Source organism: Buttiauxella gaviniae, assembly GCF_040786275.1.
In the GTDB taxonomy this organism is placed as follows: domain Bacteria; phylum Pseudomonadota; class Gammaproteobacteria; order Enterobacterales; family Enterobacteriaceae; genus Buttiauxella; species Buttiauxella gaviniae_A.
Genome location: NZ_JBFMVT010000002.1, coordinates 980,418 through 1,038,088 on the forward strand (window position 1 = coordinate 980,418; position 57,671 = coordinate 1,038,088).

The 57,671-nt window shown below is 49.6% G+C and carries 50 protein-coding genes and 1 pseudogene (2 of these 51 cut by a window edge); 25 read left to right on the forward strand and 26 right to left on the reverse strand.

All coding sequences use genetic code 11. The features are described 5' to 3' along the window. The 3 genes from lgt to rppH all read right to left on the reverse strand — a co-directional run. On the reverse strand, positions 1–329 hold the 5' end (the start) of the coding sequence (gene lgt / locus AB1E22_RS05220) for a prolipoprotein diacylglyceryl transferase (RefSeq protein WP_367594380.1). It extends 547 nt beyond the left edge of the window; 329 of the gene's 876 nt are visible here — the first part of the coding sequence; it begins with the start codon at positions 327–329; its stop codon lies off the left edge, out of view. 284 nt (positions 330–613) lie between these two features. After that, positions 614–2,860, reverse strand: coding sequence for a phosphoenolpyruvate--protein phosphotransferase (gene ptsP, locus AB1E22_RS05225; RefSeq protein ID WP_367594381.1), 2,247 nt, complete (start codon positions 2,858–2,860; stop codon positions 614–616). A gap of 12 nt (positions 2,861–2,872) precedes the next feature. Then, entirely contained in the window at positions 2,873–3,403 is a 531-nt protein-coding gene (gene rppH, locus AB1E22_RS05230) for an RNA pyrophosphohydrolase (RefSeq protein WP_034498067.1), read from the reverse strand. 453 nt (positions 3,404–3,856) lie between these two features. Here rppH and AB1E22_RS05235 point away from each other — a divergent pair. The 5 genes and pseudogenes from AB1E22_RS05235 to AB1E22_RS05255 form a co-directional block, all read left to right on the forward strand. After that, positions 3,857–3,952: pseudogene (locus AB1E22_RS05235) on the forward strand (hypothetical protein); the annotation flags it as partial. Between the two features lie 137 nt (positions 3,953–4,089). Beyond that, on the forward strand, positions 4,090–4,776 hold the full coding sequence (mutH, locus tag AB1E22_RS05240) for a DNA mismatch repair endonuclease MutH (RefSeq protein ID WP_367594382.1): 687 nt from the start codon (positions 4,090–4,092) through the stop codon (positions 4,774–4,776). 75 nt (positions 4,777–4,851) lie between these two features. Next, positions 4,852–5,565, forward strand: coding sequence for a TerC family protein (locus AB1E22_RS05245; RefSeq protein ID WP_367594383.1), 714 nt, complete (start codon positions 4,852–4,854; stop codon positions 5,563–5,565). Positions 5,566–5,688: 123 nt separating this feature from the next. Continuing rightward, on the forward strand, positions 5,689–5,907 hold the full coding sequence (locus AB1E22_RS05250) for a YgdI/YgdR family lipoprotein (protein ID WP_034498072.1): 219 nt from the start codon (positions 5,689–5,691) through the stop codon (positions 5,905–5,907). 144 nt (positions 5,908–6,051) lie between these two features. Further along, positions 6,052–7,092: an NADP(H)-dependent aldo-keto reductase gene (locus AB1E22_RS05255; protein ID WP_367594384.1), complete on the forward strand. Its 1,041-nt coding sequence runs from the start codon at positions 6,052–6,054 to the stop codon at positions 7,090–7,092. Between the two features lie 36 nt (positions 7,093–7,128). Here AB1E22_RS05255 and lplT read toward each other — a convergent pair whose 3' ends face one another. Then, a complete protein-coding gene (gene lplT / locus AB1E22_RS05260; RefSeq protein WP_367594385.1) occupies positions 7,129–8,325 on the reverse strand; it encodes a lysophospholipid transporter LplT in 1,197 nt (398 codons plus the stop codon). Further along, complete coding sequence (gene aas / locus AB1E22_RS05265; protein WP_367594386.1) at positions 8,318–10,477, reverse strand: bifunctional acyl-ACP--phospholipid O-acyltransferase/long-chain-fatty-acid--ACP ligase; 2,160 nt, start codon at positions 10,475–10,477, stop codon at positions 8,318–8,320. The genes lplT and aas overlap by 8 nt, the downstream gene beginning before the upstream one ends. Positions 10,478–11,191: 714 nt before the next feature. Between aas and galR the strand changes: the two genes are divergently transcribed. The 6 genes from galR to AB1E22_RS05295 all read left to right on the forward strand — a co-directional run bounded on the left by galR (position 11,192) and on the right by AB1E22_RS05295 (position 15,289). Next, on the forward strand, positions 11,192–12,199 hold the full coding sequence (gene galR / locus AB1E22_RS05270; RefSeq protein ID WP_367594387.1) for an HTH-type transcriptional regulator GalR: 1,008 nt from the start codon (positions 11,192–11,194) through the stop codon (positions 12,197–12,199). Between the two features lie 303 nt (positions 12,200–12,502). After that, positions 12,503–12,712 carry a hypothetical protein gene (locus AB1E22_RS05275; RefSeq protein ID WP_367594388.1) on the forward strand — a complete coding sequence of 70 codons (210 nt, stop codon included), beginning with the start codon at positions 12,503–12,505 and terminating at the stop codon, positions 12,710–12,712. A gap of 2 nt (positions 12,713–12,714) precedes the next feature. Further along, entirely contained in the window at positions 12,715–13,209 is a 495-nt protein-coding gene (locus AB1E22_RS05280; RefSeq protein WP_367594389.1) for a hypothetical protein, read from the forward strand. Between the two features lie 194 nt (positions 13,210–13,403). After that, positions 13,404–13,883, forward strand: coding sequence for an Hcp family type VI secretion system effector (locus tag AB1E22_RS05285; RefSeq protein WP_367594390.1), 480 nt, complete (start codon positions 13,404–13,406; stop codon positions 13,881–13,883). 37 nt (positions 13,884–13,920) lie between these two features. Then, positions 13,921–14,793 carry a hypothetical protein gene (locus tag AB1E22_RS05290; protein WP_367594391.1) on the forward strand — a complete coding sequence of 291 codons (873 nt, stop codon included), beginning with the start codon at positions 13,921–13,923 and terminating at the stop codon, positions 14,791–14,793. 1 nt (position 14,794) lies between these two features. Continuing rightward, on the forward strand, positions 14,795–15,289 hold the full coding sequence (locus AB1E22_RS05295) for a hypothetical protein (RefSeq protein WP_367594392.1): 495 nt from the start codon (positions 14,795–14,797) through the stop codon (positions 15,287–15,289). Between the two features lie 24 nt (positions 15,290–15,313). Here AB1E22_RS05295 and AB1E22_RS05300 read toward each other — a convergent pair whose 3' ends face one another. From AB1E22_RS05300 to AB1E22_RS05315, 4 genes are all read right to left on the reverse strand, one after another. After that, entirely contained in the window at positions 15,314–15,763 is a 450-nt protein-coding gene (locus AB1E22_RS05300; protein WP_367594393.1) for a GNAT family N-acetyltransferase, read from the reverse strand. After that, positions 15,760–16,533, reverse strand: a complete 774-nt coding sequence (locus tag AB1E22_RS05305) for a GntR family transcriptional regulator (RefSeq protein ID WP_367594394.1) — start codon at positions 16,531–16,533, stop codon at positions 15,760–15,762. Before AB1E22_RS05305 ends, AB1E22_RS05300 begins: the two co-directional genes overlap by 4 nt. Positions 16,534–16,622: 89 nt before the next feature. Beyond that, positions 16,623–18,050, reverse strand: coding sequence for a glycoside hydrolase family 1 protein (locus tag AB1E22_RS05310; protein WP_367594395.1), 1,428 nt, complete (start codon positions 18,048–18,050; stop codon positions 16,623–16,625). Between the two features lie 7 nt (positions 18,051–18,057). Continuing rightward, positions 18,058–19,395: a PTS sugar transporter subunit IIC gene (locus AB1E22_RS05315; protein ID WP_367594396.1), complete on the reverse strand. Its 1,338-nt coding sequence runs from the start codon at positions 19,393–19,395 to the stop codon at positions 18,058–18,060. A gap of 418 nt (positions 19,396–19,813) precedes the next feature. Here AB1E22_RS05315 and AB1E22_RS05320 point away from each other — a divergent pair, with 418 nt between their 5' ends. Beyond that, a complete protein-coding gene (locus tag AB1E22_RS05320; RefSeq protein ID WP_367594397.1) occupies positions 19,814–20,851 on the forward strand; it encodes a LacI family DNA-binding transcriptional regulator in 1,038 nt (345 codons plus the stop codon). Here AB1E22_RS05320 and lysA read toward each other — a convergent pair. After that, complete coding sequence (gene lysA / locus AB1E22_RS05325; protein WP_367594398.1) at positions 20,821–22,083, reverse strand: diaminopimelate decarboxylase; 1,263 nt, start codon at positions 22,081–22,083, stop codon at positions 20,821–20,823. The genes AB1E22_RS05320 and lysA overlap by 31 nt on opposite strands. Before the next feature lie 112 nt (positions 22,084–22,195). Between lysA and AB1E22_RS05330 the strand changes: the two genes are divergently transcribed. After that, positions 22,196–23,119, forward strand: coding sequence for a LysR family transcriptional regulator (locus tag AB1E22_RS05330; RefSeq protein ID WP_367594399.1), 924 nt, complete (start codon positions 22,196–22,198; stop codon positions 23,117–23,119). A gap of 1 nt (position 23,120) precedes the next feature. Here the strand turns inward: AB1E22_RS05330 and AB1E22_RS05335 are convergent, their stop codons facing one another. Beyond that, positions 23,121–24,287, reverse strand: a complete 1,167-nt coding sequence (locus AB1E22_RS05335; RefSeq protein ID WP_367594400.1) for an MFS transporter — start codon at positions 24,285–24,287, stop codon at positions 23,121–23,123. Positions 24,288–24,493: 206 nt separating this feature from the next. Continuing rightward, complete coding sequence (locus AB1E22_RS05340) at positions 24,494–25,189, reverse strand: aspartate/glutamate racemase (RefSeq protein ID WP_367594401.1); 696 nt, start codon at positions 25,187–25,189, stop codon at positions 24,494–24,496. A gap of 165 nt (positions 25,190–25,354) precedes the next feature. Between AB1E22_RS05340 and AB1E22_RS05345 the strand changes: the two genes are divergently transcribed. Next, positions 25,355–25,678, forward strand: a complete 324-nt coding sequence (locus AB1E22_RS05345; RefSeq protein ID WP_367594402.1) for a cupin domain-containing protein — start codon at positions 25,355–25,357, stop codon at positions 25,676–25,678. A 57-nt stretch (positions 25,679–25,735) separates the two neighbouring features. Here the strand turns inward: AB1E22_RS05345 and wzz(fepE) are convergent, their stop codons facing one another. Beyond that, on the reverse strand, positions 25,736–26,851 hold the full coding sequence (gene wzz(fepE), locus AB1E22_RS05350) for an LPS O-antigen length regulator Wzz(fepE) (RefSeq protein WP_367594403.1): 1,116 nt from the start codon (positions 26,849–26,851) through the stop codon (positions 25,736–25,738). A 753-nt stretch (positions 26,852–27,604) separates the two neighbouring features. Between wzz(fepE) and AB1E22_RS05355 the strand changes: the two genes are divergently transcribed. The 5 genes from AB1E22_RS05355 to AB1E22_RS05375 all read left to right on the forward strand — a co-directional run bounded on the left by AB1E22_RS05355 (position 27,605) and on the right by AB1E22_RS05375 (position 33,060). After that, positions 27,605–28,495: a carbohydrate ABC transporter permease gene (locus tag AB1E22_RS05355; RefSeq protein WP_367594404.1), complete on the forward strand. Its 891-nt coding sequence runs from the start codon at positions 27,605–27,607 to the stop codon at positions 28,493–28,495. Beyond that, entirely contained in the window at positions 28,488–29,402 is a 915-nt protein-coding gene (locus AB1E22_RS05360; protein ID WP_367594405.1) for a carbohydrate ABC transporter permease, read from the forward strand. The genes AB1E22_RS05355 and AB1E22_RS05360 overlap by 8 nt, the downstream gene beginning before the upstream one ends. 13 nt (positions 29,403–29,415) lie before the next feature. Beyond that, complete coding sequence (locus AB1E22_RS05365) at positions 29,416–30,543, forward strand: ABC transporter ATP-binding protein (RefSeq protein ID WP_367594406.1); 1,128 nt, start codon at positions 29,416–29,418, stop codon at positions 30,541–30,543. Positions 30,544–30,557: 14 nt separating this feature from the next. Then, a complete protein-coding gene (locus AB1E22_RS05370) occupies positions 30,558–31,847 on the forward strand; it encodes an ABC transporter substrate-binding protein (protein WP_367594407.1) in 1,290 nt (429 codons plus the stop codon). 82 nt (positions 31,848–31,929) lie between these two features. Further along, complete coding sequence (locus AB1E22_RS05375; RefSeq protein ID WP_367594408.1) at positions 31,930–33,060, forward strand: oligogalacturonate lyase family protein; 1,131 nt, start codon at positions 31,930–31,932, stop codon at positions 33,058–33,060. An 85-nt stretch (positions 33,061–33,145) separates the two neighbouring features. On the opposite strand, the gene kduD is transcribed toward AB1E22_RS05375, so the two are convergent. Further along, complete coding sequence (gene kduD, locus AB1E22_RS05380) at positions 33,146–33,907, reverse strand: 2-dehydro-3-deoxy-D-gluconate 5-dehydrogenase KduD (RefSeq protein WP_367594409.1); 762 nt, start codon at positions 33,905–33,907, stop codon at positions 33,146–33,148. Between the two features lie 392 nt (positions 33,908–34,299). Here kduD and AB1E22_RS05385 point away from each other — a divergent pair, with 392 nt between their 5' ends. Then, positions 34,300–35,475, forward strand: coding sequence for an oligogalacturonate lyase family protein (locus AB1E22_RS05385; RefSeq protein ID WP_367594410.1), 1,176 nt, complete (start codon positions 34,300–34,302; stop codon positions 35,473–35,475). Between the two features lie 208 nt (positions 35,476–35,683). Here the strand turns inward: AB1E22_RS05385 and AB1E22_RS05390 are convergent, their stop codons facing one another. From AB1E22_RS05390 to AB1E22_RS05445, 12 genes are all read right to left on the reverse strand, one after another. After that, complete coding sequence (locus AB1E22_RS05390; protein ID WP_367594411.1) at positions 35,684–36,370, reverse strand: porin; 687 nt, start codon at positions 36,368–36,370, stop codon at positions 35,684–35,686. Positions 36,371–36,856: 486 nt separating this feature from the next. Next, entirely contained in the window at positions 36,857–38,038 is a 1,182-nt protein-coding gene (locus AB1E22_RS05395; protein WP_367594412.1) for an acetyl-CoA C-acetyltransferase, read from the reverse strand. Positions 38,039–38,076: 38 nt separating this feature from the next. Next, a complete protein-coding gene (locus tag AB1E22_RS05400) occupies positions 38,077–39,087 on the reverse strand; it encodes a sensor domain-containing diguanylate cyclase (RefSeq protein ID WP_367594413.1) in 1,011 nt (336 codons plus the stop codon). A 142-nt stretch (positions 39,088–39,229) separates the two neighbouring features. Next, the gene (locus AB1E22_RS05405; RefSeq protein ID WP_367594414.1) at positions 39,230–39,586 is read right to left on the reverse strand and encodes a hypothetical protein; all 357 of its coding nucleotides are present in this window, start codon (positions 39,584–39,586) and stop codon (positions 39,230–39,232) included. Next, on the reverse strand, positions 39,570–40,094 hold the full coding sequence (locus AB1E22_RS05410; protein WP_367594415.1) for a chemotaxis protein CheW: 525 nt from the start codon (positions 40,092–40,094) through the stop codon (positions 39,570–39,572). The genes AB1E22_RS05405 and AB1E22_RS05410 overlap by 17 nt, the downstream gene beginning before the upstream one ends. Further along, positions 40,091–41,779: a diguanylate cyclase gene (locus AB1E22_RS05415; RefSeq protein WP_367594416.1), complete on the reverse strand. Its 1,689-nt coding sequence runs from the start codon at positions 41,777–41,779 to the stop codon at positions 40,091–40,093. Before AB1E22_RS05415 ends, AB1E22_RS05410 begins: the two co-directional genes overlap by 4 nt. A gap of 25 nt (positions 41,780–41,804) precedes the next feature. Then, entirely contained in the window at positions 41,805–42,164 is a 360-nt protein-coding gene (locus AB1E22_RS05420; protein ID WP_367594417.1) for a response regulator, read from the reverse strand. A gap of 21 nt (positions 42,165–42,185) precedes the next feature. Further along, the gene (locus tag AB1E22_RS05425) at positions 42,186–44,330 is read right to left on the reverse strand and encodes a hybrid sensor histidine kinase/response regulator (protein ID WP_367594418.1); all 2,145 of its coding nucleotides are present in this window, start codon (positions 44,328–44,330) and stop codon (positions 42,186–42,188) included. An 8-nt stretch (positions 44,331–44,338) separates the two neighbouring features. Continuing rightward, positions 44,339–45,763, reverse strand: a complete 1,425-nt coding sequence (locus tag AB1E22_RS05430) for a CheR family methyltransferase (protein ID WP_367594419.1) — start codon at positions 45,761–45,763, stop codon at positions 44,339–44,341. Beyond that, the gene (locus AB1E22_RS05435; RefSeq protein WP_367594420.1) at positions 45,760–46,827 is read right to left on the reverse strand and encodes a chemotaxis protein CheB; all 1,068 of its coding nucleotides are present in this window, start codon (positions 46,825–46,827) and stop codon (positions 45,760–45,762) included. The genes AB1E22_RS05430 and AB1E22_RS05435 overlap by 4 nt, the downstream gene beginning before the upstream one ends. Further along, positions 46,814–48,913 (reverse strand): methyl-accepting chemotaxis protein, encoded by a 2,100-nt coding sequence (locus AB1E22_RS05440; protein ID WP_367594421.1) that lies wholly within the window; start codon positions 48,911–48,913, stop codon positions 46,814–46,816. The genes AB1E22_RS05435 and AB1E22_RS05440 overlap by 14 nt, the downstream gene beginning before the upstream one ends. 93 nt (positions 48,914–49,006) lie before the next feature. Continuing rightward, positions 49,007–51,199 (reverse strand): EAL domain-containing protein, encoded by a 2,193-nt coding sequence (locus AB1E22_RS05445; protein ID WP_367594422.1) that lies wholly within the window; start codon positions 51,197–51,199, stop codon positions 49,007–49,009. A gap of 751 nt (positions 51,200–51,950) precedes the next feature. On the opposite strand from AB1E22_RS05445, the gene AB1E22_RS05450 reads away from it, so the two are divergent. The 5 genes from AB1E22_RS05450 to lapD form a co-directional block, all read left to right on the forward strand. After that, on the forward strand, positions 51,951–54,146 hold the full coding sequence (locus AB1E22_RS05450; RefSeq protein ID WP_367594423.1) for a putative bifunctional diguanylate cyclase/phosphodiesterase: 2,196 nt from the start codon (positions 51,951–51,953) through the stop codon (positions 54,144–54,146). Then, positions 54,136–55,050, forward strand: coding sequence for an amino acid ABC transporter substrate-binding protein (locus AB1E22_RS05455; protein ID WP_367597334.1), 915 nt, complete (start codon positions 54,136–54,138; stop codon positions 55,048–55,050). Before AB1E22_RS05450 ends, AB1E22_RS05455 begins: the two co-directional genes overlap by 11 nt. Position 55,051: 1 nt before the next feature. Then, positions 55,052–55,912 (forward strand): transporter substrate-binding domain-containing protein, encoded by an 861-nt coding sequence (locus tag AB1E22_RS05460; protein WP_367594424.1) that lies wholly within the window; start codon positions 55,052–55,054, stop codon positions 55,910–55,912. Between the two features lie 89 nt (positions 55,913–56,001). Continuing rightward, a complete protein-coding gene (lapG, locus tag AB1E22_RS05465; protein WP_367594425.1) occupies positions 56,002–56,640 on the forward strand; it encodes a cysteine protease LapG in 639 nt (212 codons plus the stop codon). A 9-nt stretch (positions 56,641–56,649) separates the two neighbouring features. Continuing rightward, positions 56,650–57,671 carry the 5' portion of a cyclic di-GMP receptor LapD gene (gene lapD, locus AB1E22_RS05470; protein WP_367594426.1) on the forward strand. Its footprint extends 916 nt past the window's final position, so the window shows 1,022 of its 1,938 coding nt (coding positions 1–1,022); its start codon is at positions 56,650–56,652; its stop codon lies off the right edge, out of view.

Genomic DNA, 57,671 nt, shown 5'->3' on the forward strand with positions numbered 1-57,671 from the left:
ATAACACCGACCAGTCCACCGTGGAAGGACATGCCGCCATCCCAGACTTTGAACAGGTACAGGGGATCGGCAAGGAAAGCAGGCAGGTTGTAGAAGAAAACATACCCAAGACGCCCACCCAAGAAAACACCCAGGAAGCCCGCGTAGAGCAGGTTTTCTACTTCGTCTTTTGTCCAACCGCTGCCTGGCTTATTGGCACGGCGGCCCGCAAGCCACATGGCAAACACGAAACCGACCAGGTACATCACGCCATACCAGTGCAAAGAGACTGGCCCGACGGAAAAAATCACCGGGTCAAATTCAGGGAAATGCAGATAGCCACTATTCATCTGTCACCACAAACCGTTGTTACCCCACCGAAAGTCGACGATGGGTTGCAAGTACGCATCTGTGCTGATGCGCTCCGAAAGCAGCGGATCATAGCACAAAGGGTGGGAGGGTTGAGTCGGGCAAGTTGTAAAAGATATGTAATATAGCCGTCATCCCTCAAGCCACAGAGGTGTTAGCAGCACTCATAAACCCGAATGACTTACTAAAGGGGTTTATTCCCTTACCGTCTACCTGTAACTCGAATGCTAACGGCTATTTATAAACTGGAGAAACAACGGGCGCCTTAGCGCCCGCCGCGAATCAGGCCGCCCATACCACGGCGCTCCATGAAAGAGGCTACTTGATGGCGCACCTCTGTTGCGAGTTGGGCCTCAAGGCTACGCTGCGCAAGCAGTTGAGCCTCTTCCTGGCTGATATGACGAAGCAGATATTTGACGCGTGCAACCGAACGTCCGTTCATTGATAGATGGCGATATCCCATCCCTACAAGTAGGGCGACGCACATCGGGTCGCCCGCCATTTCACCGCACAGGCAAAGATCGATACCGTTACGTTCCGCTTCTTTTGCAATGTGGTGCAATGCGCGCAGCATCGCCGGGTGCAGGCTGTCATAGAGGCTTGCAACACGAGTATTGTTTCGGTCAACGGCCAGCAGATACTGCGTCAGGTCATTCGTTCCGACAGAGATAAAATCAACCCGGCTGGCAAGGTGCCCCATCATAAATACCATTGATGGGACTTCAACCATCACGCCGATGCGCGGTTTGGGTAATTCGTATCCGAGCACCTCTTCCACTTCACGCCCGGCGCGATCGATGAGACGGCGCGCTTCATCTATCTCGTCGATACTGGTGATCATCGGCAGAAGAATACTTAAATTGCCCGTTGCCGCGTTCGCACGCAGCATGGCACGCACCTGCACCAAGAAAATCTCTGGTTGGTCAAGCGTGATGCGGATCCCACGCCACCCCAGGCATGGGTTTTCTTCGCTGATGGGCATATACGGCAGTTGTTTATCAGCCCCTACATCAAGCGTTCGCAGCGTGACCGGCTTGTCGTTAAACATCTGCAACATGCCCTGGTATTGGGCAACTTGCTCTTCTTCTGATGGGAAACCACTTTGCAGCATAAACGGGATTTCTGTGCGATACAGGCCGATACCATCAATGCGGCTACCTAGCTGCTGCTCATGTTCAGGGCTAAGACCCGCATTGAGCATCACCTGCACCCGTTCACCGCTTTTCAGCGCGGCGGCGCTATCAACATCGTCTTCGACCAGGCGGCTGAGTTCGTTCTCTTCGGTGATGAGGCGCTGGTATTCCTGCAACAGCACGGTTTCAGGATCAACCAGGAGCTCGCCGCGGTAACCATCAACCACTAAGGTGCGGCGGTGCAGCACCGAAGGCTGAATATCCGCGCCCATCACCGTCGGGATACCCAACGCGCGCACCATAATCGCTGCGTGAGAGTTCGCCGCACCGTCGCGCACCACGACACCCACCAGACGGTTTTGCGGTAATTCGGCAAGCGTGGTGGCCGATAGCTCATCGGCGACTAAAACAAATCGTTCAGGCCAGGTATTTGGGCTCTGAATGTTATCGTCGAGATGGAATAACAGGCGCTGGCCGAGCGTGCGGAGATCCCCCGCTCGCTCTTTTAAGTAGCCATCAGTAAGACTTGCGAACTGTTCCGCAAATTTTTCGACGACTTTTTTAACCGCCCATTCAGCCACCGACCCTCGATCCACTTCTTCAAATAATTCACGACGAAGCCGGGCATCGGTGAGTAGATGCGAGTAAAGATCAAAAATAGCCGCCGTTTCTTTCTGAGCGCCCGCCGCAAAGCGTTTACTGTAGCGGCGAAACTCATTTGAAGCCTCTTCAATAGCGGCGGTCAGGCGTTCTCGCTCAAGCGTTGTATCAAGCGTTGAGGCTTCAGACACTTGCTCCATGAGCGGAAGCGTCGAGTCCATCCAGCCTTCAGCTATCGCAACGCCGGGTGATGCAGGCAGCGCACGAATACGCGTCTGGCGATATTGGCCAAACAGGGCTGCAAGCTGAGATTGAGAGAGAATCGCGGCCATTTGCGTGGCGAGCGTGACGAGGAAGGACTCCTCGCTTTCATCATATTGCCGGTGCTCACGTTGCTGCACCACCAGCACACCCAGCAACTGGCGTCGCTGAATGATTGGGACCCCAAGGAAGGCACGAAAACGCTCCTCTTTTACCGCGGGGACATATTTAAAGCTGGGGTGTTTCTGCGCATCCGCAAGGTTAATAGGTTCGGCAAGACGGCCCACCAACCCAACGATACCTTCATCAAACGCGAGTGTGATGGTACGGCCACGCGGCTTTTTAAGGCCGCGCGTCGCCATCAGGTAAAAGCAACGCCGGTCATGATCTGCGAGATAAACCGAGCAGACCTCGGTGTCCATCGCAAGGCAGATGTCTGTAACCAGAATATCCAACGCCTCATTGAGGCGCGGAGCACTGGCAACCTTCTCGACTATTTCTCGCAGGCGGGTGAGCATTTTTCGCGTGACTTAACCTCTTTTACGTCGCCATGCAGGCGCGTTATTACGTGGTGGCGTAACTTCCTGCAACGGCATTACAACGCTTGCAAACTCTTTCATCACCCGACGATAAACATCGCGTTTAAAGGAGACGACCTGACGAACCGGGTACCAATAGCTCACCCAGCGCCAGCCATCAAACTCTGGGGTACTGCTGGTTTGCATATTGATATCGTTGTCGCTGCTGATCAACTGCAAAAGAAACCACTTTTGTTTCTGGCCGATACAAACCGGCTTTGTGTCCCAACGCACCAAACGTTTCGGTAACTTGTAACGTAACCAGTTTCGGGTCGAGGCGAGTATTCGGACATCTTTTCGCTGTAACCCCACTTCCTCGAAAAGCTCCCGGTACATTGCCTGTTCCGGGGATTCGCCAGGATTGATGCCACCTTGCGGAAACTGCCAGGAATGTTGACCAAAACGCCTGGCCCACATCACTTGACCCTGCCGATTACAGATTACGATACCAACATTCGGGCGGTAGCCATCATCATCGATCACCGGACTACCTCAAAACAAACTTAGATTAGGGCGATTGTTTCATACAAGCGCTAGACGGTAAACCACTGTGTAACGGTTGCTATAAGGAATAACATTTGAATAACTCACAAAATATGTCCGAGTTATAAACATTAGAGGCCGGGAGCCTGGGAGTTTATTCACTTTTTCTGTGGATATAACTGTGAAGAACTACCTAATACACTCGGGACAACTTAGGATAACTCTAAAAAATGCTCGCCGGGACAAATTAAAATAATCAATAAATTCATTATATTAATGATGTGTAAAATCATCCCCAGCTCAGTAACGTGATGGGCATCACACACGAAGATCTTTCATTGATGAAAGATCAACCAATGACGTTTTTATCCACAGATTGTGCCAACAAGTTAGTCACAATCTGTCGAAAAAATGGGTTTACCCCCTCAGTCAAGGCTGTAAATCGAACCAGTAGTGAGCTTTTTTGCCAGTTATCCCATTTTTCTGTGGATAACCCGGTGTAAGATCCTGTTCATTGCCAGTGACCAGAATGGGAAAAGGTTTTTGCATAATCCACAAATGACAAATTTGGCCAATAAAAATGATTCAAAATCAGTACATTGTCATTCTTATCCCCGGCACGCTAAACTATTTCCACACTGTGGGTAAATAGCGCCTATTTTTTAACCAATTAGCAGTAAGGCATCATGCAAGCACTTCGTCCATTACTTAACCCTCCAGAAAATGAACAGATTTTACTGACTCAGGCCGAGAAACTGGCAGGCTATACGCTGGGCGAACTAGCGGCGTTAGCCAGTTTGCCGATCCCTGCGGATCTAAAACGCGATAAAGGCTGGATCGGTGTTTTGCTTGAATTATGGTTGGGTGCCAGCGCTGGAAGTAAACCCGAGCAGGATTTCGCGGCCCTGGGTATTGAGCTGAAAACCATTCCTGTGGATAGATTAGGCCGTCCGCTTGAAACCACGTTTGTCTGTGTCGCCCCGCTGACGGGAAATACCGGCGTTGTGTGGGAAACCAGCCATGTGCGCCATAAATTAAAGCGGGTGCTGTGGATTCCCGTTGAGGGCGAGCGGCAGATTCCGTTAGCCGAGCGGCATATTGGTTCGCCACTGCTTTGGGCACCTTCTGAAGAAGAAGAGCGCCAGTTGCGCATGGATTGGGAAGAGCTGATGGATTTGATTGTGCTCGGTCAAGTCGAACGCATTACCGCACGCCACGGTGAAGTTTTACAACTACGACCCAAAGCCGCCAATAGCAAAGCGCTGACCGATGCCATTGGTGCCGATGGGTCCCCCATTCTCACACTGCCGCGCGGTTTTTATCTGAAAAAGAACTTTACTGCGGCGCTGCTGGCTAATCATTTCTCGTTGTAGATTCATTTAACTTGCACCCAGTTCTAAGCTGGCGCTTATAATTGGCGTTTTATTTATTTCAGGCAGGATTTTTTAATGTTGTTTGCATGGATTACCGATCCTAACGCGTGGATGGCGCTGGGCACCCTGACAATTCTCGAAATCGTACTGGGCATCGACAATATCATCTTCCTTTCTCTTGTCGTGGCGAAGCTGCCTAAAGCACAGCAGGCGAAAGCGCGCCGTCTGGGGCTGGGTGCCGCGATGATCATGCGGCTGGTGCTGCTGGCGTCGATCGCCTGGATGACGCACTTGATTCATCCGCTGTTTAGCGTAATGGGGCATGCCTTCTCGGCGCGAGACCTTATTTTGGCATTGGGCGGCTTGTTCTTAATCTGGAAAGCGAGCAAAGAGATCCACGAGTCCATTGAAGGTGAAGAAGAGAGTATAAAAACTAACGTCCACTCTTTTTTCGGCGCCATCGTGCAAATTATGCTGCTGGATATTATTTTCAGCCTCGACTCGGTGATTACCGCCGTTGGCCTGTCCGATCATCTGTTTATTATGATGGCAGCCGTGGTGATTGCCGTGATGGTGATGATGTTTGCCGCAAAATCGATTGGTGATTTTGTTGAACGCCATCCGTCAGTGAAAATGTTGGCGCTTTCATTCCTGTTACTGGTCGGCTTTACGCTGATTCTTGAAGGCTTCGATATTCATGTGCCGAAAGGTTACATCTATTTTGCGATGTTCTTCTCAATCGCCGTAGAAACACTGAATCTTATCCGCAACAAAAAGAACCCGCTTTAAACCGCAGAGGGGGAGCTTTTCCGCTTCCCCTCTGTTTCTTTTAAGAATTTACTGCTTACATTCCCCCACTCGCCGAGTTATTACTAGAATGTATGTGTCATTCCAAACCACACGAGGCGAACAATGAAAAAATGGGCAGTTCTAATTTCCGCTGTCGGTCTGGCATTTGCGGTTTCAGGTTGTAGCAGCGATTACGTCATGGCAACCAAAGATGGCCGAATGATCCTGACCGATGGCAAACCGCAGGTCGATGACGATACCGGTTTAGTCAGCTATCGCGATCAGCAAGGCAACGAGATGCAAATCAACCGCGATGATGTTTCACAAATCATTGAACGCTAGCCACTAAAGGTCAGCGCCTGGCTGGCCTGTAACACTTTTCTTCGCTTCCCCTCTTTCACTTTTACTCCCCCTCTGCCATGTTTATAGTCCATTTTTGTTAGGCGCCTGCCTGACCGATAAAACAGAAGAATAAGGAAAGCGGCTATGCACTATCACCGTATCCCCCACAGCTCACTTGAAATAAGTACGCTAGGGCTGGGAACCATGACGTTTGGTGAGCAAAACAGCGAAGCCGACGCGCATGCACAGCTTGATTACGCCGTAAGTCAGGGTGTAAACCTGATTGATGTGGCAGAAATGTATCCTGTCCCTCCACGCCCGGAAACCCAAGGGTTAACAGAAACCTACGTCGGAAACTGGTTAAAGCAGCGCGGGAATCGTGAAAAGCTGGTGATCGCCACTAAAGTGAGTGGCCCAAGCCGCAACAACGACGCGAGTATTCGCCCGAACCAAATGCTGGATCGCAGAAATATTCGTGATGCGCTGGACGCAAGCCTAAAACGTTTGCAAACCGACTATATCGATCTCTATCAGGTTCACTGGCCACAGCGTGCCACCAACTGCTTTGGCAAACTGGGCTATACGTGGACCGATAACGCAGTCCCGGTCACGCTGCTGGAAACACTTGAAGCGCTTACCGAATTCCAGCGTGCCGGGAAAATCCGTTACATCGGCGTCTCTAATGAAACGCCATGGGGCGTGATGCGCTACCTGCAACTGGCTGAAAAACATGATTTGCCGCGTATCGTCACCATCCAGAATCCGTACAGCCTGGTGAACCGCAGCTTTGAAGTGGGGCTGGCAGAAATCACTCAGCGCGAAGGCGTGGAGTTACTGGCCTATTCCTGCCTGGCGTTTGGCACATTAACCGGGAAATATCTGAACGGAGCCAGGCCTGCGGGTGCTCGTCATACGCTCTTTAGCCGCTTTACGCGCTACAATGGAGAGCAAACTGAGCGCGCGGTTGCGGCTTATGTGGATGTCGCTAAACGCCACAATCTCGATCCGGCACAGATGGCGCTGGCCTTTGTGCGTCGCCAGCCATTCGTCGCCAGTACGCTGTTAGGCGCAACCACACTTGAGCAATTGAAAACGAATCTTGAGAGCCTGCATTTGGATTTGAGTGAAGATGTGATTGAAGAGCTGGAAGCTGTAAACCGCGTTTATACCTACCCGGCACCATGATGTGAATCCCCCTCTCTTTGCAGAGAGGGGTAACTACTATTTCTGGCGAATCTGCCAGATCCACAACCCACCAATAGCCAGCGCAAATACCGCGCCAAACCCGATGCCGATGCCGACAATCGGCGCACCTGTTTTTACCGCCAGCGAGAAAAGACCCAGCATCAACAGCATTGCGGTATTTTCACCGAGGTTCTGCACGGCAATCGCATTCCCCGCGCCCACCGTCTGCTTGCCACGTTCCTGAAGCAGCGCATTGAGTGGAACAACGAAAAATCCGCCCATGATACCAATCAGTACCAGGAGCAAATAAGACGGTAGCAACGCGTTTTGCATGGCGAAAAATAGCACCCCAACGCCAATCAAAATCCCGGCAGGCATACAACGCGCAACGGTTTTCAGCGTTACCAGTTTTGCCGCAGCCCCTGCGCCAACCACAATCCCGACGGCGACCATCGCGTTAAGATAGGTCGGCGTTGCATTATCGACGATACCCAGCGCAACCGGCACCCACAGCACTAATAAGAAGCGCAATGTTACGCCTGCCCCCCAGAACAAACTTGTCCCCACTAACGAGAAGCGAGTTTCACCGTTTCGCCAAAGCACGCGGCAAGCGTTGAAGAAACTTCGCGTCATCGGGGTAAAACGCCATGACTGACCAGGACGTGCAGGCGCGAGTTTAGGGATAAATAAGTTGGCTACCACCGCACCGGCATAGGCCAGCACGCACACGCCCAGAGCCGCCAAAACATGCCAGTCAGCTAAAATGCCGCCAGCCATAGACCCAAGCAAAATCGCCGCAATGGTGGAGGATTCCATCAAGCCATTTGCCTTCACCAGACGATCGCCGGTCGTTAATTCACCGAGAATGCCGTATTTAGCCGGTGAGTAAGCGGCTGCACCAACACCCACCAGCGTATAACCGAGAAACGGATTTAGGCCAAAGCAGATCACCGCCGCGCCCATCAGCTTGAGGCTGTTGGCAAACATCATCACTCGCCCTTTGGCAAAGCTGTCCGCAACCTGCCCCACAAACGGGGCAAATACGATATACGCCCCTACAAAGACCATCTGCAATACAGGCTGGCTCCAGTCCGGATAGAACTGCTGCTTTAACACCGCAAGGGTGGCAAAGAGCAGAGCGTTATCACCAAACGCCGATAAAAACTGCGCGCCTGTAACAGCCATCATACCTCGGGACCATATAGAGGTATCGTTTAGGGCATTATCACGCATTCTCTTTCTCCGGCTGATCAACCAGCGCCTTCAAACTGACGAAATCCGGTTTTCCGCTGCCTAACACAGGTAATTGTTTCAGGAAACGAATATCACGCGGTACGGCCAGCTCAGGCACACCATTGGCGCGAGCATATTGCAGCAGTTTTTCGCGGTTAAGTTCGCCATCGGTGGTGAACATCACCAACGCTTCACCTTTCGCCGCATCCGTTTTGATAACGGTGGCATGCATTTTTTCCGCAGAGACGCCAAGCGCCAACTGCTCTACCATTTCCAGCGAGACCATTTCACCCGCAATTTTGGCAAACCGTTTAGCTCGCCCCTGAATCACACAAAAACCTTGTTCATCAAAGCTGACAATATCGCCGGTGTCATACCAGCCGCTTTCCATTTCACCGAGGGCATTTTCAGCACTCGGTGCTTCCAGCACGCCAGGGTTTTCGACACGAAGATACCCTTTCATGATATTTGGCCCTTTAAGCTGTAACCGCCCCCCCTCATCAATCCCGGGAACCGCCATCAGCCGGGCATCCATCGCCGGAAGAATACGCCCAACCGTGCCCACTTTTGCGGCCATTGGCACGTTAATGGAAACCACAGGAGCGCACTCCGTCACGCCGTAACCTTCAAGGATGCGCAGGCCAAATTTATCCTGCCAAAGTTGTTTGGTGCTTTCCTGGAGTTTTTCCGCACCGGCCACCACGTAACGCAGGCGATAGAAGTCATAGGGGTTAGCAAAACGCGCGTAGTTGCCAAGGAATGTGGAAGTACCAAACAGCACGGTGCAGTTACGGTCATACACCAGCTCCGGCACAATGCGGTAGTGCAGCGGGCTTGGGTAGAGAAACACTTCCGCACCGGTGAACAATGGGGTAAATAAACCGACGGTCAGTCCAAAGGAGTGGAACAGCGGAAGCGCTGACATAAAGCGATCGTTGGCCGTGAAATCAGCAATAGTGCGAATCTGCTCAACGTTTGCCAGCAAACTTTTATGGCTATGCACCACCCCTTTTGGATTGCCTTCAGAACCGGAAGTAAACAGCACCATCGCAGCATCTTCTGGCTGCTGTTTTACCTGCGCCAGGTGGGGCATCAGCAGATGGGCGAAGATCCACAGTTTGTCGCTCAGCGTGACATCCGCTTTTAGATCTTCCAGGAACACCCATCGTACCTGCGTAAGCTGTTCTGGCAGGTGCCATAACTTACCTTTATCGAGAAACTGGCGCGAAGTGAAAAGGGTTTTGATCTGCGCTGCGGTAATCGCGCTGGTCAGCCCTTTTACACCTGCGGTGTAGTTCATCATCGCCGGAATTCGCCCCCGCGAGGAGGCACCGAAAATGACCGCAGCAGAAATAGCCGCATTCGGCAGCATCAGGCCAATCGTTTCACCGGGAGCGCTGTATTTATTGAGAATACGCCCGACGAACAACGTTTTGGTGAGCAAGCTACGATAGGTATCGGGCTTAAAATTAATGTCTTCAATACAGTTTTTACGATCGCCGTAACGATATTGCGCGGCAAGAAGGGCTTCAAAAAGGGTTTCCCGTGGGCGCACAGCCATGCGCGCTTCCATCATTATTTGATGCAGCATTTCGCCAGCAATCTTACGGCGATCCCGGGCGCGTGGGGCATCCGGCATTGGCAGTGATGTCGGCGGCAAAATATGCAGGCTAATGCGCGGAAACAGGCGGCGTTTAACGAGCCCTTTCAGGCGGCTGAAAAATGTCAGCTCGGCACCATCAATACGTACAGGAATAACGGTCGCATTCGATTTAGCCGCAACAAACCCCGCCCCCTCATAAATTTTCATCAACGAACCGGTAACCGAAATTCGCCCTTCCGGAAAAATAACTACCGGTCGCCCCTGCTCAACCAGACGAACAAGGTGCTTAATCGACATCGGCTTTGTCGGGTCCAGCGGGACAAAATCAATCAATGATTTCAGCCAGCGCATATACCACTGCTGGCTGATAGAAGAATAGACCGCGAAAACCGGGCGCCCAGGCAAGAACAGCGCCAGCAAGATGCCATCAATAAAGGAGACGTGGTTTGGGACAATCAGAACACGCGACTGCGTAAGAGTGCGTTGATCGCCATAAAGCCGCACTCTGAAAAGAATGCGAAAAAGCGCACGGAAAAAACCAAATAGCATAGCAACTCCCTTTGTCTTGAATAAGCCGCAGGCATTTAAGTGTAGTGACTGCAGATTACATGACTAGCTTTAAAGGAGCGATAGTCTGCAGAGAAGGTATTTCTGAAAAAGCTGAGTGAATGTCCTGAAAAAAGGCAAAAAAAACCTGCGCATCTGCGCAGGTCGGTGCAAAAGAATTGTACTTAACAACGTAACTAGAATTCTCACCAATCAATACCTCTGGGATTTGAATTGTGGCGCAGTAGGAGCTGGCTCACCAGTGAGAAAAAGCAAGGGAATTAACGGAAAGTGCAACCAGGTGTTTAAAACATCTTTTCTTGTTACACAGAGGCAATTTTTGGGCAAAAAAAACCTGCGCATCTGCGCAGGTTGGTGTAATTCATGTGATCAGCATTAGATGCTGACATCACCTATCAATACCTCTGGGACTTAAAATGTAGCAGCGGCGAATGGCTTTCTGCCACGGCGAAATAGCAACAGTGCGCTGCAAACTGTAAGCAAAGATTTAGGCTGAAATCATTAAAAATCCAGAACATGCCTGTGCCTACCGCTACGCTTGAATTTCACGGTTCCTGAAGTGTAACGATTACACAAAAATCCCGCTCCTTTTGAATGAGTTTGAGACAGCAACTACAGTTGCACCCTTGAAGTGGCGAGCCTTTTCCGTAACACTTAAAATTGTGTAAACGCTTACCCAACTCAGGAATACTCTCAATGGCGACAATAAAGGATGTAGCAAAACTGGCAGGGGTTTCTGTCGCCACGGTGTCCCGTGTTATTAATGACTCTCCAAAAGCCAGCGAGGCATCGCGCCTTGCTGTAACCAGTGCGATGGAAGAACTTAACTACCATCCCAACGCCAACGCCCGGGCACTTGCACAGCAAACCACCGAAACTATTGGCCTTATCGTGGGCGATGTTTCCGACCCCTTCTTTGGGGCGATGGTAAAAGCCGTCGAACAGGTCGCTTACCGTACCGGCAACTTTTTGTTGATCGGCAATGGCTACCACAACGAACAAAAAGAGCGCCAGGCCATTGAGCAACTGATTCGCCACCGCTGCGCAGCTCTGGTGGTTCATGCAAAAAAAATCCCAGATAGCGAACTGATTTCATTGATGAAACAGATGCCAGGCATGGTAATCATCAACCGAATTCTACCGGGTTATGAGCAACGCTGTGTCGCTCTGGATGACCGCTACGGCGCATGGCTCGCCACGCGCCATCTCATTCAGCAGGGCCATACTAAAATTGGCTACCTGTGTTCCAACCACCAAATTTCAGACGCCGATGACCGGCTGCAAGGGTATTTCGACGCATTAACCGAACATGGCATACCGGTGAATGATCGTTTAGTGACTTACGGCGAGCCGGATGAAAGCGGCGGCGAGCAAGCTATGACCGAACTGTTAGGGCGTGGAAAACATTTCAGCGCCGTCGCCTGCTATAACGATTCAATGGCGGCAGGTGCAATGGGTGTACTCAATGATAACGGTATCGATGTGCCAAAAGAGATTTCGCTGATTGGCTTCGATGATGTGTTGATCTCGCGCTACGTTCGCCCACGCCTGACAACAGTGCGTTACCCGATCATCACTATGGCCGAACAAGCTGCGGAACTGGCATTAGCCCTGGCAGAAAATCGTGAGCTACCGGAAATTACGCATATGTTTAATCCAACGCTTGTACGCCGCCATTCGGTAATATCACATTCTGAAGAGTGAAAATTAAAACCAGTCAGGATTATATTCCTGACTGGAAAGACTCCTACATCCCCCTGCGCCACCCACAACTCTTTTATTACAGCGACACTCTCCCCATATCTAATAAGATAATATTTTTATTCATGTGAAAAGTGTCAAACATAAAAACAATTCGTCGAAATAATAACAAATTAAAATATTCATTCCGGATAAGATAAAACATAGTCATTGCATTTTCATTTAATTAAGAACACTATTTTTCTCTTGAGATTTCTTCAATTCATTGAATCCATAAATTTGGCAAATGAGAATAAGGGAATAAATATGCTTGTTCCAGATAAAAGAAGATGGAGGCCAAACGACTACATTAGGGGGCGTGAGGAATTCAATGTTTACCCAAGTATAAATCCCGCATTACAAGACATGGCGATGATAGAGGGAGAATTTATAACTGAAAATCATTTCATCATGTTATTGACGCCGGAAGAAGCACGCAACATAACAGATGAACTATTATCGAATACTTCGGACTAAATATGAAAATTAACTCTCAATGGCTGGCATTCAAAGGTGCAAATCTATTTTCCATTATACTCAGCGCCGGTATTATTTACTTTACAATTTATGGTTATCCGCTAAATTATTTACGGTCATTATTAATGCACGAAGACATTATAAAATATGGAGGCGGAGCAGGTCTGGTTGTAAGCAGCATCCCTCTATTTATTTATATTTTCTTCCTCTCCTTGCTCTCTCTGCTAAAAAAAGGAAGCGCCCCGCTAAATACAAAGAGTATCATTCATACTATATGGATAGCCTTTAGTGTTTTTACTTTCGCCATCGGTTTTATTTCTCTTTATATTATTCCAATTTTTCTTACAGCTTCATCTTACATACCGTGCCGTGAAGAACACCTGATAAGGTATTATGTTACCGATCCTCGACTATGTGAAACCTTGCCCATCAAACTCGATAAACGGAAATGGATTGGCTTATCTAAGTTTTCATCATCGCCGCACCCAATGAGATAATGTATTTTTAATCCATGTAAAAAATGTCAAACATAAAAACAATTCACCGCGACAATAACAAATTAAAATATTGATTCCGGATAAAATAAAACATAGGCATTGCATTTTCATTTAATCAAGAACACTATTTCTCTCTTGAGGATTTATTAATTCGAAGAATCTATAACCCTGGCAAATATAAACAAGGGAATAATATGGCAAACTTAGCTTACCTAACCATTACCGGACAGTTACAAGGAAAAATTTCGGCTGGTTGTTCATCCCTGAGTTCTATTGGTAACAAAGCACAACTGGCCCATATTGATCAGATCATGGTGTATTCCGTTCTTCATGCTATGTCACGCGCACAAAATGTTAATCATCAAGGAATGGTTATCATCAAACCTATTGATAAATCGTCTCCGTTATTAGCCAAAGCGATAAACGACAATGAAATACTGGTCTGTGATTTGGATTTATATCGAACCAATAAAGTGGGGATGAACGATCTTTATTACAAGATAAAGTTAACCGGGGCCAGGATTACAAATTGTGAATTTATTTTACCTCATAGCCTTTTAGATAATGGAGCAGAACCTCAGGAAAAAATCACGTTCAGTTATGAAACCATCACCTGGGAACATTGTGATGCTGGCACCAGCGCCTATAGCCTGTGGAATGAACGAGTATTTTGACCAACTCATTCAGCATCGATAAACCAAGGAAATAAATATGCCTGTTCGAGATAAGAGAAAATGGAAGCCAAACGACTACCTAAGGGGACGTGAGGAATTCAACGTTTACCCAAGTATGAATCCGGTATTACAAGACATGGCGATGATGGAGGGGAAATTTATAACTGGAAATCATTTCATCATGTTATTGACTCTGGAAGAAGCACGGAACATAACAGATGAACTATTGGGAAAAGTGGATGACTTTTTCTCCTATAAACTTGGCCCGGGGAATATAAAAGATGGCCTGGATGGTTTCCGTACACTGAGTAAGTTGACAACATATCATGATGAAACCGGAAAGCTCCTTGTTAATTTTAATACGCTTAAAATTAAAGCCGTTAAATATATTCACAGAGGGAAAGTCTATATAAAAATAACAGGGTATCCAGGAGTCCGACGTATCCTTAACGGTACTCGTTACGGTGCCAGTAATCCACAAATCCTCGAAATGGCAATTGGTATCAGAGGATTAGCCCATTCAATTATGAAAGGTACAAAATTCTGTATCTGCTGCTCACTGGCCTGGCGTACTATCGAATTGATCTTTAAATCTGATTACGATCTGGTTGATTTCCTGGTCGATGTAACGATGGATGTAGCAAAAATTATAGTTTCTAGTGTAGTGATTGGTATTTCTGGGGGAGTATTAACTTTACTAAGCTCACCTATAGTTATCACTACTGTAATTATTTTATTTATTGGTTTCTATTTGAATAAAAAATTAAACTTGGTAGACAATGAAAATAACTTATCTTTCGACCTAAAGAAACAGTTGCGCAACGCATTAGCAGAAATTCAAAGACGGCAGGAATGGAACCAACAGCACTTGCCTTTATCTTTATACTTACTAACTAATAAAATTGATTAAAATGGAAAGAAAAATATTCTCACAGCTTGTGACATTCAAAATTGCAAGTGTGCTAACAATTGCAATGTCTCTTCTTTTTATTTATATAATATTTTTTGACTACCCATTAAATGACCTACGATCTTTGATCGCTAAAGGTTCTGTGATTACTTATAACAGAGGTTCCGGTGTGATTGTCGGAGCATTGCCGACATGTATTTATCTTTTCTTTTTTTCGTTATTTTCATTATTAAAAAAAGGATGTAAACCGGTAAAGACGAACAACATTATTAGTAGCATTAGTGGCGTGATTATTATTCTTACCTTTTCTCTTGGTCTTATTTCTCTTTTCGTTATTCCCGTTTGGCTTACAGCTTCATCTTACACACCGTGCCGTGAAGAACACCTGATAAGGTATTATGTTACCGATCCTCAACTATGTGAAACCTTGCCCATCAAACTCGATAAACGGAAATGGATTGGCTTATCTAAGTTTTCATCATCGTCAAAACAGTAACGTCACATTCTGATGAGCAATGTTTTAAAGAGCAAAGCGATAAAGGTGAACAGGCTTATTCGGGTAATCCAGCCCGTCGCCGATATACTGCCATCCAAAACGTTCGTAGTAATCCTTGCAGGCTGAATAGAGATAAAGTTGTGGGTAACCCAATGTACGAGCGTGTTCTATTACATGTTCCTGCAATTTTGCACCTAACCCGCGGCCGCGCTGTTTCTCGTCGATATACAACGCGGCCAGCCACGGATGAAGATCCTGGCGGCTGATTAAGTCGCAGCGCCATAATCCTACCGTGCCGAGTAGTTTTTCACCTTCAACGGCAATAAACGTCAGCGGCATTTCCCCTTCTCGCTGGCTGGTTGCCACTACAGAGGCGAAAAAGTCGCGGCTCTCAGATGTGCCAAACGCCTGCCATAACCAGTCGGTGACTTGTTCCGCATGATGTGGCACGGCATACAGCGGCAGAATGTTCACACCAGCTTCCCCTGGAAGATGGGTACCGACTCGAAAAGGTAGCCGTCAAAATCAGGCGCGTCAGAATCAGATTGTTCAAGCAGGCTGTTTTTTACGTTTTCCAGATGCTGCCACATTGCCTGCCATGACCCCATAACATCGCGACGGCGTAGCGCTGCCAGAATGGTTTGCAGATCTCCCAGCCATTTCAAGCGATAGCTGCGCGTATCAATGTGCGCCCGCAGTTGCTGCCACATTGGGCTGCTATCCATATGACGCCAGATGCTTTCCACCGTCGCCAGCAGCATTTGGTTTTGCGAAGCGCCCGCCAGAACCAGATGAAACATTTTGCAGTTATCCTGACTCAGGTCGTTTATCGCAATCGCGCGTTGCTCTTGTTCGAGAATGCGTTTTAGATTGTCGATATCCGCTTTGGTCGCCATTTTGGCCGCAAACGCCGCGATGTTACTTTCCAGCAACTGCCGCGCCTGGAGCATCTCAAAGGGGCCGATATCGCTGCTAAAGAAGGCTTCTTCTTCCGCTTCATTTTCTGCCGGAACGCGAGTGACATACACGCCCGAGCCCTGGCGAATATCCACAGTACCTTGCAGCTCAAGCATCAGCAGCGCTTCACGAACAATGGTGCGGCTGACACCATAAGTCTCCGCAATATTACGTTCAGGCGGTAAACGCGAGCCGACCGGATAGAGTCCCTGCATAATTTGTGCGCGCAGATCCTCACCAATCTCCTGGTACTGTTTTTTTTCTGGCGGAAGTACGACTTTGTCCACAGCATTACCTACGTTTTTGCTAAAAAAGCGGCAGTCTGTTCTACCGCTAATTAATGCGCGTTAGCTTATCAAACTATTCATCTGAAATATTATTTCCATTCATCATCAACGGTAAGCTGCAGGATGCGAGATTCACTCAGCGCCCGATACCAGTGTGCAGATTTTTTAGCCCGCCTTTCACGATTGTTTTGCAGGTTAATTTCAATCAATCCGTAGCGGTTTTTAAACGCATTCATGGGTGACACGTTGTCAGTAAACGCCCAAAGCATATAACCCTGGCAGTTAGCACCCTCTTCGCGAGCGAGCAGAGCCTGGTGCAGATGTTCGCTAATAAATGTAATGCGGTAATCGTCTTCAATCACCCCATCGGCATTACGGAATTGCGCTTCATTTTCCGTTCCCATTCCGCTTTCTGCGACAAACCACGGAATATTGCGGTACTCGGTTTTTATCCGCATCGCCATATCGTAAATAATGCGCGGGTAAATTTCCCAGCCGCGCGACTTATTCATACGCCGCCCAGGGAGTTCGAACGGCTCATAGTAATAAGCCGGATGGAACGGCGTTTGTGGGTTCCACGCCCGCGACGGCGCTTTCACACGGTGCGGGTAATACAAATTAATACCCAGTTCATCGACGGTGTTTTCACGAATAATCGCCAACTCTTGCTCCGTGTATTCCCACTGCACCTGATGCTTTTCCAGCAGCGCTATCAACTGCGGCGGGTACTCACCGAGAACTAATGGATCAAGGAAGACGCGATTGTAGAACAGGTCATAGATCTGGGCGGCCTGCTGGTCGTGAACAGCGCTTGAACGCGCATAGGTCACTTCCGGGTTTAAAATACAACCGACGGTTCCGCTGTACCCCTTCTCACGGAAAAGTTTGACGACTTTCGCCGTGGCAAGATTTTTGTGGTGATTCCACTGCATCCACTTATGCGTGTTTTGCTCATAAGGCCAGCGCAACGCATCAAGATAAACTCGCGTTTGCACAACAATCGGCTCGTTAAAGGTAAACCAGCGATTCACCTTGTGGGCGTAGCGGGCAAAGACTTTTTCCGCATACAGCACATAGAGTTCAACCACCTTTTTAGATGCCCAACCGCCATACGTTTCAAATAGCGTGGCGGGCAATTCGTAGTGCTCAAGACAGATCATCGGCTCAATACCGGTCAGGCGCATTTCGTCGATTAAATTATCGTAATACTGGGCATACTCTTCATCGATGACGCCGTTTTCATAATCGGTGAAAAACCGCGACCAGTTGATTGAAGTGCGATAATGCGTCAGCCCCGCTTGTTTCATCAAGGCCACATCTTCCCGGTAGCGATTAATAAAATCGGTGGCGACAGCCGGGCCGTAGCCTTCATGCCAGACGTGACGATCGTTTTTGTACCAGGCGTCCAGCCAGGAGTCCTGGCCCTCTTTTTTACCGCTCCAGCCTTCGGTTTGCCATGCCGATGCCGCCGCACCCAGAATGAAATCTTTAGGGATAGTGACTTTTACGTTGCTCATGCCTTCCTCACGCGTTATTTGCAATATGTTGCTGTTCAGCCTGCAACTGCGCCTGTTCCGCACGGCGAGAGGCAATTTTCACAAACGGCAGATAAATCAGGATGGAGACGAGAATGCAGCACAGTTGCGTCACCACCGCGCCCATAGAACCCGCAGTAGAAAGCCAGGCGTTGATCAATGGCGGCGTGGTCCACGGCACCATCACCACGGCTTTACCCGCAAACCCCATCACGGTTGCGAAGTAGCCAATCGTGCCGGTAACCAGCGGCGTGATGATGAAGGGAATCGCCAAAATCGGATTGAGCATAATCGGCATACCAAAAATCACCGGCTCGTTAATATTGAAGATCCCAGGGCCGAAGGAGAGCTTAGCGATCTCTTTCATCTCTTTGCGTTTGGTAGCAATCATGACCGCAATCAGCAAGCCAATGGTTAAACCTGACCCGCCGATACTCATATACACATCCCAGAAAGGCATGGTGATGATATTGGGGATCTCTTTGCCTTGCTCAAACGCACTCATGTTGACGGTAATCGCCCCCAGCAGCAGCGGTTCACGGATAGGTTTAATCATCTGATTACCGTGAATACCAATCACCCAGAAAAGCTGAGCCACAAACATCAGCAGCAGGATGCCCGGCAAGCTCTGCACCACTTTTTCCAACGGCTGCTGCACCACTTGATACACCGCGTCATACAGATACATGCCGGTGGTCTGATGGAAAATAAAACCAAAGGTCGCAATGGCGGAAACGGTAATGATCGAAGGAATCAATGCGGAAAAAGAAGCGGAGACGTTCGGCGGAACGGTGTCGGGCATTTTAATCTTCAACCCTTCACGTTTTTCCAGCCAGCAATAAACTTCCACAGATAAGATAGCGATAAACATGCCGAGGAACAGGCTGCGGGTATCAGAGAACTGACGTGCCAGCACATCCTTCACCACATGCATTTGCCCGTCGACCATCATTTCGATCGTCGTCGGCGTGACGCAAATAAAGCAGATCACCGCCAGCAATCCGGGGAACAGGCTCTTAATACCATTAATGCGCCCAAGTTCGATACCAATCAGAAATACCGCCCCGATGTTCAGAAAATTAAGCGTGGCGTAGTTAATGGCGGCGGTAATCGGCTTTAACTGGGCGAGGAAAGACAATGCAGAAAAACTGGCCAGACCGTTTTTAGGATCCAGCACCATATTTGAGATAAGTACGGAGAACGCCCCGACGATAATCACCGGCATCAGGGTAATAAAGGAAGCTTTGATTGCCATAATATAGCGGTAGCTATTGAATTTAGTGGCAAAACTCCCCAGCGAGTCGATTAACTTTTCCTGCAAAGCCATAGGGTATACCTCAGTGTTGTCGTTTTTTATTATTAAAAGCGATGAAGATGTTCGATTTGGCATACCAAAAATAGAACTGCCCGCTTAACATTTCCGTGACAAATATCCCACATCGGCATGTTGGCATTCCAATACCAACCAATTTTGTAATTTTGGTATACCAAATAAATACCCTAAATAATTCGAGTTGCAGGAAGACGGCAAAGGAAGGAGTCACAAGGCGCTTACTCAAGTCAGTGATGCGGGTGACTGAAAGCAGCTAACGCACCTGCAACGTGAACTATGAAGGCTAGAAAAGCGTGATCCGGTACGACAAATGGCATAGCGAAGCCGCAAGCCCGATGTTTCATCTCCCCGGCATGGTAAACTAGCGAAATTATGCGACCACGCGGCAAGCGTATTAATCAGGAATGAATTGATGGTAACAATGCTGGATGTCGCGCTACGCGCAGGCGTTTCCAAAGCAACGGTATCACGCGTGCTTAACGGGATTGGGCAAGTCAAAGAGAGCACCCGCGCACAGGTTTTTAACGCCATGGAAGAGTTGGGCTATCGGCCTAATTTTCTGGCTCGCTCGCTGGCAAATCGCAGCAGCAACAGCGTGGGCCTGGTGGTGTCGACTTTTGATGGGTTTTACTTTGGCCGCCTGTTACAGCAGGCTTCTCGCCAGAGCGAAGCCTGGGGGAAACAACTGATTGTCACCGACGGGCATGACACCCCGCAAAAAGAGCTCGAAGCAGTGCAAATGCTGGCAGACCGTCATTGCGATGCAATCGTGCTCTACACCCGCTTTATGAATGAACGCACATTACTTTCGCTAATGAATAGTATCAAAGTGCCATTGGTGGTGATTAACCGTGACGTCAGCCAGGCGCGCGATCGCTGCGTATTCTTTGAACAACAGGATGCCGCGTTTAAAGCAACCGACTACCTCATTGATCAAGGGCATCGCGATATTGCCTGCATCACAGTACCGATTTCCACACCCACCGGCCAGGCGCGCCTGATGGGCTATCGAAAAGCGCTGCAAAAACATGGCATTGCCTTTAACGAAGCCCGAGTGAAGTACGGTGATTCAAGCATGATGTTGGGGCACAAACTTTGTCAGGAATTGCTGGAAAGCCGCGTGAAGTTTACCGCGCTGTTTGCCTGCAACGATGATATGGCGCTTGGGGCGTCAAAAGCTCTGCACCAGGCAGGCGTGCGGATCCCGCAAGATATTTCGCTGTTTGGGTTTGATGATGCGCCGAGCGCGCAGTGGCTGGAGCCTGCATTATCCAGCGTTTATTTGCCCATCGACAGCATGATAACAACCGCTATCGATCAGGCAATAAAGCTGGCAAACGGTGAGTCACTCAAGGCAATCCCACCGTTTGTTGGCAAGCTGGTGTTACGTGATTCCGTAGGCCCTGGGCCGTTTTACGTTCAGAACAGCTCTAAGGCCAATAATTCCTGAATCGTCTGACGGCGGCGAATCAAGCGCGCCTGACCGTTATCAAACAACACTTCCGGCAACAATGGGCGGCTATTATAGTTGGACGACATAGACGCGCCGTACGCTCCTGTGTCGTGCAGCACCAGATAATCGCCCACTTGCACCGGGGGCAGCGCGCGCGTTTCCACTTTGCCGCCTTCCTGCTGGGTAAACACGTCACCTGACTCACACAACGGCCCCGCCACCACCGTTTCGACTAATGGCTGCGCGGTCAGGTCGCGACCGTCGCCCGCCAGGGCTGAAATATGGTGATAACTGCCATACATTGAAGGCCGCATTAAGTCGTTAAAGCCTGCATCAATCAGCACAAAGTGGCGCGAGCCCATATTTTTGACCGAACGCACCTGCGCCACCAGCACACCGGACTCCGCCACCAGGAAACGACCTGGCTCAATTTCCAGCTTCACCGGGTGTCCCAAACGCTGCGCGATTTTTTCGCGTGCGGCATTCCACAGCCCGTAATAGTGACTGGTGTCGATAGTTTCTTCGCCTTCGCGATAAGGAATGGATAACCCGCCACCTGCGGAAATGGCTTCCAAATCCTGTCCAAAATCAATGACCTGCTGCACCATCGCGCCACAAACCCGTTCCAGGTGACCATAATCCACACCTGAACCAATATGCATATGAATGCCGACCAGATGGAGTTTGTAACGCTGAATCACCTCCAGCGCCTGCGGTAAATCAGCGTGCCAGATGCCGTGTTTACTGTTCTCGCCGCCGGTATTGGTTTTCTGGCTGTGACCATGACCAAAACCAGGATTGACGCGCAGCCAAACGCGATGGCCCGGCGAGACTTCACCCAACTGTTGCAGCATGTCGACAGAACCGGCGTTCACCGGAATTTGCTGCTCCGCCACCAGCGCCAGGGTAGCCTGGTCAATCATATCCGCGGTGAATACGATATCGTCGTGATTCTCAAGTGGCTTATACCCCGCGGCTAACGCACGCTCAATTTCGCCCTGAGAGACAGAATCCACTTTCACGCCCTGCTCACGCATCAGGCGCAGAATATGAATATTGGAACAGGCTTTTTGCGCAAAACGAATGACATCAAACTGGCGCAACTGGGCAATTTGCTGGCGAATAATCTCAGCATCATAAACCCAGACCGGGCAGCCAAATTCAGCAGGCAGCGCCAGTAAATTTTGCGTATTCAAAGCGGTGTCGGTGTTATTCAGGGGGCGTGGCATGGTTGGCTCCGGCAACAAATCATTTTTTGTATTACGCCATAGAGTGAGATGAAGAAAAAATATCGATTTCTCGCAAGTCTATTCATATATGATATGGATTAAGGAGATTAACATGCCCGCAATCACGCTACGCCATATCGAAATCTTTCACGCGGTGATGACCGCCGGAAACCTCACCGAAGCCGCAGGGTTGCTGCACACCTCGCAGCCCACCGTCAGCCGTGAACTGGCTAGATTCGAAAAACTGATTGGCCTGCAAGTGTTCGAGCGTAGCCGTGGACGCTTACACCCCACGGTTCAGGGTTTGCGCCTGTTTGAAGAAGTGCAGCGCTCCTGGTATGGGCTGGACAGAATTTTAAGCGCCGCAGAAAGCCTGCGCGAGTTTCGCCAGGGCGAGCTTTCCATTGCCTGCCTGCCGGTATTTTCGCAGTCGTTCTTGCCGATGTTGGTGCAGCCTTTTCTGGCGCGCTACCCGGATCTGAGCCTGAATATTGTGCCGCAGGAATCGCCGTTGTTAGAGGAGTGGTTGTCAGCGCAGCGCCACGATTTAGGGTTTACCGAAAATACCGCAACGCCTGCCGGAACAGAGCGCCAGACATTGCTGACGCTCAACGAGGTATGCGTATTACCCGCAGGCCACAGCCTCGCAAAGAAAAAGGTGCTTACGCCACAGGATTTTGCCGGGGAAAATTACATTAGCCTGTCGCGCACCGACAGCTATCGTCAGCTTCTGGACTCGCTCTTTCAGGAGCACGACGTTAAGCGTCGGATGGTGATGGAAACGCACAGCGCAGCCTCGGTTTGTGCGATGGTGCGCGCGGGAGTGGGCGTATCCGTGGTCAATCCTTTGACCGCTTTAGATTATGCTTCAAGCGGCGTGGTTACCCGCCGTTTTAGCATCTCGGTGCCGTTTACCGTGAGCCTGATTCGCCCCCTGCACCGCCCGGCGTCCGCACTTGTCACGGCTTTCAGCGAGCATCTACAAAACAGTATGCAGGTTTACATTGAGCCGTTAAACGCCCTGCTCGATGCCTGATTTACTGCTCCGCCACCGGCTGGTGGTGACCGGTGCCACTGCTAAAGTTAATCAAACAAATCACCAGCCCGATAGCCGCAAGCCCTGCGGCGGCAACCGGAACGGCAGTTAAACCATAACCGTGGGCAATCACTGTCCCACCCACCCAGGCACCTAACGCGTTCCCGACATTAAACGCGGCAATGTTCAGGGTCGACACCAGATTGGGCGCGTCTTTACCATGCAGAACAACGTTGATTTGCAATGCGGGTACGGTGGCAAAAGCCGCCATCGCCCAAAGGAACAGCGTAATTTCGGCAAGCCACATGCCGTGGCTGGTCCAGCGGAACAGCAACGAGAAGATAGCGATCAGGCTAAAACTGAGGATCAAACTAAAAGAGACGCGCCAGTCGGCAAGACGCCCGCCCAGAATATTACCCACCGTTAAGCCTGCACCGATCAGGAACAGCGTCCAGCTCACGCCTTGATGCGTAACGCCCGTTACCTGCAATAACATTGGTGCGATATAGCTAAATAAAGTAAACATCGCCGCGGCAAAAAAGACCGTCATCGCCAGAGAAAGCCAGAGCTTACCGTTAGCCAGCGCGCTGACTTCACGCTTCAGGTCAGCAGGCGTTTCCTCTTTTTGTGACGGCAGGCTAACCATCAGCGCAATAAAGGCCACAACGCCGATGATGGCCACGCCCCAGAACGTCGAGCGCCATCCGTATAACTGACCAAACCAGGTGCCAATGGGTACGCCGAGCACATTGGCTAACGTCAGGCCGGTGAACATCAGCGCGACCGCCGAGGCTTTCCGGTTTGGCGCAACCAGGCTGGCGGCGACTACCGCACCGATACCAAAGAATGCACCATGACAAAGTGCCGTAATAATGCGAGCCAGCATCAGGAAATGGTAATTAAGCGCCAGCGCACACAAAATATTGCCGACGATAAATATCACCATCAGCAGCACAAGTGAAAGTTTGCGAGGTAATCGGGCGGTCAGTAACGCCATAATCGGTGCGCCAATCGCCACGCCAAGCGCATAGCCGCTAATCAGCCACCCTGCCGTGGGAATCGAAATCGACAAATCCCCAGCCACATCGGGCAACAGGCCCATAATAACGAACTCCGTCGTGCCGATGGCAAACGCACTCATCGCCAGCGCGAGTAAGGAAACAGGCATGGAATGACTCCAGGTTATAGAAATAACAAAAGGCGGGAGCTCATAGCTATGCCGCCAGATTGCGAGGATCTCAGAGGTGCAGCTTGTTTGAATGACCGCCTGCTGCTTAACAAATTAATAACACAAAAAACGCCGAGTGTGACCCGGCGCACATTAAGGATACTCTTTTCCAGCGATTAACCTTCTGAAAATAAGTAATAAAAAAACTATTCCGTTAGCATAAATTTCACCGCATCTTCAGCGTGAATAGCCGCAGTATCAAACACCGGTAGCGGGCAGTCCTGCTGGTTTAATAGCAGGCCGATTTCGGTACAGCCAAAAATCACACCCTGCGCCCCTTGCGCCTGTAACTCTTCAATCACCTGTTGATAATAACGCTTCGATTCTTCTGTGATTTTGCCGAGGCAAAGTTCTTCAAAAATGATCTGGTTGATTCGCAAACGCGCTTCCTGGTCTGGAATCAATGACTCAATGCCAAACTCAGCGTTTAGACGGCCGCTATAGAAATCCTGCTCCATAGTGTAACGCGTGCCGAGCAGTGCAACTCGTTGCACGTTTTGCGCCGTGATTGCGCGGCCCGTCGCATCCGCGATATGTAAGAACGGCAGCGAGCAGCGCGATTCAATATGATGGGCCACCTTGTGCATGGTGTTAGTGCACAGCACAATCCCTTCCGCACCCGCTTTCTGTAAACCCAGAGCCGCCTGCGCCAGCATATCTCCCGCCAGATCCCACTCGCCCTGCGACTGACAAGCCTCAATTTCATGAAAATCAACGCTATGAAGCAAAATCTTTGCTGAGTGCAAGCCGCCCAAACGCTGCTTAACCCCTTCGTTGATCAAACGATAATAAGGAATCGTCGATTCCCAGCTCATTCCGCCCAGCAAACCTATTGTTTTCATTTTTATTTACCCCTTCGCCTTTATTACTTCGGTTATATCAGAGAGTGCATCGGGCTGGAAAGCGTGATCCGCCTTACAAAACGTGGGGGAAAACTGTCGCAAGTTCTTTTTTCAGGATACGATTATTTAAATGAAACAACGTTTCACATAAAAAAGGATCCGTACATGTTTACGTTTATTAAAGATACCCAACTGGAAGATTTAGGTGCAGGTGTAAGCCGCCGCATTCTGGCGCACGATGGAAAAATGATGGGGGTACAGGTTAACTTTGAAAAGGGCGCCGTTGGCCCGATGCATAACCATCCGCATGAGCAGTTAACCTATGTGCTTTCCGGAGAATTTGAGTTCACCATCGGCGAAGAAACGCATCGCGTAACCGCAGGCGATACCCTTTATAAAGAACCCCACGTCATGCACGGGTGTGTCTGCCTGGCCGCCGGTACGCTGCTGGACACCTTCACCCCCATGCGTGAAGACTTCCTGAAGTAAGAATAAAAAAACGGCTCCTTTATTCCACATAAAGGAGCCGTTGATGCAAAAGCAAATTTAAATTTCTTCGATATTTATGCGAGAGGCCATTGCCCGGCGAGCCAGAACCGACCCCGCTGCGACGATCAAGCCAATCATTGCAGCCAGCACAATAATCAGGGATTTTCCTGGGCCGTCTTTTTTCACAGGGAATGAAGGCTGCATTTGGTATTTGTAAGGAGTGAAATCGATCTCACCCAGGTTCACCACCTCCAAAGCGCTAAGTACATGCTCGCGGTTTTGTACCGAGACATTTAATTGCGCCACATCTTTGATCGACTGTTCAATTTTCAGCTTTTCGGCTAACCCATTCGCCCCAAGAGCAACCGAGTAATCCGGATCGTCTTTCACTGCCTGACCGTTGCTATAAACCGGATTTTTCAGTCCTGCCGCATTTGCCACCTGCAATGAGTAGCCTAAACGTTCAACATTAATATTGTGTTGGTTTTGAAGACTATTACGCTCAAGCGCCAGCTGATCTTTTTCAAAGGCCACTTTCAGCTCAACGGCACTTTTCACGCTGTTGATGACATCTTTATTGACTTCAGCCGTAATAAACTGAATGTAATTTTGCAGTACTTGCTGGGCATCATTCGAGTCAGGCGCGGTAAAACTCAGCGTCCAGGAGGTGTAAGGCACATCGTCAGGTTTTTTAGGATCGGCATTGTTAACGGCGGTGAATTTTTGCGAGACGCTGACAATCGCTTTGTACAACTCGCTCTTATCAACATCAGCGTTCTTCACCAAAGCCTGGACATAAGGTGACTCCGCCAGGAATTTCTCACGAAGTTCTTGTGAGTCAAATTTCTTCAGAAATGAATTATAGAGGCTGCCGGAATCAAGGTTCGTCTCAACGCCAAGAACCGTCATTTTCACCATCGCCCGCTGTAACCCGTTAATCTCCTCGGTTTCAGGGGGGGTGACAATCGCCTGGCTGGTCCATTTTTGCGGCAACAAGAAACTGGCGGCCAGTCCACACAGTGCAAACAGTAGCGTGATAATGATTATCTGTTTTCTTGCAGCAAAGAGCGTAGACAATAAGTCTAGTAAATCGATCTCCTCATGGCGCGGAGCCATCACGGGATAGGGAGAAACGTTTTCTAAACGATTGGTTTTCATTTCTATAGAAGACATAGCCAGCTTTTATTTTATTGAGAAAAAGACCTGCTCCACTCCCGCGTAACGAGTAAGTGGTCGCAAAGTTTGCATCACAGAATGGAGACTATACCCAAAATAATTCGAGTTGCCGGAAGGCGGCAAGCGAGCGCACCTGCAGCTTGAAGTATGCCGGTATATCAGAAACTAAATTGGATGAATGACGACATATCAATATCTTGCAAAGATCAAAGTCGATGACAAGACGTTCAAATAACATCCATTTACCATTCCGAAACACACCCATAACAAAGCCATAGCTTTGTAATTACACGAAATATTCCTGATGGGTCGGTATTATTCCCAAGATTTGTCCTAAAAACAACCACCAACTATTGCAGTTTCAAAAACTTTAAAAATCTTTTCCACTCCCTCTTCACCTTAAAACCTCGCCCGATTCACATAATCGAAACAGCGTTTCGACTTCGATCACATTTCCACCATGAATAGAATGACTCAGTTACAAATCGTAATAACATTAATTAAAACATCGTTTCAGTAAACAGAAACCACGGTTCGTATGTTTATGAAATCCGTACACCGAAACGGAAATCAAAAACGGTAAATGAAACTTTAACTATCTAATTATCAATCAATTATCAGGGAATGAATATGACGTGTACGCCCAGAGCTTTCCGACCCATCCGCTGTTATTCACGGGTAAGGCAATGAGTTTCAAGAACGATTTTGTCAAAAAACATTTTTAAACCATTGATCGCCAGGTAGGTATGTATGAATGAAAACAAAATGCTGGGATTGGCATGGATATCGCCCTACATAATAGGGTTGATAGTCTTTACTGCCTTCCCGTTTGTTTCATCTTTCTTCCTCAGTTTTACTGAGTACGATTTGATGAATCCCCCGGTCTTCACCGGGATTGAAAACTATCGCTACATGTTGACCGAAGATTCCCTCTTCTGGAAATCCATGGGCGTGACGTTCGCGTATGTATTTTTAACCATCCCGTTAAAACTCGCATTCGCACTCGGCATCGCATTTGTTCTGAACTTTAAACTGCGCGGCATCGGTTTCTTCCGTACGGCGTACTACATCCCTTCTATTCTGGGTAGCTCCGTTGCTATCGCCGTTTTATGGCGTGCGCTGTTTGCTATCGACGGCCTGCTGAACAGCTTTATCGGCGTATTTGGTTTGGATCCGGTGAACTGGCTGGGTGAACCGTCTCTGGCGCTGATGTCCGTTACGCTGCTGCGCGTATGGCAGTTCGGCTCTGCCATGGTCATCTTCCTTGCGGCCCTACAAAACGTTCCGCAATCCCAGTATGAAGCGGCAATGATCGACGGCGCGTCCAAATGGCAGATGTTCATGAAAGTGACCGTGCCTTTGATTACGCCGGTTATTTTCTTCAACTTCATTATGCAGACCACGCAGGCGTTCCAGGAGTTTACCGCGCCGTACATCATTACCGGCGGCGGCCCGACTCACTACACCTACTTGTTCTCGCTCTATATCTACGACACCGCGTTCAAATACTTCGAAATGGGTTATGGCGCAGCGCTGGCGTGGGTTCTGTTCCTGGTCGTGGCGGTCTTTGCCTCCATCGCCTTTAAATCATCGAAATACTGGGTGTTCTACTCCGCAGATAAGGGAGGCAAAAATGGCTGATATCCCAACAAACCAGCTCGGGTCAACCAACCAGACGGATCTGGCTGAACAAGAGATCGCACGTACGCTACGCCGCGAAAAAATCAGCCGCAATATTCGCTATGTGGTTCTGGTGATTGTCGGTCTGTTAATGCTCTACCCGCTGGTGTGGATGTTCTCTGCGGCGTTTAAACCGAACCATGAGATCTTCACGACCCTCGGCCTGTGGCCGTCAAACCCAACCAGCGACGGCTTCGTCAACGGCTGGAAAACCGGTACTGAGTACACCTTTGGTCACTACATGCTGAACACCATGCAGTATGTGATTCCAAAAGTATTGCTGACCATTATCTCTTCAACGATTGTCGCTTACGGCTTCGCCCGTTTCGAAATCCCGTTCAAGAAGTTTTGGTTCGCGACATTGATTACCACCATGCTGCTGCCAAGCACCGTGCTGTTAATTCCGCAATACCTGATGTTCCGTGAAATGGGCATGTTGAATAGCTATCTGCCGCTGTGGCTGCCAATGGCGTTCGCAACCCAAGGGTTCTTTGTCTTCATGTTGATCCAGTTCCTGCGTGGTGTGCCACGCGATATGGAAGAAGCCGCGCAAATTGATGGCTGCAACTCCTTCCAGGTGCTGTGGTATGTGGTAGTGCCGATTCTGAAACCGGCCATTATCTCTGTCGCCCTGTTCCAGTTCATGTGGTCAATGAACGACTTTATCGGGCCGCTGATTTATGTGTACAGCGTAGACAAATACCCAATTGCACTGGCGCTCAAAATGTCTATCGACGTGACTGAAGGCGCTCCATGGAACGAAATTCTGGCAATGGCGAGCATCTCCATTCTGCCATCGATCATCATCTTCTTCCTGGCTCAACGCTACTTCGTACAAGGCGTGACCAGCAGCGGAATTAAAGGTTAAGTGAGGGAATATCATGGCTGAAGTTATTTTCAACAAATTGCAAAAAGTTTACTCCAACGGCTTCCAGGCGGTTCATGGTATCGACCTGAAGATTGCCGATGGCGAATTTATGGTTATCGTCGGCCCATCTGGCTGCGCGAAATCGACCACACTGCGTATGCTGGCGGGTCTGGAGACTATCAGCGGCGGCGAAATCAGAATCGGCGAACGCGTCGTGAATAACCTGGCACCTAAATCTCGCGGTATCGCGATGGTGTTCCAGAACTACGCGCTGTATCCGCATATGACGGTGCGTGAAAACCTGGCATTTGGCCTGAAGTTGAGCAAGCTGCCAAAAGATCAGATCGAATCCCAGGTTAATGAAGCGGCAAAAATCCTTGAACTCGATGAGCTGATGGACCGCCTGCCGCGTCAACTCTCCGGTGGCCAGGCACAACGTGTGGCCGTTGGCCGTGCGATTGTGAAAAAACCGGACGTGTTCTTGTTCGATGAACCCCTGTCGAACTTGGATGCCAAGCTACGTGCGTCAATGCGTATCCGTATCTCCGACCTGCATAAGCAGCTTAAAAAGAGCGGCAAACCCGCCACTACCGTTTATGTAACCCACGATCAGACCGAAGCGATGACCATGGGCGACCGTATCTGCGTAATGAAACTGGGCCACATCATGCAGGTTGATACCCCAGATAACCTGTACCACTTCCCGAAAAACATGTTCGTGGCGGGCTTTATCGGCGCGCCGGAAATGAACATCAAGCCAAGCAAACTGCTGGAACATAATGGCCGCCTGCACATTTCTGTCGGTAATGATTCGCTGGCGCTGAACGAGCGCCAGCAGGCACGCTGCGCAGAATATAAAGACAAGGATGTGTTCTTCGGCATCCGCCCTGAGTTTATTTCAATCTCTGATGAACCGTTCGCTGAAAGCCACTCCAGCGGTGAAATGGTACGCGTCGAGAATATGGGTCATGAATTCTTCGTCTATCTGAAAGTCGCAGATTTTGAAATGACCTGCCGCATCCCTTCCGATGAAGCTAAGCCGATGATTGAAAAAGGCCTTCACCGTAAGGTGTATTTCAAGTTTGACATGGAAAAATGTCATATTTTCGACGCTAAAACTGAACAGAACATCTCTCTCTAACAGGATCTAACATAATGAAAAAAGTGCTGTTAAGTACCCTGATTGCTTCTACTTTAGGCATGGCTGCCGGCTCGGCATTTGCGGCGGATGAGGTTGATTTACGTATGTCCTGGTGGGGCGGCAATGGACGCCACCAGGTCACACTGAAAGCGGTGGAAGAGTTCCAGAAACAACACCCGAATATTAAAGTGAAGTCTGAATACACCGGTTGGGACGGTCATCTGTCTCGTCTGACAACGCAGATTGCAGGCGGTACAGAGCCGGATGTAATGCAGACCAACTGGAACTGGCTGCCTATTTTCTCGAAAACCGGCACCGGCTTCTACGATCTGAATACCGTGAAAGGCGAGTTGGATCTGGCGCAGTTCGATCCGAAAGAGCTGCAATCAACCACCGTCGACGGCAAGCTGAACGGCATTCCAATTTCCGTGACCGCACGCGTGTTCTATTTCAACGACGAAACCTGGAAAAAAGCGGGCGTTGAATACCCGAAAACCTGGGATGAGTTGATGGCGGCGGGCAAAACCTTTGAAACCAAACTGGGCAAGCAATACTTCCCGGTGGTGTTAGAGCACCAGGATACGCTCTCTCTGCTGCGCTCTTACATGGTGCAGAAATACAATATTCCTGAAATCGACACCACGAAAAAGCAGTTCGGCTACACCAAAGAGCAGTGGGTTGAGTTCTTCGGCATGTATAAGAAACTCATCGACAGCCACGTAATGCCTGACACCAAATACTATGCGTCATTTGGTAAGAGCAATATGTATGAGATGAAGCCGTGGATTGAGGGCGAATGGGCCGGGACTTATATGTGGAACTCCACCATTAAGAAATACTCCGACAACCTGAAGCCACCAGCGAAACTGGAACTGGGTTCTTACCCGATGCTGCCAGGTGCAACGGATGCCGGTCTGTTCTTCAAACCCGCGCAAATGTTCTCTATTAGCAAAACCACCAAGCATCCAAAAGAAGCAGCAATGCTGATTAACTTCCTGCTGAACGAAAAAGCAGGCGTGGAAGCGCTGGGTCTGGAACGCGGCGTTCCATTGAGCAAAGCGGCGGTGACACAGTTGACGGCCGATGGCGTTATCAAAGATAACGACCCGGCGGTTGCAGGGCTGAAACTGGCGCAATCTTTGCCAAATAAACTGCCAACTTCGCCATACTTCGACGATCCGCAAATTGTGTCCCTGTTCGGCACCTCTTTGCAGTACATCGATTATGGTCAGAAATCGGTTGAAGAAACGGCTGCTGAGTTCGAGCGTCAGGGTAACCGTATCCTGAAACGTGCAATGCGCTAATTAGCTGAGTGTTTTAGTCCTGTGCCCTGCCCTACCATTTTGGTGAGGCGGGGCATTTTTTTAACACATAAGGAACTTCGTTATGGCTAAAGGTAAGAAAATCCCGCTTTCCTTCCGCGCCCGACGCGACAAGGAAACCGGGGCAGAAGTACTCCGTTTGACCCCGCCACACGTCATCTGCCATCGCAACTATTTCTATCAAAAGTGTTTTAGCAATGATGGGCAGCGCCTGATTTTCGGCGGAGCCTTTGAAGGGCACTGGAACTATTACTCGCTAGATTTAGATAAGCAGATCGCCACACAGTTAACGGAAGGCAGCGGAGATAACACCTTCGGCGGCTTTTTATCGGCAGACGATCAATCGCTTTGGTATGTGAAAAATACGCGTGAACTGCGGCGCGTCGACCTTGAATCCCTTGAAGAATATGTAGTTTATCAGGTCGATGATGAATGGGTGGCTTACGGTACCTGGGTTGCTAATTCAGACTGTACAAAACTGGTCGGCATCGAAATTAAAAAGAGCGACTGGTCACCGCTCACGGACTGGCAAAAATTCCGCGATTTCTACTTCACCCATCCTGAATGCCGCCTGATTCGTATTGATTTGCTCACCGGCGAGCAGCAGGTCATTTTGCAAGAAAAACGCTGGCTCGGGCATCCGATTTACCGCCCGTTCGACGACGAAACCGTGGCGTTCTGCCATGAAGGCCCGCGCGATGCTATCGACGCGCGCATGTGGCTGATTAATCAGGACGGCAGCAATCTGCGCAAAGTTCGCCAGCATGGAGAAGGTGAAAGTTTTACCCATGAATTTTGGGTGCCGGACGGTTCAGCGCTCTATTACGTTGCCCATAAAGAGGGCGATGCACATCGTTATTTATGGAGCGCCTGCCCGCAAACCCTGGAAAATCGCCAGCTACGCGCGATTCCACCGTGCTCACATTTAATGAGCAATCACGACGGCTCGTTAGTCGTTGGGGATGGAGCGCCGCACAAAACCGGCAATATCGATCTTAACGATCCCTTTATTTGGGTGTTCGATCTCAAGAAAGGCACGCAAAAAGCGGTGTGTCAGCACAATACGTCCTGGAAAGTTTTGGATGGCGACCGTCAGGTGACGCATCCGCATCCGTCTTTTAGTCCGGATAACCAGTGGGTGTTGTATACGTCGGATGAAGAGGGGATGCCAGCGTTGTATCTGGCGAAGATCTAGATAAAAAAACATCCTGATTTCAGGATGTTTTTTAGTAATGCAGGTCGGGTAAGCGCTAGCGCCACCCGACACTAAACAATTCGAATTAACGCGCCAACCAACCGCCATCAACCGCAACGGTGTAACCGTTGATGTAATCAGATGCCGGAGAAGCCAGGAACACGATTGGCCCTTTCAGGTCGTCTGGCAGGCCCCAACGGCCAGCAGGGATACGCTCCAGAATCGCAGCGCTACGCTCTTCGTCAGCACGCAGTTGCTGGGTGTTGTTGGTCGCCATGTAGCCCGGCGCGATAGCATTCACGTTGATACCGTGCTGTGCCCACTCGTTTGCCAGCAGACGGGTCACGCCCATCACTGCGCTCTTAGACGCGGTGTAAGACGGTACGCGGATGCCGCCCTGGTAAGAAAGCATAGACGCGATGTTAATGATTTTGCCGCCTTTGCCTTGAGCAATGAACTGGCGCGCAACCGCCTGAGACATAAAGAACACGCTCTTAATGTTCAGGTTCATTACGTCATCCCAATCTTTTTCGCTGAAGTTGATTGCATCTTCGCGACGAATCAGACCGGCGTTGTTAACCAGAATGTCGATTTGGCCGAACTCAGCAACCGCACGTTCCAGCAGAGAAGGAATGCCGTCGATCTGACGCAGGTCAGCGGTCAGGCTCAGGAAGCGACGACCCATCGCGGTCACACGCTCGATAGTTTCCGCAGGTTCAACAATGTTGATCCCAACGATGTCACAGCCCGCTTCTGCAAGCCCGATAGCCATACCCTGGCCAAGACCTGTATCACAACCAGTAACAACTGCAACTTTACCTTGTAGGGAGAACGAATCCAGAATCATGTAGGTTTCCTTTTTTTATTCGGGGCTTGCTATTGGCGCAAGCATCACGGGGAAAATGTTGTTCGCACGATGGCGTAATTCATAAATTACTTACGGTGAAAACACGTTCCGTAATCTTTGATGGGTTTATAGTAATCTTGTTGAAACTGCTTTTCAATTATAAATGAAACGATGTTTCAACTTTTTGGTGGTAGTTCTCAAAATTGATATTGCGATCACGCTTACTCGCCCTTTCTTCCCTTTAAATCATATGTTCTCTGGATGGATAACTCATACTTTCACCGTTTAGTGAATGCAATCACATATATTGAAACAATGTTTTGATAAATTAACACCCATTGTTCAAACATTAATTTTCGACAGATGCGAATTGTCATTCAAAGGAGAGCATTATGGCTAAAGGTATGCGGGTAAAACTGGTTTATGAAGTGAGTCAGGATCCTGACACAGGCGTTGAGGTTACCCGCTTAACGCCGCCGGAAGTAACGTGCCATCGCAATTACTTCTATCAAAAATGCTTCTTCAATGACGGAAGCAAACTTCTGTTTGCCGGAGAATTTGACGGCAACTGGAACTACTATCTGTTGGATATCGCCGCAGCCGAAGCGGTGCAGTTAACCGAAGGCACCGGCGATAATACCTTTGGCGGCTTCCTCTCTCCGGATGACAAATCCCTCTATTATGTGAAGAACGAACGCACCCTGTTGGAAGTAAACCTGGAAACGTTGGCCGAGCGCGAAGTGTATCGCGTGCCAGAAGATTGGGTCGGTTATGGCACCTGGGTTGCGAATAGCGACTGCACTAAATTAGTGGGTATCGAAATCGCCAAAGAGGATTGGGTACCGCTAAACGACTGGAAAATCTTCCACGAATTCTTCCATAAAGGGCCGAATTGCCGCCTGCTGCGCGTTGATTTGCAAACCGGTGAAAGCGCGGTTATTCACCAGGAAAAAAACTGGCTCGGCCACCCGATTTACCGTCCGTTTGATGACCACACCGTTGCGTTCTGCCATGAAGGCCCGCATGACCTGGTGGACGCGCGCATGTGGATGGTTAACGAAGACGGCAGCAACGTGCGTAAAGTTAAAGAGCATGCGCAAGGCGAAAGCTGCACGCATGAATTCTGGGTGCCAAACGGCTCCTCTCTGATGTACGTTTCCTACCTGAAAGGTCAGCAAGGCCGCACCATTTATAGCTACAACCCGGACACCGGCATAAACGCTGAAGTGATGCAAATGCCAGCCTGTTCGCACCTGATGAGTAATTTTGATGGCACTTTACTGGTCGGCGATGGTTCCGGTACCCCGGTCGATGTGAAAGACACCAGCGGTTATACCATCGATAACGATCCCTATTTGTATGCCTTCGACGTAGCGGAAAAAAGTTATTTCCGCGTCGCACGCCACGACACCTCCTGGGCTACTTTTGCAAATAGCCGCCAGGTAACTCACCCTCATCCATCCTTTACGCCGGATGACAGCGCCATTCTTTTCAGTTCAGATAAAGACGGAAAACCCGCGCTGTATATTGCAAAAATGCCTGTTAACCCTGAAATGATTCCTGCGTAACGCCGTAATCCCCAATGTTAGTGTGCCCTGTGTAGGCTTTGCCCTTTCATAAAATAATGAGAGGGCTTTTTTTTGCCCTTAATATTTAAAACTATTCACGTGAATTCCCGCAACTCGAATTATTTGGGTATGAATATAAAAAAGCCTCCGCTAATTGCGGAGGCCTGGAGAGGGTTTTATTTTAGATACAGTACAGTGGTGTAAATTATTAGAAGGAGTAAGCCACGCCTACACGGTAACGAGTCTGACGTTCATCGGTAGATTTGCTCCCGGCAACGTTACCCACTTCGGCATAAGGGGCCCAGTTTTTATCCCATTTGTAGGCCAGCTTCACGTTGTACTCATCAGAGTCTTTGTCATTATTAGAACGAATTTGATGATCGCTTTTCGCGTAAACGTAGTTCAACTCGGTACGCCAGTCACCCAATGCATAACCAATCCACGCATCGCCACGGTTAACTTTATCATCGGCGTTTTTGGTATTGTCATTTGGATAGCGGGTATATTCAAAACGATAACGGGCGGCAACATAAAAACCATTATCGAAGCTATATTGCGCGTGCAAGTAAGGCTTCCAGGTTGTTTTGCTGTCGTTACTGTCAATATTTAAACCAGGCGTAAGAGAAATATTATCTGTCGCCTTCCAACGCCAGTTAATAGATTCTTCATGACCGCTACCGACGAGGTCGCTAAATGGCTGATCTTTATCAGTACCGCCTGATTTCCATTTCGCTTCAACCCCGAATCCCAGGCCATTCGCGAAACGGTGAGATACCGCAACACGGTCGCCGTTGGAACCAGAGTCAACATATTCGTGACGTAAATCTACAGTTACCGCTTGCGCCGCGACACTCACACCGCAGAGAACAACTACACCCAGAGCCTTCTTAAACATAATCTCAGTCCCTTCATTGAAATGACGTTTCATTATTATGAAACTGAATTTTATTTTTAAATGAACGTTATTTTAGTGATCGAGATCGTAAATATTTATGTCAAAAAAAACACAAAACCACCGCCGTGATAGGCATCAAAAAAAATGAAGCAAAGTCTCATTAATTAGCGATTACCATCACATAAAACCAACCAATTTCACAAATGAAACAATATTTCAATAGCCATTTAAATAAACACCTTGCGATTTATCTCGTAAGCTAAATTACTCCACCTATTTTAATTTATTAGGTATCGAATAATCATGATCGGTATTATGTGCATTCGCTGAAAACAGCGGTGTTTTTCGAGGGAAATAGATGGGATAATTTAATGAATGAAGTTGAATATGTGCCGGTATAAAAACAAAAAGGCACCTTTATGATAAAGATGCCCTTGAGGTTTTGTTGGTTGGGTAAGCGCTAGCGCCACCCGACATCATCGCTAACTAGTCACGTTCAATGGCCAATGCCACGCCCTGCCCACCACCAATACATAACGTTGCCAGCCCTTTCTTGGCATCGCGCTTAATCATTTCATGCACCAGTGAAACGAGGATTCGGCAGCCGGATGCGCCAATCGGATGCCCGAGCGCCAGCGCCCCACCGTTAACATTCACTTTGCGTTCATCCCATTCAAGCATTTTACCCACCGACAGCGCCTGGGCCGCAAAAGCCTCATTCGCTTCGATAAGATCCAGCTCTTCAAGCGACCAGCCCGCACGCTCCAGGCAACGCTGCGTGGCGGTGACGGGCGCAATCCCCATATACGCGGGATCAACGCCTACGCTTGCAAAAGCTCTTATCCGCGCCAGAACCGGCAAATTCAGCTCTTCCGCTTTACTCGCGCTCATCATCAGCACCGCGGCGGCGCCGTCATTAATAGACGACGCGTTACCGGCGGTTACGCTGCCCTGGCTATCAAACGTTGGGTGGAGTTGCGCCAGAGCTTCCGCGCTCGCATCGGTTCGTGGCTGTTCATCGGTATCAACAATCACGGATTTACCGGCATTAATCTCAACGGTTACCGGGACGATTTCATCTTTAAAGCGCCCGGCATCAATGGCCGCCCGCGCTTTATGTTGAGACGCCAACGCATAGGCATCCTGGCTTTCACGGCTAATACCGTATTCACGCGCCAGGTTCTCGGCAGTAACACCCATATGGTAATCATTAAACGCATCCCACAACCCGTCATGAACCAGGCTGTCAATAAGCTGACTATTGCCCAGACCCGCCCCGCTGCGGCTGTCCGCCAACATATGCGGCGCACGGCTCATATTTTCCTGGCCTCCCGCAATCACCACATCGGCTTCGCCACATTGAATGGCCTGGGTCGCAAGATGCAGCGCTTTTAAACCTGAGCCGCAAACGTCATTGATCGTTATCGCCGAAACAGACCAGGGCAAACCGCTGTTAAGCGCCGTTTGCCGCGCCGGGTTTTGCCCCGCTCCCGCTGTTAACACCTGGCCCAATATCACTTCATCCACTTCTTGTTCGCTTACGCCGCTGCGCTCAAGCAGGGCTTTCACAACCGCACTTCCCAGCTCCGAGGCGCTGCGAGGGGAAAGCGCACCCTGAAAGCAGCCAATAGGTGTTCGGGCAGCCCCTACGATCACGACATCTTTCATTATTATCTCCGCAACGTTTTGACCGCATTTCAGGAAGTTTACAGGGCTCGGCGGCGATCCTTTTCGAGATACATCGCCGCATCGGCCTCGCGCAAGGCCAAATCATGGTCGGTCAGCGCCGGATTCACCGCCACCACGCCAATACTTGGGCCCGCATAATTAATCACACTGGAATGTAGTTGATACTCGCCAGTCAGCAAGTTCGACAGACGGATTTTGAGCGCCTGCGCTGCTTGCAACGCCAGGTCATGCTCTTCAGGCCCGACACCCGCCACCACAAACTCATCGCCGCCGACCCGGCCGATAATCTCGTCAGAACGTGCGCCATTTTGTAAACGCTGCCCGACAGCACACAGGAAATCGTCCCCTGCCTCATGGCCGTAGACATCATTAATCTCTTTAAAATCATCCAGATCGGCAAAGGCCAGCAGCACAAAACGCGCGTCATCACGCGCCTGAGAAAAGAGTTTCGGCAACTGTTCGAAGACCGCACGGCGGTTGGGTAAGCCGGTCAGCTCATCAGTATAGCTGGCGGTGGTCAGCGCGGCATTTGCCTGCTGTAACTGCTGTAAAAGCTGCTCATTCTGGATTTGCTGCGCAATCAACTGGGCAAAAAGTTGCAGCACCTGCTCGCTGCGTTCGCTCAACACGCGGTGCTCAGAGCTTGCCGCGCACAACGTGCCGTATAAAGACCCATCCGCAAGCGTAACAGGCGTACTCACATATGTGGTGACACCCAGTTCCCGCGCGGCCTGCGAATCCCCCCACACACCGGCGACATCGCTGGTATAGCGTTTGCCTTCATCCAGCGCACGTTTGCAAAGCGTGTCGCCCCACGGCACCGAAAGACCTTCTGGGATCTGCATCTGGCGGGAATTACGCGAAAAGAGAATATGCTGGAAACTGCCGTCAGGTTCGATGCGAGTCAGGTACGTTGACTCCATATTGGTTACCAGTTCGAGCATTTCAAGCAGTTGTCGGACAAGTCCCTCAAGTGTGTATTCAGATTCTAATGCGGTGGAAATACGCTCGATAAGATTGTCAGACATAAAATCGCTACTACCTTTTAATTAAACGCAAAATGGATGCTCAAGTTGCGCACGGTTTTAGCATATTTTGCAGGTCAGTTCCCCTCCCAAATTTAACCATTGGGAGGCTGATTGAGGGAGTGTGGGGAAGAAAAAGTGAGGGCTACCAGCTTAATAAAGGGCTTATCCCTTCATCCTGCACGAGTGCTCGTATGGCAGGTAATTGATTGCATTGCTGTAATAACGCAGGCAGCGGGAAAATATCGTGCTGGCGCAGCACCACATTCTCAAGCTCGCCCCATAAATACCATCCCTGCGCGATATTGCTTGCCGGAACGAACAGATGCAAATGCATGCCGCACTCCGGCTCATCGGGCAGACCCAGCCACTGGCTAAATCGCGGGATGTCAGGGGCTTCGTAATCCACCAGCACGCAGCTTTGCACCTGGGTCGCCGGAATATAAAAATGCTGGTTCCCGAGCGTGATACGCACCGCCGCAAGATTAAGCCCGTGAGTCATAGCCGTTGCTTTCCAGGTAGCAATCAAAGACTAAATTCAAATCCAGCAGCGCAAAATACTCCTGCCCGACCGGAACAATCCCCACCACCACTTTCTGCATGGCGGCAGAGAGGTTTTCAGCGGCGGGATGAATCTGGCTTTCCGCAACATCCAGTACATCAATTAACCTGTCGATCTGAATCCCGCTTTGCATTTTCTTGCCGCGTCCAATCAAGATCATCCGTTTGCCGGGGATCTCCTGCAAAGGTGCGTCGATCAGCCGATTAATGTTAATCACCGATTCAAGGCGACCACGGTGATTGATCACCCCCACCAGCGACGGCGGGCAGCCCGGCACCCAGGAAATTGGGCGCTCGGCCAGAATCTCTTTGATGTCCGATCCGTAAAACGCAAAGTTTTTGTCGCCCAGCTTGAATAACACCAGGCTGCACTGCGGCTCGTCGACGTTGGCAATTTCGCGGTTTTCGTCGTGATAGTGACTTAAAATTTGCTCTAATTGCTCGCTCATGCCACGTCCTTATCATTGGCGAGGCAATAGCGGTTGCGGCCATGCTGTTTTGCCGAGTACAACGCCTGGTCAGCACGCTCGCGAATCGTTTCGATTTTGTCGCCTTCTTGCCAGGACGCGATCCCGGCGCTGAAAGTGTTGCTGAACTGCGTCTGGTTGACCGAGAAATAGATCTTTTCGAATCCCTGACGCAATCTTTCGACCACCGCCGCCGCCTGCTCTTTGGTGGTGCCCGGCATGATTATCGCGAACTCTTCCCCACCGTAGCGGCCAACAATATCGGTACTGCGCAGGCGGTGCGAGAAGAGCTGAGAGATCCCCAGAATCACCTGGTCACCCGCCACGTGGCCGTAAGTATCATTGATACTTTTGAAGTGATCCAAATCGACCATCACCAGGCTGAATGGAATACCGCTGTAATTGGATTCGGTAATCGCGCTTTCCAGGTAGTGCGTGGTGGTTGAGTGGTTGTAAAGCCCGGTCAGACTGTCCTGCGACATGCGGGCACGCAGGGTACGCATTCTTTCCGCGCGAATCGAAACCGCGTTAATCAGCTCCTGCGGGTCAGCCTGCTTGATAATAAAATCTTCCGCGCCGGTGCTCATCGCCCCAAACTGCGTGGTTTTATTGGTTTCGCTCGACAGATAAGCAATAGGCAAACCGATATGCTGCGGGATCTGGCGAATCAGTTTGGTCAGCTCTTCGCCGCTGTAATCCGGCATGTGGAAGTCCATCAGCACAATATCGATGGGATGCGTATTCAGAACGTTCAGCAGGTGAGGAATATGCGTCAGAATATGCACTTCCATTCCCGCCATGCGCAGCATTTCCGCATTGTATTGCGCCACTTCCGGCTCATCATCAATCAGCAAAACCTGATACGGCTTTTTCAGCGAAGGCTGCGTTAAACGATGCAGCTCCTGGACTAAATCCGTGGTCGCCGCCGGTTTCACGTAGTAACCGTCGCACCCAGCTTTAATCGCGTTAATGCGGGCGTGGAAATGGCTGTGGCAGGAAAGATAAAGCACCGGGAACGGCGTGCCGACTTTCTTTTTCAGATCCGACATCGCCAGCGGGCCGCCGTAGGCGTGCTCCGGGAAGCTGACATCCATAATCACCACTGACGGAGGCTGCGAAATCACCGCCTTGGTAAAATCAGCCGTATTGGTGAATACATAACAAATAAAGCCAAAGCAGCGCAGTTGCGTCGCCAGCAGTTCAGCCTGATCGCTTTCATCGTCACAAAGATAGACAGGCTTAATGGTGCGGTTAATCGCCACCTCTTCCTGAGTGGAGGCGGTTATCGGGAATTTAACTAACGAATCCCCGCCACGGCGCGCGCTTTCAGCCTGCTCTTCGGTCAGGGAGTAGAGCTGTTTTACGACCAGCTTCAGCTTTTGGTAAAGCGTTTCCGGGCGAGAATTACTCACTAACAGATGCTCACCTTCAGCGGCCTGGCTGGCAATTTTTGTAAAGCCAAACGAGGCGCTGGTGCCATGAATACTGTGCAACAGAAGATGCAGTTGTTTGCTATCCGCTTCATTTTCTTCAGCGATTAATCGGGCGAGCAGACCGTCTGCCTGTTTGAGCATATCGGGTATGCGTTGCAGAAAGCGCTCACGTAAACGAGCGATTTTATCCTGAGCAGTAGTCATTGTTTTTTGCGTTAATTCTTGTGTCATCATGATTTTGTCATTTCTTCAGCCGCGATTAAGCCGCATCGCCTGGCTTGAGTATTTCGTTCACGACAGCCACCAGCCTTTCTGCCATATTTTCGTCTTTCTTTACCCAGCAATCAGGAATAACGGTGATATCCGTCATCTCGCTTGCGCTGAGTAAAATAAACGGTTTGTTCCAGCCGTTGGCGCGTAAAACTTCCAGCAGATCCAGGCCGGTAATTTCCGGCATATGGAAATCACTGATGACCAGTGCGATGTCGCTATCCGAATCCAGGTTGGCTAATGCGGTCATTGCGCTTTCGGCAATAACGACTTCGTAGCCACTCATTTCCAGAAAGACCGAAGCCAGCTCTGCCGCAAACAGGTCATCATCAACTAATAATAAACGCATCTTTTTTCACCTATAAAGCCGTTAGCATAAAAGCATTTTTAATGTTTCTATGAGGCTATCCTGTTCGAAATCACCCTTGGCAATATAAGCATCCGCGCCCACCTGAATCCCTCTGCGGCGATCTTCTTCTTTAGCCCGTGACGTCACGATAATGATCGGAATATGTTGGTAATTTTCTTCCGCACGTAGCGCTTTGGTGAGAGAGAATCCATCCATCACCGGCATTTCTACGTCCGTTAATACCGCGTCAAACTGCGTCAGACGCGCTTTTTGTAGCCCTGAGAAGCCATCTTCGGCGAGCGTCACCTGGTAGCCGTGCGCTTCGAGCACGTTTTTCTCAATTTCACGCGTGTTCAGGGAGTCATCGACGATCAGCACATGCCAGGTGTTCTGGCGAACTTCCGGCTTAGGTACGCTTGTGCGCGTCTGCCCCTGCTTTTGCGCCATCTCCATCAAGACGGGAACCTGCAAAATACTCACCAGTTGATTATTCTGGCTCAGCACCATGCCGGAGACTAACGCCTGCTGCTGCATATGTTTCGGCAGCGGCTTAATCATCATGTTGCGCTCATCAAGCAGGTTATCCACCAGCATCGCCATCTTGCCAAACTGATTCTGAATCACGATAAGCAGCAGGCTGTTCGCGGCAGATGCCTGGGAATTTTGGCTCCCCGGCCTTTCATTAATACGCAGTAATTCTGCGGCTGAAATCACCGGGATAAATTCGTTGTGGCGAATAATCGCCGGGCGACCGGCAATATCACGAATGTCATCCCGCGAGTATTTCAGCACTTCAACCACATACTGCGCCGCCAGGCCGAAAAGATGGTTTTGCTGTTCAAACTGCAAAATACGCATCATCGCCAGCGAAATCGGCAGGCGGATAATAAAGGTCGTGCCCTGAGTTGGGCGACTGTGTACCTGCAACGTGCCCTGGAGATCGGTGACAATCGTTTTGCGAACAATGTCTAACCCTACGCCACGGCCCGATAACTCCGTCACAATTTTGCTGGTTGAAAAGCCCGGGTGGAAAATCAGCTCGTTACATTCCAGCTCCGAAAGCTGATCCACCACGTCGGCGTCAACCAGGCCACGCGCCACCGCTTTGGCACGAATCGCCGGGTAATCCAGGCCACGCCCGTCATCTTCCACGCGCAGCAAAATACCGCGCCCGTCCTGTTGCGTCGTAAGCGTGATCGTCCCTCGGGCAGATTTCCCGCAGGCGGCACGTTCCGCAGCGGTACCGATACCGTGATCGATAGCATTGCGCAGCAGGTGAGTAAGCGGCTCAGACAGACGGTCGATGAGTTGGCGGTCGATTTCTACTTCGCCCCCCAGAATGCGGCAGTCCACCTGTTTATTCAGGGAAGCGGCAAGCTCGCGCACCTGCATGGAGACGGGTTCAAACAGCATGGAAACCGGCAGCATACGAATCGTGGTAGCCACGTCATACAGCTCATACATCTGGAGATTCTGCGCCTGAAAATCCTCTTTTAGCTTGCGGCTAAACTGTTGGATTTGCTGGCGAAGCTGGTCGGCATTCATCTGATCCAGGCGAGGCACCAGGTTCACTAAGTTTTGTACCTGCTGCTCAAGGCGATCGTGGCTGGCGACCACTTCCCCGAGAATGTTGATCAGGTCATCGAGCTTTTCGAGTTTTACCCGCACAGAGCTTGCCTGGTTCACCGCGCTGTCTGCGGCTTCGAGCTTCATCGTCAGCGCAGGGTTTTCTACCGGAGCCGGAGCAAGTTCCGTGGAAGGTGCGTCCATTTCGCCACGGCTGGCGCGAGCCAGACGTTCGCATAACGCGACATCGGCTGGAGGCAACTGGTTGTTCCCTTCGCTCGCCGAAAGCTGCGCCAGTTGGTCGGAAATATAATCCGTGGCTTGCAGGATCAGCGTGCCGAGTGCCTGGTCTGGGGCGAGCTTTTTGTCGCGAAGCTCGCTCAGTATCTCTTCAAGCTGATGGGTGACATCGGCAATGCTTTGCAATTTCAGCATGCGCGCGCCCCCTTTCAGGGTGTGGGCAGCACGAAACATCTCGCCGATTTGCGCGTCGGTATTTTCCCCTGATGAGAGTAAAAACGCCCCTTCCTTGACGATATGCAGATGGCCATTTGCTTCATCAATAAAGCGCAGCACAAATTTTTTAAGATCGATAGCCATACGGTTCTCTATTGCCCATCCTGACTGGTGAACTGCGCCAACTGATGTTCACAAAGAAAACGAAACGAATTAGTCGGAAATGAGAGCGGCAGCCGCAGAGCGCAGGCGCTCGCCGTGTTGTTCATTTCCGCATTGAGTAATTGCAATGTAATGCGATAGGTTCGCGCAGCCGGGCGCGGGAGCTCGCTCTGGCGGTACATTTCTGCCAGATAATAGTGCGCAGGCCAGTAGCCAGGCTGTTGATAAACCACCTGTTTAAACCACGCAATGGCCTGCTGGGTGTGGTGCTGCCACATCATGGCAAGGCCGAGCAGCATTTTTGCTTCCGCCGACCACTCATCAAGCTCCAGAACCTGCTGTGCGCTCTGAGCCGTTTGCTCAAATTCACATTTTTCCAGCGCAATGGCCGCTTTAATCACCAGCGCTTCCTGGTGCTGCGCATCGCTATTTAACACCTGATTTATCAACGTTTCGGCTTCGGCAAAGCGCTTGTCTGCCACACAGGTGAGCGCTTTTTTGATCCAGATATCGCACTGCTGCGAGGTCGGCATCGGAGCTGCCACAAACGGCGCTTGCGCAGGCGCAACCGGGGTGACGATTCGAGGCGGTACGCTGGCCGTCGGCGTCGGAGCACGTGCGGTTTTCGGCTGGCAGAAATAAAAATGCCCGTGCTCTTGCTTGAGCTTCAGAATGCCAAAGTTATTGGCGAGCGTTTCCGCATTGCCGAAGAACAGCGCCCCTTCGGGTTGCAGCATGTTTAACAAGTTAAAATGCAGCAGGCGGCGCGTTTCGACATCAAAGTAAATTGAGACGTTTCGCAGCAAAATAATATCGAACTGAGGCTGGAGCTGTTCTTTGACGATATTTGAACGGTGGAATTTCACCTTATTGCGAATCAGGTCATGCAACTGAAACTGGTTCCCGTTGCGCGTGAAATAGTTTTGCTGCAATAAAGGATCGACGCCGCGAAACGAGTAGCTGGAATAGTTTGCCGCCCGGGCTTTTTCCAGAATTTTGGTATCGATGTCGCAGCCATGAATGTCCACCCGATCCGCAAAGGCCTCGTGGTATTTCTGGTGAAGTTTAATCGCCAGCGAGTAGGCTTCTTCCCCGGATGAACAGCCCGCGCTTAAAATACGCACCGGCCCTTCGCGCTGATTCAGAATACGCGGCACCAGTTTTTCGCAGACGATGTCCAACACTTCCGGTTCGCGGAAGAAATAGGTTTCGTTGATGGTCAGCAGGCTCAGGAGCTTATCGAACTCAATCGTCGATACGCAGAGCACCTCGTAATATTGCTCGCAGCTCTCCTTTCCCCGCTCGGTCATCCGCTGGTGCAGTGCCGCATTTAACAATCCTTCCATGCCGTTAAAAAAATGCAGACCCACCCTTTCTTTAATCAGTGTTTTAAAGGCCGCAATATTTGGGATCATGGCAGTTTGCCCTCAGCTTGCCCGTGACGCGCCATCGCTATTAAAGCCCCTGCGAGCTTTTCCAGCGGAAGAATTTTGTGGATAACGTTTTTATCGATGGCAAATTTATTCATGCCAAACACCACGGAAGTGACTTCATCCTGCGCCAGGGTTTTACCGCCTTGCTGATAAATAGCCTCTATGCCACGGCAGCCATCGCTCCCCATGCCGGTCATGATGAGCCCGACCGCTTTGTCACGGTAAACTTCCGCCACGGACTCCAGCAGCAAATTACAGCTCGGGTGATAAACATCGCTCGCCTTACGCGCAATGGCGGCTAAGCGGTGATGTTTTTTGACCACCAGATGATGCTCCGGCGGCAGGATATAAACGCTGCCCGCGCGCAGCAGATCGTTCTCCAGGGCGAGCTGCACGTTAAGTTCGGTGACGCTATCGAGCCACTCCACCATGCTTTTCGCAAACCCATCGGCGATGTGCTGCGCGATGATAATTGGGCAGGGAAAAGCCGCAGGCAGCGCCTGGAGTAATTTGCTCAGAGCCTGCGGCCCACCGGTTGAGCAGGCAATCGCCAGCACGTACGGCCACGGTTGATGCAGATCGTTGGCGGCGATGTCTACCGGAGCGCTCTTCACCGGGGCATCCGCATGGTTACGCAAGCCCTGGATATGGCGAATCACCTTCACGCCCACCAGCATTTCGACCTGGCGATGCAACGCTTTGGTTGCCTGCGCCGACTCCCCAGGGTTGCTGACGACCGCCAATGCGCCACGGGTAATGTATTCCGCATCCCACTGCGCATCTGCGTAGTAGCGCATCACCATGATCGGAATAGCGCAGGTCGCCATAATCGTTTCGATGGTTTCGACGTTTTCGCGGTCGGGCGCGCCTAACGTCAGCACCAGCAGTTGCGGCGCCATTTTTTTCACCAGGCTCGCCGCTTGCTCGCGGTGTACCGCCTGGCCCACCACCAAAATGTTCTTATTTATCTCGAGCTGTCGGATCAGATCATTGCGTAACTCTCCGCCATGATCGACGATCAGCACGCGGATATTAGGCGCGCTCATCAAGGTTATCCGTTAATTTGAAAGACCTTGACGCCTTGTTTAAATCATTGGAAAGCTCAGTCATATCCTGGCTGATAGCCAAAATATCTTTGATCGACTGCGAGGTGTAGTTACTGGCAACGACAATTTCACGAAGCGCCATAACCACCTGATTACTTGCGGTTTTCTGCTGCTGGGTGGAGAGTGAAATCTGCATTGCCGCCGTAGACGTTTGCTCGGCAGTCGCCACAATATCGTGCAGGCGTTCGGCGCTGACTTTACAGGCTTTGGTGCCCGCTTTAATGCTGTTGCTGCCTTTCTCTGCGTTGAGCACCAGTCGGTTAATCGAGTTTTGGATTTCGCTAATCTTGTTCTCAATTTCAAACGTGGACTCAGTCACTGAGTCGGCCAGGCGGCGAATTTCTGCGGCAACCACCGAGAAACGCTTGCCGGACTCGCCCGCACTTGAGGCTTCTAACGCGGCGTTAAACGCGATCAGCTTGGTTTGATCCGCAACGTTATTGATGATCACCATCACGCGGCTGATCTCTTTAGACTTGTTTCCCAACATCATGATTTCACGCATGCTTTGCTGGTTGTCACTGTCGATATCAGACATGCGGTTAAGCAACTCGCCCATTGAGTCAGAGCCTTTGTTGCAGTCTTGCAGCGTGACGTTCGCAATATCGACTACCGCACGCGAGTGCTCGGCAATCTGCGTAGAAGAGGCGGACAGCTCTTCCATCGTGGAGGTGATTTCCGCCACTGAAGAAGAGGTTTCGACGCTGGTCGATGCCTGGCCGTCCACCGCTTCGGTAATGTTTAACGCCGCTTCATGCACATGCTGAGCGTGAGAAACCATATCTCCCACCAGCGAATGCAGCGAGGCACGCATCATTTCATTGGCGGTAAGCAGCTCGCCGATTTCATCGTTGTGATCGACGTGAATATCTACCGTGAGATCGCCCTTGGCAATCGAGCGTGAAATAGCCAGCACGTTATTCAGGCGTCTTGAAATCAGGAAGCGGCTGGTCACCGCAATCACCAGCAAAATAATCGGCATCAGCAGCAGGCTGAAGGTCAGCAGGCTGTTACGCACCAGATTGCTGCTGCGGGCGACATCATCAACATAGCTGGTGGTCGCGACTATCCAGTTAATGCCGTCGATATATTCAAATACGGAGACCTTTTTGCGCGGTGCCGCACCGTATCCGCTGACGGTATCGTAATAAATCGTTCCGTTTTTGCGGGCCAGCATATCCGCAAAGCGCTTATAGCCATTGGCATCGGTAATATTTTCAACTTGCTGATTAACTAATGTTGGGTGAGCCACCATCGTGCCTGGCGCAAACCCGGCATCCAGCACATAGGCGTAGCCGCCATCGCCAATATGCACGCCCAGTAGCTCTTTAATCACCGGTTGCAGGGCAAGTTTCACGTCAAAACCGACAGCCACGGCGCCAACAACCTGGCCGTATTTATCCGCAATAGGCTCGTAATGGCTAATGAACTGCTTGCCGTACAGCACAACGACGCCGGAATAGGACTTATCTTTTAACAATGACGCAAGCGCCGGGTTGTCGTGGCTTAATACCGTCGCCGTAGCGATTTTGCCCTCTTTCCCCTGCAATGAGGTGGAAACGCGAACAAACTGGTCGCCTTCACGCACGAACGTGGAGGCAAAAACGCTGGTTAGCTCGGTAAAGTGTGAATTGATATGGGTATCGCTTAACAGCGCTTTTAACTCTTCTGCGTCCATGGTACGCAGAGGCTTAGAAGCCACATTCTGATAGTTGTTGATATACACATTGCTGTAGCGCTCGGCATCTCTCATCACGCGCTTAAATTCGGTGCTGATATTGTTATGGAAGATGCGAGTATTCGAGCTAAGCACTTCCAGCGAGGTGCTTTCTAGCTGTTTAGACAGATAGGACGAGAGCAGGAAAGAGGCGCCGATCAGCAGTATCGCGATAAACAATACCAGCATGATCCCCAGTTTTATGGCGACACCCACGCGCAACTTATGCAGCCATGATGTCAGAAAAGTATCCGTGCCTTTTGAATTTTCAGCTTCTCCATGACGCTGGAATTTAAAAAAGTTACTCATGGGTATCCAATTTTATAATGAAGTAAAATAAGGGCTGATTGATTACTTTGTATACCCTAAGTCATTGGATGACGGGTATTTTTCTCAGCGATGTCATACCAACGTCAGTAATGGCACCGGCTTCCCGGTGTGATAACCCTGAAGCCAGTCCACGTTCATTCTTTCCAGACAGCGTTGAATTTTTTCGTTTTCAACATACTCGGCGACCACCTGCATATTTTTCATTTTTGCAACATGGCAGAACGATTCAACGATGTAATGACTGACTTCGTTCTCGGTAATTTCCCGAATAAACGAGCCGTCTATTTTGAGAATATCCGCGCTCACGTCTCTTAACCGGGCATGGCTTGAAAAGCCGGTGCCAAAGTCATCGATCGCCACACGGCATCCCAGGCTTTTCAGGGCGCGCACCGTATTCTGAGATTGTTCGGTATCTGACAGCGCATCCGCTTCGGTAATTTCAAAGATGATGCGATGCGGATCGACGCCAAACTGGGTAAGCAGTAACTGAACGTTGTGAACAAAACTGGCACGGCAAACCGTAACCGGCGCCAGGTTGATAGAGAAACTGCGCTCCGGATATTCCTGCATATTTTTTAAGGTGTTTTTAATCACCCAAAGATCGATATCAGGTGCAAGCCCCGCATCGGTTGCCACCGGCAGGAAGCGGTCAGGGGGAATAAAGCGCCCCTCTTCATCGAGCATACGGAGCAGTATTTCGTGATAACGCTCTTCGCCACGGGTGCTGACGATGGGCTGCGCCATTAAGACAAAGGCGTCGTTATCAAGCGTTTTTTGCAATACCGTACGAATGTCTGTCCGGCCAACGATATGGCTCTCGAGCATGCGGCTGGACTGTGCTTCGAGGTTTTCAGGCTTGCCGTTCACCAGCGAAAGCCCGGAAACGATCCCCAGTTTGCCGGTCAGGCTATAAACGTCATTGCAAAATTGAGTGGCGCGGCAGTATCCGAGGCCGCTGCGAAACCCGAGCTGCTGATTGTTATGGGTATAGCGAAACGTATTGGCCGCTTTATAGAGAATGCTCAGTCGCCCCCACGTCGGCTGTTCAAGTTTTAACAACAGCCCGAAGCCCGCATGGTAGTAAACCTTCTCGTCGCTATTGAGTTTTTCGCGCAGGTTTTCGGCCAGCTTCTTCTGGTATCTGGCGCGAAAATGCAGGCCGTAACGGCGGGAAAACAGTTCCATCTCAGGCACCTGAATCAGGCACACCGTGGAGTCAGGGGAGGCTTTAATATCCGCCTTCAGCGCCCGCAGATTGGGCATATTGGTCATCGGGTCGGTCAGGCCCATATTCAGAAGCTGTTCAAAACGCAGGGTGTTGAACCTGGCGAGCACGCCCATGATGACAATGGTCAGCGTGAAGATAAATATGGCCGTGGATACCAGCATCTGGTGGAGCAGAAAATCATCGGTTAATGCGATGTAATTGGCGTTGTTCTTCGCCAGCACGATCATCATTATCGTCCAGACCGGGCAGGTAAACACATAGCCAATGCGCACCGCACTCCACAGCATGAGCGGGAAAATCAGCATCAGGCTATAGAAGGTGAAGAAGATATTGCTCTGGTCAGGAATGTTCAGGCACACCATCAGCGTCAGCAGCAGCAGTGACCAGACGATAAAGCCGAGTAAGCCCACGTTTCCTGAAAACTGGGATCTCATCGTCCTGAAACAGGTTAAAGCATATTTAGGGCGGGAGATGATGCGCAACACGGTATAAAAGAGAGGAATACCGGTGACGCAGCCGTTCATTACCCCTTGAATTCTCAACAAAGTATCGGCGCAGAAAATGTCCGGTAAAATCTTGCCCGGCTGGAAATTAATTTCAGTAAACCAGTAAACCATTTCCTTAAAAGCGATGCTTAACAGCGTATTACAGACGCACAGCCAAAGGATTCTTTTGGTGGTGAGCTGGATGCGCCCAAAACTTGCGGCACTGCGCCATCCGGTGTAACGGAAATAAAGAGAGTGGCTGATTAGCGCCGCAGTCAGGTAGCAAAACAGCTCATACGCTTCGGCTTCCGGGCGCAATAACAGCGTGAAGATGGCGAGAAGAAAAAAGCCGGAAACCGCTCTGTAGCCAAACAACACCAGCAATGCAGAGAGCGCCGCTAATCGCAGGTCATAAACCACAAGGATTTGGTCATCGAAAACGCGATGACTGCTGAGCAACTGCGCCAGCATGTACAGCAGGCACGGGAGAATCAGCGGTAAACCCCACTTTTTATTGGTATACGCTGCGCTGGTGCTCGCTGAAGAGTTCAAGTATTTAACCTGTTAAGTATGCTGTGTGCTATTTAAGTGGCTGGGTGAGTGTCTGAGTAAAGGGGCAGCATCATGCCGCAGAGATTAATAAATAAAACAAATAGCGTAATTAATTAACATTTATACCTACCGTAAAAAATAACGCACCTTTTTTTTGTAGGGGTATAAACACAAACAATTAATTAACAAATACCATTGATTGTTTTTAATAAATTTAATGACAAATAAACGACAAATTCATAAGCATTCTCAAATCATTTTTAATTGTATTCATTTTTCGAGCAAAAAAGAACTGCCATTTATAGGTAAAAATGGACAGTTTAATGACCTATGAAATAGCTTTTAATGAATCAAAATAAAATCACAACCACATGTTTTTGATGGAAATAACCAAAACAAACAGTGACTCTAACAAATTCCACACTGTAGATTGAAGGACAATATTCATCAGCATTAAACGTCTTTATTTAACTGGAACGTTAAAGAGAATCAATCATTCAATTAATTAGCGTTTAGTGTGCATTTTTTATCGTTGACTTGCCCCCCAGGGTTATCTATAGTCCCGCCGCGTATTTTCGCCTTTATTTATTTTAGCATCAACAATGTTACACAATCGTTTATCATTGTTGACACAACGTCTGACACTCTTCATAAAAAAACTCACATAAACGCAACAGCCAGACAATATATCGCATTGAGTTAATTTTTTTAATTCATGAATCATTCGTATTCTTCAGGAAACCAACAATCTGTGGCTAAAAGTTTTTTCTCGCTTAAAAGCGTAAAAGGTTGGCACCATTCTATTGCAGGGAAAATCACCCAGTTTTTACTGGCGGGTATTCTTGTTGCATTTGGTGCAGGTGCGTGTGCCGGTTGGGGCCTAATAGACAGCTTCTCGTATCAACAATGGGTGCACCAGGCTGAAGCGAATGCTCAGATCATGACGTATATCGTCCGTAACGTTTACACCAACGTTGCCGTAGGAACCAGCCCAACCGGGCAGATCACCCGTATCGTCTCAGAACATAAATTGGGCGATCCGGATTCCGTTATTCAAACGGGCTATAACCCCGTCGACGTTTTGGCTCTGACCTCGGTTCAAACCCGTAACCCAACGTGGCTTTTCCTCTATACCCCGGAAAAAGGTTTCCAGGGCATCAGCAATAATTCCGAAGCGCCCGAAGCCAAAATTCACTTCAAAGGTGAAAAAGCGACCGATGTCCTGGTGAATTATTACATTGGCTTCGCAGCGATAAACGGCAAAGAGTGTTTCATTAGCGCCGTTCCTATCCTTTCTCCATCAGGTGAAATCTTAGGAAGTTTAATCAGCAGTATCGGTGACAAGAGCCAGCTCTACGCCGCGTATGACGCGATGCTCAAGAAAACCCTGGTGATTCTGACGTTGATTTTGCTCGGCACACTCGCGCTGGTGACGCTGTTTATGCGCCGCCTGTTCCGCCCGGTTCCGCTGCTGATTAACTCTTTGACGCGCATTGCGCATGAACAAACTGACTTGATTACCCCGTATTTAGATCAGGATGATGAAATCGGCAAGCTTGCCGCCGCCATTGAAAAACTCCGTGTCGCGATGGTGGAGCGTGATTACCTGCAACGTATGCAGGATATGTCGCAAAAAATGGAATACATGGCGCACCATGACTCCCTCACCGGTTTCCCGAACCGCGCCTCGTTTAGCCAGGCGCTGGATAAGTGCATCCGCGAAGTGAATCAGAACGGGCAGCTATTCAACCTGCTGCTTATCGATCTCGATAACTTTAAGCCGGTGAATGATACCTTCGGCCACACGGCGGGGGATGAGGTGCTGATCGGCGTCGCCCAGCGTCTTTCACTCCTGTTAGGCCCGATGGATTTTGCAGCACGTTTAGGCGGGGACGAATTTGCGATTTTGCAAAGCGTGAAGTCTGACAACTGCCAGGAAGCGGCTGCGCTGTCGCAGAAAATTGTGCGGGCGTTAAGTATTCCCTTCACCTACGGCACACATTCATTCGCCATCAGCTGTAGCGTGGGGATTGTTACCGCCCCTTCACAGGGCAATAGCGCCACCACGCTGATGATTAATGCCGACCTGGCACTGTATGCTTCAAAACACAGCGGACGCGGCTGCTACCACTTCTTTGAAGATGGCATGATGATGAAGCACACCAACAGCGTGTTCGTTAACCAGGAAATCATCAACGGCATTGATAACAACGAGTTTGTGCTGCACTACCAGCCAATTATCGACCTGGAAAATGAAACGGTTTGCGGCTACGAATCCCTTATTCGCTGGAATCATCCGAGCAAGGGTCTGATCTACCCTGACTACTTTATTAATATTGCCGAAGAGTCCGGGCTGATTATTCGTTTGGGTGAGTGGATTATTCGTGAGTCTTGTATGGCTGCCGCCAAATGGCCGGAATCAATCAAAGTCGCGGTTAACGTTTCGGCTTATCAATTACATGGCCCAGGCCTGATTGATATTATTGTTGATGCCCTAAAACAGAGCGGGCTTGCGGCAAATCGTCTGGAAATTGAAGTGACTGAATCGGAAAAACTGGATCAGTCGATAGCGCTGCCGGTCTTTAATAAAATTCGTGAAATGGGCATCTCTATTGCAATGGATGACCTGGGCACCGGTTACGCCGCGCTGGATTACCTGCTGATTTACCCGTTCACGCGAATTAAAATCGCGCGCACGCTGATTATGAAACTGGAGCAAGAAAGTGCCAGCCAATATCTGGTGGTGATGCTTATTCAGTTTGCGCAAAAATATGGCATGAGCGTTACCGCCGAAGGGGTTGAAACCGATCAACAGCGCACGATTTTGCGTCGTATCTCTTGTCAAAATGTACAGGGCTACTACTACAGCCGACCGTTGCCAGAAAAAGATCTGGAGCCAACATTTGGCAATAAAGTCAAAGACGGGGAAGTCTGTGATGTTACGTAACGCTTTGGTTAGCAAAATCTCATGCGTGGCTTTTCTGCTGATGTTTTTGGCAAGTACGCCGTGCCTGGCGCACGGTACACACAGCAAAAAAACCCTTGAGAAAATAGCCGAAACCAAGACCATTACCCTCGGCTACCAGGATGATGCTTTCCCGTTTTCCTATGTAGAAGCCCAACAACCGGCCGGTTATTCCATCGATATTTGCAAGAAAGTCGTGGATGCGATTAAAACTAAACTGAAGGTCAAAGACCTTAAAGTTCGCTGGATCAAAAGCAGCACTGCCTCTCAGTTTGTTTTAATCAAAAATCATGTCGCCGATATGATGTGCATTCCTGCATTTTATTCAGACCTGCGCCATCAAAAAGCCGAGTTCTCCCTGCCCTACTTCTTCTCCAGTACACGTTTTATCACGCGCAAAAATAACAATATCGACACCATCGAAGATTTGGCCGGGCACAGTGTATTAGTCAAAAGCGGTACGCTTTATGTTGAGCAAGTCCATAACATTAATAAAAAGGACGATCTCAATTTAAATATCGAGCTCGATAACAATAACAAATCGGCATTCGAAGAAGTCCAGGCCGGTGAATTACCCGCGTTGATTTCCAGCGCAGCTATTCTGCGAGGCATGGCGGTACTTTCACCCAAGCCCGATGAACTGGAAATTTCTAAAGATGCGTTAAGCCCGCCGATTCCGGCAGGTTTTTTACTCCCGCTTGAAGACAGCGAATTTAAAAGTTTCCTTGATGTGACGATGCAGGCGATTCTCACCAGCAAAGATTTCGTGGCGCTTTACCAGCGGTGGTTCCAGTCTCCGATCCCGCCGAAAGCCGTTAATCTTAATCTTCCTATGTCGGCGAGTCTCAAAGCACTGATTACATCTACATCGAATTATGCGTACTAAGATGAAAAAGTCATTTAACTGCAAAATCATGCTTTTATTCAGGTCGTTGGCGCTGTTATCCCTGATTATGATGTCGTACTCGCTGCGCGCCACGCCGGTTTCGCCGACGTTTGAACACATTAAATCAAGCGGTACCTTAAACATTGGTTATCGCCAGCTCGATCCCTTTTCCTATAAAGATCAGGATGGCAAAATCACCGGTTACACCATCACCGTGTGTAACATGATTGCTGAAGAGCTACGCCTGACGCTCGGCTTAAAAAAACTGGCGATTCATTATATTCCGGTTATTTTTTCCCAGCGGATCAATGCGCTAAACAGCAATAAAATCGATATGGACTGTAGCGTTAATACCGATGCGCCCGAAAGAAAAAACAGCGTCTCTTTCTCAATCGACTATTATGTCGCCAATATGCGCGTCATTTCTCTGCGTAAAAATAATATTCAAACGCTTAATGATTTAAAGGGCCATGCCGTGAGCGTGCCGCGCGGTTCTAAAGATTTGTTAGAGGTGAATAAAGTTAATCGTGAGAAACATCTCAACCTTTCGATTGTGACTTCAGATACAGTGCAGGATGCCTTTGATATGATGGTTCAGCACCGTACCGCCGCCATTTTGTTAGATGATATTCTGGCTTACCCCATGATAAACCGCAGTCCTCATCCTGAAGGTTTCACCGTTTCCAAAGAAGTGGTGGGTGAGAAAATGAAATATGCGATTATGATGAGAAAACAGGACCCGCTATTTGTCGCTTTTATCAACAAAACGCTTGAGAATATCTTTGAGTCGCCAGTAAATACTCAAATGACAAACAAGTGGTTGGGACAGAAGATCGCGGTAAAAAAGATGCATAACAACTAAATAACGCTTCTTATCAATCGGACGTGTCATTGAACCCTGTAAGCAAATTTTTGCAAACCCGATTATCCCGGTGCCTCATTGTTTCTGGCGTGCTGATATTACTCCTGGCGGGGAGTTCATTACGTGCGGCCTGGGACTTCACCACCATTCAACAACGGGCCGATGCGCTTTATGGCCCTGCAAGTCGCGACGGCGAAAACCGGATCAATGACTGGCAGCAACTGTTACTCCAACAGCGCAATCAAAGTGAAAACGCACAATTAAACGCGGTAAACCGCTTTTTTAACCAAAAGCTGCACTATCGCGAAGATATTGATATCTGGAATGCGGTTGATTACTGGGCAACACCGATAGAGTCGCTGCGAAAAGGGGAGGCAGATTGTGAAGATTACGCAATCGCCAAATATTTCACACTACGTCAATTAGGTGTTTCAGGAGAAAAGCTGCGTATTACCTACGTTAAAGCCTTACGCCTTAACCGGGCGCATATGGTATTAACCTGGTATGCAACACCCGACGCCATTCCTATTGTACTGGACAGTTTGACAGACAGTCTCTCGCCTGCAACGCAGCGCTCTGACTTAATGCCTGTTTACTCCTTTAACGATAGCGGTCTGTGGTTGCCAGGAAGTCAGAATAATAAACGTGTCGGGGATAGTAAGCGCCTTTCTCGCTGGCAGGATGTATTGAAAAAAATGCGGGAAGAAGGTTTCCCGATTGATGAATAGGATAAGCCTGTGTCTCTTTTCAAACAGCTTCTTATAGCTATCTTTCTTTTTATGCTGATCATTTTCAGCGGTAGTTTTATTGTTAATCTCGAAAGTTCTCGCGAGCAATACAATAACCAGCTTCTTTCTCATGCGCAGGATGCGGCAACCGCATTGGGCTTGTCGTTAACGCCGCATGTTGACGATCCGGCGATGATTGAGCTGATGGTCAGCTCTATTTTTGATAGCGGTTATTACGACGCGATTCGCGTGATCGATCAGTCCAACGGCAAAACGATTCTTGAGCGCACCGCCGCCTCCGCTATTCCTGAAGTGCCTCACTGGTTTGTAAAACTGGTGAATGTCTCCCCGCAGGCCGGTGAAGCGACGATTATGCGTGGCTGGCAGCAGGCGGCGCGGGTTGAAGTCGTCAGTAATCCGGTCTTTGCGATTAAGCGCTTATGGGAAAGCACCCTGGCAAATCTGCTATGGATGATGGCCTGTGGGGTAATCTGTATTCTGGCAGGTGCCTTACTGTTACGCCGTCAGCTTCGTCCGCTCAATTATATGGTGAAGCAGTCCCAGGCCATTACGCGCCGTGAATATCTGACCCAAATGGACTTGCCGAAAACCCCTGAGCTGCGCCGCGTGGTTGAAGCCATGAACCTGATGGTCACCAAGCTGAAATCGCTGTTTGAAGACCAGGCCGAGCACAGTGAACGCCTCCACAACGAAGCTTATCTCGACAGCCAGACCGGGATTGCTAACCGCCGCGCCTTCGATTTGCAGATGCAGACTCGCCTGAGCGATGAAGAAACCGCGCCGGGCTATTTGCTGTTGCTACGTATTCAGGATTTGGGTGGTTTGAACCAACGCTTTGGCGGCCCGCATACCGATAACCTGTTAAAACACGTCGCCGACATGATGACCGTGGCGAAAAATCAGTATGCCAGCGCCGACAGCATCGTGGCCCGTATTCGCGGGGGCGAGTTCGCCCTGCTCTGCCCGGGTGTGACGCACAACGAAATGTTGAATCTGCAACACTCCCTGAC

What these genes read in the sequence shown, in the direction of transcription:
- ptsP (WP_367594381.1), bottom strand. Translation starts at nt 2,860, where the DNA reads ATGCTCACCCGCCTGCGAGAAATAGTCGAGAAGGTTGCCAGTGCTCCG.
- mutH (WP_367594382.1), top strand. Translation starts at nt 4,090, where the DNA reads ATGCAAGCACTTCGTCCATTACTTAACCCTCCAGAAAATGAACAGATT.
- AB1E22_RS05245 (WP_367594383.1), top strand. Translation starts at nt 4,852, where the DNA reads ATGTTGTTTGCATGGATTACCGATCCTAACGCGTGGATGGCGCTGGGC.
- AB1E22_RS05250 (WP_034498072.1), top strand. Translation starts at nt 5,689, where the DNA reads ATGAAAAAATGGGCAGTTCTAATTTCCGCTGTCGGTCTGGCATTTGCG.
- AB1E22_RS05255 (WP_367594384.1), top strand. Translation starts at nt 6,052, where the DNA reads ATGCACTATCACCGTATCCCCCACAGCTCACTTGAAATAAGTACGCTA.
- lplT (WP_367594385.1), bottom strand. Translation starts at nt 8,325, where the DNA reads ATGCGTGATAATGCCCTAAACGATACCTCTATATGGTCCCGAGGTATG.
- aas (WP_367594386.1), bottom strand. Translation starts at nt 10,477, where the DNA reads ATGCTATTTGGTTTTTTCCGTGCGCTTTTTCGCATTCTTTTCAGAGTG.
- galR (WP_367594387.1), top strand. Translation starts at nt 11,192, where the DNA reads ATGGCGACAATAAAGGATGTAGCAAAACTGGCAGGGGTTTCTGTCGCC.
- AB1E22_RS05275 (WP_367594388.1), top strand. Translation starts at nt 12,503, where the DNA reads ATGCTTGTTCCAGATAAAAGAAGATGGAGGCCAAACGACTACATTAGG.
- AB1E22_RS05280 (WP_367594389.1), top strand. Translation starts at nt 12,715, where the DNA reads ATGAAAATTAACTCTCAATGGCTGGCATTCAAAGGTGCAAATCTATTT.
- AB1E22_RS05285 (WP_367594390.1), top strand. Translation starts at nt 13,404, where the DNA reads ATGGCAAACTTAGCTTACCTAACCATTACCGGACAGTTACAAGGAAAA.
- AB1E22_RS05290 (WP_367594391.1), top strand. Translation starts at nt 13,921, where the DNA reads ATGCCTGTTCGAGATAAGAGAAAATGGAAGCCAAACGACTACCTAAGG.
- AB1E22_RS05295 (WP_367594392.1), top strand. Translation starts at nt 14,795, where the DNA reads ATGGAAAGAAAAATATTCTCACAGCTTGTGACATTCAAAATTGCAAGT.
- AB1E22_RS05310 (WP_367594395.1), bottom strand. Translation starts at nt 18,050, where the DNA reads ATGAGCAACGTAAAAGTCACTATCCCTAAAGATTTCATTCTGGGTGCG.
- AB1E22_RS05315 (WP_367594396.1), bottom strand. Translation starts at nt 19,395, where the DNA reads ATGGCTTTGCAGGAAAAGTTAATCGACTCGCTGGGGAGTTTTGCCACT.
- AB1E22_RS05320 (WP_367594397.1), top strand. Translation starts at nt 19,814, where the DNA reads ATGGTAACAATGCTGGATGTCGCGCTACGCGCAGGCGTTTCCAAAGCA.
- lysA (WP_367594398.1), bottom strand. Translation starts at nt 22,083, where the DNA reads ATGCCACGCCCCCTGAATAACACCGACACCGCTTTGAATACGCAAAAT.
- AB1E22_RS05330 (WP_367594399.1), top strand. Translation starts at nt 22,196, where the DNA reads ATGCCCGCAATCACGCTACGCCATATCGAAATCTTTCACGCGGTGATG.
- AB1E22_RS05335 (WP_367594400.1), bottom strand. Translation starts at nt 24,287, where the DNA reads ATGCCTGTTTCCTTACTCGCGCTGGCGATGAGTGCGTTTGCCATCGGC.
- AB1E22_RS05340 (WP_367594401.1), bottom strand. Translation starts at nt 25,189, where the DNA reads ATGAAAACAATAGGTTTGCTGGGCGGAATGAGCTGGGAATCGACGATT.
- AB1E22_RS05345 (WP_367594402.1), top strand. Translation starts at nt 25,355, where the DNA reads ATGTTTACGTTTATTAAAGATACCCAACTGGAAGATTTAGGTGCAGGT.
- AB1E22_RS05355 (WP_367594404.1), top strand. Translation starts at nt 27,605, where the DNA reads ATGAATGAAAACAAAATGCTGGGATTGGCATGGATATCGCCCTACATA.
- AB1E22_RS05360 (WP_367594405.1), top strand. Translation starts at nt 28,488, where the DNA reads ATGGCTGATATCCCAACAAACCAGCTCGGGTCAACCAACCAGACGGAT.
- AB1E22_RS05365 (WP_367594406.1), top strand. Translation starts at nt 29,416, where the DNA reads ATGGCTGAAGTTATTTTCAACAAATTGCAAAAAGTTTACTCCAACGGC.
- AB1E22_RS05370 (WP_367594407.1), top strand. Translation starts at nt 30,558, where the DNA reads ATGAAAAAAGTGCTGTTAAGTACCCTGATTGCTTCTACTTTAGGCATG.
- AB1E22_RS05375 (WP_367594408.1), top strand. Translation starts at nt 31,930, where the DNA reads ATGGCTAAAGGTAAGAAAATCCCGCTTTCCTTCCGCGCCCGACGCGAC.
- kduD (WP_367594409.1), bottom strand. Translation starts at nt 33,907, where the DNA reads ATGATTCTGGATTCGTTCTCCCTACAAGGTAAAGTTGCAGTTGTTACT.
- AB1E22_RS05385 (WP_367594410.1), top strand. Translation starts at nt 34,300, where the DNA reads ATGGCTAAAGGTATGCGGGTAAAACTGGTTTATGAAGTGAGTCAGGAT.
- AB1E22_RS05390 (WP_367594411.1), bottom strand. Translation starts at nt 36,370, where the DNA reads ATGTTTAAGAAGGCTCTGGGTGTAGTTGTTCTCTGCGGTGTGAGTGTC.
- AB1E22_RS05395 (WP_367594412.1), bottom strand. Translation starts at nt 38,038, where the DNA reads ATGAAAGATGTCGTGATCGTAGGGGCTGCCCGAACACCTATTGGCTGC.
- AB1E22_RS05400 (WP_367594413.1), bottom strand. Translation starts at nt 39,087, where the DNA reads ATGTCTGACAATCTTATCGAGCGTATTTCCACCGCATTAGAATCTGAA.
- AB1E22_RS05405 (WP_367594414.1), bottom strand. Translation starts at nt 39,586, where the DNA reads ATGACTCACGGGCTTAATCTTGCGGCGGTGCGTATCACGCTCGGGAAC.
- AB1E22_RS05410 (WP_367594415.1), bottom strand. Translation starts at nt 40,094, where the DNA reads ATGAGCGAGCAATTAGAGCAAATTTTAAGTCACTATCACGACGAAAAC.
- AB1E22_RS05415 (WP_367594416.1), bottom strand. Translation starts at nt 41,779, where the DNA reads ATGATGACACAAGAATTAACGCAAAAAACAATGACTACTGCTCAGGAT.
- AB1E22_RS05420 (WP_367594417.1), bottom strand. Translation starts at nt 42,164, where the DNA reads ATGCGTTTATTATTAGTTGATGATGACCTGTTTGCGGCAGAGCTGGCT.
- AB1E22_RS05425 (WP_367594418.1), bottom strand. Translation starts at nt 44,330, where the DNA reads ATGGCTATCGATCTTAAAAAATTTGTGCTGCGCTTTATTGATGAAGCA.
- AB1E22_RS05430 (WP_367594419.1), bottom strand. Translation starts at nt 45,763, where the DNA reads ATGATCCCAAATATTGCGGCCTTTAAAACACTGATTAAAGAAAGGGTG.
- AB1E22_RS05435 (WP_367594420.1), bottom strand. Translation starts at nt 46,827, where the DNA reads ATGAGCGCGCCTAATATCCGCGTGCTGATCGTCGATCATGGCGGAGAG.
- AB1E22_RS05440 (WP_367594421.1), bottom strand. Translation starts at nt 48,913, where the DNA reads ATGAGTAACTTTTTTAAATTCCAGCGTCATGGAGAAGCTGAAAATTCA.
- AB1E22_RS05455 (WP_367597334.1), top strand. Translation starts at nt 54,136, where the DNA reads ATGTTACGTAACGCTTTGGTTAGCAAAATCTCATGCGTGGCTTTTCTG.
- AB1E22_RS05460 (WP_367594424.1), top strand. Translation starts at nt 55,052, where the DNA reads ATGAAAAAGTCATTTAACTGCAAAATCATGCTTTTATTCAGGTCGTTG.